Below are 50,052 nucleotides of genomic sequence, written 5' to 3' on the forward strand. Positions count from 1 at the left end.
CTATTTCCTAGTTACTCGACCGTGAGAGTTCGTAGATATGTGAATGAATTTTACTTACACGACTTTGGAAAAATTTACGGGTCGCCATAGACAGATCTCGCTCCAAGGATGCCCCCGCGCCTTTTTTACCAGATGAAATATCAATTACCGATACTTTTTGCACCTATAATTTTTTTGCCAACTAACCTTTATTTATAGCTACTTTAAATTTACACCACAACGGGAAGTCCCCAGAAAAAACAAAAAAATCATCAACGTATTGCAAGCCCAACGCCTCCAAACGGCGAATGAATTCATTCGCAGCCTCTCCACCGAAACAGGGTCCAAAGGAAACCAGATCAGCGCTTATATCAAGCGGCATATCAAACTCAAGCACCGCTGACAACCTATCAATATCTATTAACTTAGATAATAGCTCTTGCCGACGAATAACCAATCCAAATTCAACCACATCAATATAACTCATGGTGTCACTCCTGGAAGTTTGACGCCATCGGGCACATTTATTTTAACGTTATAAACAGGTGTACTCTGAGCTGGTTGAAAAATTTGCTTCCATTCTGGCTTCCCTCCCTGACTTAGAGCTTTTTCTGGAATGGCAAAGTCTATCCGTACAGGACCAGTCCCGCCTGGCTTAGCCGCACCCGGAATTGTTACATATACACGTCCACCAGCTCCAATGCCATTGGGAATAGCCGTTCCTCCATTTTGTATCCAATAAGGAATCTCGTCAGCAGAAACCCAGCGAGATACCGCTATATATCCAGGGGGTAAAGAAAAAAACCGTGGTCTGACCCCTATTTCTTCTCGGCAGTAAAACTCTAGGACGGCGAGCCATATAAACCCCTAACTGGATAGGAGCTTACAGCTTAGCCACCCTTCAACAGGCCAACAGATTGGAATAATTACAAAAAATAAATCATGTTTTTAAAGAGCAACGCTGCTGAACTCTAAAAAACGAAAAGCGTGGTCTGACCCCTATTTCTCCTTTCTTTATGCAACAGTAACCTTATCGCCATTAACCGACTCAAATACCGCCCCCACCACTCCTGCTGCCTCAAATCGAAGTTTCACATCTTCGCTCACTACAATCGCACCCAAATATTTTTTAATCCTAAAAATATGAAAATCACCTACTTTTGACTCATCTATGGCCAAATTATAAAACGCGCGGTATTGACCAGCCATGTCTGGGCGCACAGGATCATTCACTGAAAACTTTGTAAACTTTGAAGACTCTTCATCTACACAATCTATTTGTGTTTCTATGATCATTAGAAAATAATTTTGCGAAACTTTTTTCCCTTCGATATCAACGGGCTCGAAGACCACATTTTGATAAGGTTGATCGACTTCAGACAAACCCATGAGTGAATTTCGAGCTCTCTCACTGAGAACAGGAACACTCGCGTAGCCCGCTAGAGAATAATCAATTTCAACGCCGTCGAACCTGACATCGAGCGTATATCTGCCAGGCTCCATGAAATTAAGGGGTGGATTACTAAAGTTCCAATTATCCACATGCCTCACATCGCCGAGCACCCACTTTTCGGAAATAGAAAGATCCTGACGCAGCAAATAATATTTCATATCAATCCCTAGTCAGCCACTTATTAACCTCACTACCCACTATCACTGCTTCCTTTTTAATTCCATCCAACGTCTTTGTAACAGCCGATTTATAGGCTGGTGTTCCAGGCGCTAAGCCTTGAGTAGCCTGTTCCAAACTCCCATATACATACTGGTGATACTCTATGGGGTGCGGCCCTCTATGCCCTGGCACCGCAACTAAATTTTCAGTTGCTCGATTAATATTAAGATCTGCCCCATCAAAGAAGCGCTGATACTCCTTTGTCCAGGCGATCTGCCCATTCGCACCAGAAGTACATTTATTAGTACAAATATGATGTATCGGAATCGACTCATAGTTAACTGGTGCACTAACGTTGGTTCTTCCGCCCTCTAAAGTGACATATCCCCCACTATTATCTCGGTACACGGGCTTACCATCGGCAGTATAACGCCCAGTTGAGTTGTACAAACCACCTCGGGGCCCTTCGACGGTGGCAGTGCCATCTGCGTTTCGAGTCAGGCGATATTCACTTGGTACCTTAAACTCAGGTGAAGGTAAAGCCAGCGGTCTGGTGGGCGATATTTCTCCTATCGTTTTTGCACCCTGAATCTCATTACTGGCGCTGCTAATCAGCTTCGATGCTTCGCTGATATCGCCCCTATTCAGAGCTTTGCGTGCCATTTTCAGGGTGCCGGAAATAATCCGTTCACCTGGAATAAGAGATGCTGCTACCTCAAGGTAATCAAGTGCACTCTCAGCCTCCGCTACGCTTTTAACCGTGCCGATGACTGGTAAAAAATTTGCGCCCTCTGACAGGGCACCTTTGAGCTCTTCACGCCGCTGAGTATACATCTTGACCGAGCACGCTTGCTCACTCATGCCAGCGCAGTTTTGCTCCTTGTAGTGTTGGTTTTCTGCTTTGACGCGGTCTTCAGCCTGCTGCTCAAGTGTCTTACGTGCGGCTAATGCTTCTGCAATATCACTGAGGGAGTTGTTCTCCACCGCATTGCTTCCCGCCTTTGCCCCAGTAACCGCACCGCCCAGATCACCACCAGCAATCCCCCCAGCCAACCCTGCTGCTAGACCCGAAAGTGCAACAACCGTCTCTCTCTCCTCCTCCGTCAACTCGATTGTCTTCTTGCCCGGATACAACTGATGGGCGATGAATTCACCCGTCGCAGCTCCCGCAGCCCCCGCCCCCGCAGAGTTGCCTTGCGCCTGCGCCACCACCGCACCCAATACGGCATGCGCCATGGTGTTGAGTACAGCGTTGTCTCCGGTGGTTTTCCTGATGACTTGCGCCATGTACGGCGCCGATGCGCCCGCAATGGCTGAACCGATATCGCCTCCCACCAGCCCTTGCAATGCTGCCGTCACCGCCTGCGCTACACGCGGGTAATTGCCGCCGACCCCGTAGTCCGCCATGATCCGTTGATAAGCGTCAGTGGCAATCAGTTGTTTCTTGTAGGCGTCGACGTCCTCTTTTTTGGCATCTTTTCCAGGTTCCTTGATGCCACGCTTATCAAGTTCAGCACGCGCCTCTTTATCAGCATCGATCTGGCCTTGGGTTCGAACGATGTCTACTGCCTGAGTACCAATATCCGCAATCAACTGCACCTGGCGCAGGCGCTTCTGCTCTTTTTCCTTATCAAAGATCGGGCTGATGCTGCCGTTGGCGTGTTCAACATCGTGGCTCAGTGTTGCAACGTCCTGCTGCTGTTTAGCAGGGTCGCGGATGTCGAGAGTACCGTTGGAAATGGCCGATGACGTGGTGCCGCTGTCACTGTCGCCATGATTGAACGCGATCAAGCTACCGGAAGGCATATTGCTGATGAAGGCGTTCGCACTGCTTGCGCCACTGCTGACGCTGGCGCTCTGCAACTGGCTTGTGTAGTCGGCTTTGTTCTTCAAAACGCTCCAGCCGAGGGTGCCGGTGCTCAGGCGGTTTTTGTCCGCTGTTGCAGTGCTGGCGATCACGCTGCCATCGAGTTGCGTGTGGTTGCCCACATCAATCTGATAGCCGCCCTTACCGCCGAACAGGCCGGTTTGCTCCTGCACGCTTTTATAGTTGGAGTCGATCTTGCTCTTGCTGATGCTGAGCGAACCACTGCCCGTCATGGTGCCAAACGTGAAACTTGCGCCACCGCTGACATCGGTTTGTTTGGACTTGTAGTCATCGGTGTCTTGCAGGCTTTGCAGCATAAGATCGCGGCCTACCGCGGCCTTGATCTGATCTGCACTGACCTGTGCACCTTTGAGGACGGTGTCTCGCCCACTGATCAGGCTGACTTGCTTGCCCGCATCCAGCGTCGTTTCCGTCCAGGTTGTGCCATTGCCTTTCTCACTGCCGGTGCCCTTGTTGGCATTGGCGAAGATGCTAAGGCCAGCACCATTGGAACTCGCCCCAAAGCTAAGGCCTACGGCCCCGCCGCCACTGCTGTTCTTGCCATCGAGTTTTTGTGTGTTGGCGGCTGCTTCCAGGCGGATATCACGCTCTGCTGCCAACAGCATTTCATTACCGGCCTGGAGCTTGCTGCCCTGAACGCGGATGTCTCCATCTGCGCCAGGCGTGCCGTTACCGGCGGCTACAATACTGAGGTTATTGCCACTGGTGAGGCTGCTACCTTGGCTTGCCGTCTGCTCCTGGGTCTGTTTGGAGCTGGATTTTTGCGAGCCGAGCGAGATGGCGATGCCGACAAATTCCGCGGCGTTAGCGCCGGTCATGCCACCATTCTGCTGCGCCGCCTGCCACGCTTGCACCCCCGTCAACCCCGCCTTCACACCTTGCAGCGCCGAGAGGCGGCCGTCGTCCTCGCTCTTGGCTTGCTTGGCGGTCTTATAAGCAGAGTCCACCGCGCTACCCACGGTGCCGGACAACGCCAGGGTCAAACCACTGGTTTTGCTCTTGGAGATCTGCTCGCTACGGTTGTTGTTCTCGGAAGCCAGGATGCTGACATTTTGCCCAACCAGGCTGATGTCCTTACCGGCAACCACGTCAGAACCGCGTATGGTCAGGTCTTTGCCAGCCTGAATATCCACACTGCCCAGCACACTGCCGATGTTGCTGGCCCGGGTGGTTTCGGTGCTGCTGGTGAAGGTGTTCTGGTTGCTGCTTGAGCCCAACGTCACGCCGATGCCGCCGCTGCTCATCAAGCCCGATTTTTTGGTCGAGGACGAATGGCTTTGTTCAAAGGTTTCCGTCGCCCCATCAATCACCACATTGCGCCCGGCAATCAGGCTGGTGGCGTTGGTAGAAACCACATCGCTGGCGGTAGTACCGATGTCACGGCCAGCACGCACGACCACGGTATCAGCGCTGATGGAAGAGCCCTGCTGGCTGATCTGGTTACTGCTGTCGATGCGCGTTTTCTGGGTGCTGGACAGCAACCCTTTGCTGGTTTTGGTTTTGCGGTAATAGCTGTAGTCGCTGTCTTGCGCAGCGTTCAGCGCCAGGTCATTGCCTGCGTACAGGTAGGCTTCCTTGCCGGCACTCGCACGGCTGGCGCTGACCACGAGGTCGTTGCCGGCACTGAGGGAGAGGTTCTCACCGGCCACCAACGATGTGCCGACTTGCTGAACGTGGTCTTCCTGGCTGGTGACCTTCTTGGAATTAAACGCCGAATGCTGTTCATTCGCCGCCGACGCCAGGTTCACATTGCCCTTGGCTACCAGCGCCAGATCACGCGTGGCATTCAATTGGCTGCCGATGGCGCTGATATCGCGCGCAGCCACCACCTGGAAGTCGCGCCCGGCTTCGATCACGGTGCCGTACTGGTTTGCGCTGCTGCTGCGCATGTAGGTGCTGACGGTGTTGGCATTGCGCTGTTCGGCGGTGGCCAGGTTTACATCGCGTCCGGCTTGAACGCCCAGGTCGGCGCCGCTTTTGAAGGCGCCGCCGGTGCTGTTGACGTCGCGCCCGGCTTGCAGGGTGAGGGTGTTGGCGGCTTCGATGCGGGCGGCGTTGTCGACGAAGTCGGTGCGTTCGGTGCGGTAGCCGCTGCTGCTCTGGTGGCTGGTGACGGTGCGCTCGTTGAGTACATCGCCATTCACTGCGCTGACGCTGACGTCGCGCCCGGCGATGATGCCGCCGGCGCGGTTGGTGAGGTTGTTGCCGGCGAGCAGGTCGAGGCGGTTGCCGGCTTGCACGAGGCCGCTGTTGACCATGTTGCGCCCGGCGCTGGCAGCCAGGTTATTGGTGGCGCGCAAGGTGCCGACGTTGTTGAGGTCGGCGCCGCTGACCAGGTTCAGGTCGTTGCCGGTGATGAGTGCGCCGTTGGGCGCCAGGCGGTTGTTGGCCTGGGCCAGGTAGAGCACGGGCACCAGCACTTGCTGGCCAGCGACGGTGGCGTTTTCCATCCACACGATGTCGTGGGTCAGGGCCGCGACTTGCTCGGCGGTGAGGCTCACGCCTACGGCCAGGTTAAGCGCCTGTTTGGTGCCGATGGCGTTGTCCATCAGGTACTTGAACATCGAGGCGTCGCTGGTCTGGCCATCGATGAAGCGCTGGCCGGTACGCGCGATCACGGCTTGCTGGATCAGGCGTTGTTCATACAGGCCGTCACCCAGGCGCTTTTGGGCCTGGTCTGGGTCGTAGCCCAGTTTGGACAGCATGTAATCAGAGCTTAAAAACTGGCTGAGGTTGGTCAGCAGCGGGTTGGTTTCGATCAGGTATTTCTGTGGGTTGGAGACGAACTGGCTGTCTGGCAGGCCTTGCACACGGTTGATCACCACGCCGTCGGCCGAGGTGCCGCTGCCGGGTACGACCGGGCCGGTAACCGGCGTGCGGTCTACACCGCCGCCGCCGAGGGTCCAGCCTTGCGGGCCGGTACTGGCCGGCGCGCTGGCGCTTTCGCCACTGAGGCGGAACAGCCCGCCCTGCCCGCTGGGCAAGGTGAAGCCGGGCAGGCTCAGCGGGTTGATCTGCTGTTGGGCGAGGTCAGGCGGCAGTTGCTGGTTAAGGGTGACGCGCGTCGAGTAACCGGCTGCGCCACTGGCGCCCGTAGCGCCGGTGGTGGTTTTGGCGCCCGCACCGATGTAGTTGTAGCCCAGGCGCACCACGCTGTTGTCGATACCGGCTTGCGCCTTGACGTCCACCGCGCCGGCAGCCTGAATCACCGCGGCGTAGCGTTGGTCATCACTGGCGATTTTGGTGACTTTGCCGAACTGGGTGCGCTCGATCTCCATGATCCCGATGAAGTTGGCCACGGCAGCCTCCAGGCCACCGAGGTCATTGGGATTGTAGCCAGGGCTTTGATACCAGTATTTATTGGTCAGTGCGCGAGCCGCATTGAACCAGCCGCTTGGGTGCTCGGTGCGCGCCGATGTAAAGAGCCGGTAGGTCTCGGTCTCGCCGGTTTCGATGCCGGTGTTGACCAGGTTGCTCAGGCGCGCGGTGAAGTTGCCGCCGGCCGCAATCGAGCTGCTGCTGTTAAGCAAGTCGCCGCCCGCCAGCGTCATGTTACCGCCCGAGGTGATGCTCGAACCGGCACTGGCGGCGGTCACTTCCAGTTTGTCGCGGGTCACCAGCTCCCAAACGTAGTTGCGCCCCGTACCACCGGCGTGGCAGTCACCGGCATTGACGTACTTGATGCAGGTGCCTTCGGTGGCGGACGCGGTATAGACACCCGCGTCGTTAACGGTCAGTACCGCCCTTTCATTTTTGATCGAGTTGGCGGACAGGCTGAGGTTGCCGTCACTCTGGATCGTCGATGAACTGTTGACGATGCTGCTGGCCAGGCCGCCCTTGCCGTCACGGTCGACGCTCAGGTTGCCCATGCTGTAGAGGTCGGCGTAGCTGTTGTTCAACGCGTCGACGCGCAGGCTCATGTCGCCGCCGCTGAAGATCAGGCCGTGGTCGTTGAGTAACGCACCGGTGGTAGCGGTCAGTCGCTGGCCACTGCCCAGGGTCGCGTAGTTGTTGATCGCGCCCGCGTTAAGCACCAGGTCGGTGGCGGCGGTGATGCGCCCGCGGTTGTTGAGCGTGCCGGCGATGTTGGCGGTAGTGATGCCGCCGCCGGCGATGCTTGCCGTGTCGCTCAGGGTGGCCTGTGCCGCGCTGAGGTTGAGGTCGCCGAGGCTGCTGATGCGCCCGCTGCCGTTAAGGGCGCCGCTCAACGTCAGGTCGAGCGTGCCGTCGCTGGCGATCAGGCCTTGGGTGTTCCAGTTGGCGCCGCTGCCGATGAAGCGTCGTGCGCCGAGCAGTTGGCCGGTGGCGGTCTGGTCGAGGGTGTCGACGTTGACTGTCAGTTGCCCGGCCTGGATCACGCTGCTGTTGGTCCAGTGGCCCTGGCTGATGGTCAGGTCGCCACGGGTGACCAGGCTGCCGCCCACGTCGTTGAGGTTGGCGGGGGCAATGCCGAAGGTGCCGGTGCCAACGTGCAGTACGTTGCCGCCCAGGTTCTGCAGGCTGCCGGCGTTGAGGGTCAGGTCGTTGTTGGCGGTTTCGAGCACACCGTTGCGGTTGTCGAACAGGCCACCGATGGCGAATTCGGTGGTGCCCGCCGTGCCCAGGGCACGCAGGCGCCCGGTCTGGTTGTCGAGGCTGGCAGCGCGCACCTTGAGGGTGCTTTCGCTTTCGATGATGCCCAGGCGGTTATTAAGTGCGCCGCTCAGGTCCAGGTCGATCTGTTGACCGGCAATCTGGCCGTCGTTGTCGCCGCTGTTATCAACGTCATGCCCGACCACGCGCATCAGGCCTTTGGCATAGAGCCCGCCGTTGCGGTTGTCGAAATTGCCGGTGGTCACCAGTGCGTTGCCGCCCTGCGCCGCGATGCGCCCGCCATAGTTGTCTACGCTGCCGGCTTGCAGGTTGAGGCTTTGCCCCTGCATCACGCCGCCCTGACGATTGTTGTTGAGGTCATAACCGTTGCGCAGCACGCCGACCACACGGGTTTGCAGTGCGGCCTTGAGGCTGGCAAGGGTGCCGCCACGGTTGTCGAGGCTGGCGGCGTTGACACTCAAATCGCCCGCCTGGGCGATCAGTTTGCCGCTCTGGTTGTCCAGCGCGTCGGCCACGTCGACGGTCATGCCGCCCTGGCTTTGCACGGTGCCTTTGCCATTCTCCACGCGGTTGGCCGTGAGGCTGAGGTCGGCGTTCTGGCTGTAGATCAAGCCGTCGTTGCCGTTCTGCACCAGGCCGCTGGCGGTGAGGCTCAAGCGGTCGTTGGCGGCCAGGGTGCCACGGTTGCGGTTATCCAGGCCGCCAGTCAGCAGGGTCAACAAACCTTGGCTGGCGATCTGGCCGCCCTGGTTGTTGATCTGCGCGGCACGGCTGATCAGCAACGGACCACCGCTGGCCAACTTCCCATTGGTGTTGGTCAGGGTCGCGAGCAGGTCGAGGGTGGTGGCGGTGCCGCCGCTGATGCTGCCGGCGCTGTTGTCCAGGCTTTGCGCGTTCAGGTTCAGGGCTGCGCCGCTGTCGATCACGCCGCCCTGGGCGTTGTTGAGCAAACCGCCCACGTCGAGACGTTGGCCGGCGGCGCTGGAGAGTACGCCCGTGTTGCTGTTGTCCAGCTCGGCGGCGGTCACGTACAGCGCTTTTTGACTCACCAGCGCACCCGCTCCGCTGTTGAGCAGGCTGGCGGTCAGCGTGGCATTAAGGTCGCCATAACGGCTCGACAAGGTGCCGTTGTTGCGGTTATCGAGGTTGGCACCGCTGACGGTCAGGCCCTGCCAGCCGGACATCAAGCCGTTCTGGTTGATCAGGTTTGTGGCATTGAGCAGCAGCAGGTTATTGCTGATCAGCTTGCCGTTGCTGTTGTTCAACGCGCGACCGCTGAGGTTCAGGGTTTGCGCGCTGGAGAGTTCGCCACCGCCGTTGCTCAGGTCACGCAGATGGTTGATGGTCAGATTGCCGGCGGTGGTGATCAGGCCCCCGGTGTTGTTCAGGTCGCCGGTGGCGTTGCCGAAGTCCAGGGCAATTGCGCTGCCCAGCAGTGAGCCATTCTGGTTATCCAGCTCGGCGCTGTTGAGTGTCAGGGCAGCGCCTGCGTTGAGCAGGCCTTGGTCGCGATTGGTCAGGCGGCCATCAATGTTGAGTACGGTGTCGCCACGGCTGGTGAGTGTGCCGCCGCTGTTGTCGAGGCTGGCGGCGTGCGCGTCGACCGACGCTGCGGCGATCATGCCTTTGACGTTTGCCAGGGCCTGGCCGATGCGCAAGGTCAGCGCGGTATTGCTCAGCAGTTTGCCGCCGCTGTTGTCCAGGTTGTCGGCGGTGAGTGTGAACGCCTGGCTGCTGGAAATCTCGCCGCCCTGGTTATGCACATCCTTGAGGTTGTTGAGCATCAGCAGCGGCGCGTTGATCAGTCCGCCCTGGTTATTGAGCTGACCACGGTTGAGGTCCAGGGTCAGGGCCTCGGCGCTGGTGATCTGGCCGCCTTGCTGGTTGTTCAAGTCGGCGGTGGTGATCTGCGCGGCCTGGCGTGCGCTCAGGGTGCCTTTTTGGCTGTTGTCGAGACTCGCGCTGTTGAGGATCAGGCGGGCGTCAGTCACCAGCCGGCCGCCTTGGTTGTCCACCGCGCCAAGGGCGTTGAGGGTCAGCGGGCCGGCGCTGGACAGCGCACCGCCGTTGTTGGCCACGTTGCGCGCCGTGACGCTCAACAGCCCTTCGCTGCTGATCAGGCCCTGGTTGCGGTTGAGCAATTGATCGACATTCAGGCCTGCGCCGCTGCCGGCAATCACCAGCCCGCCATCGCTGTTATCCAGTTGCGTACCGGTGACCTGCACGCCCGCACGGCTGGACAGCTCGCCGTTGCGGTTGTCGATGTTGGCGACAGTGACCTGCACACCCTCGACGCCGGCGACCAAGCCTTTTTCACGGTTGTCCAGGCTGTTACCGGCCACGCTGACCAAGCCTTGGCTGGTGACCAGACCGCCCTGGTTGTTCAGGCTACCGACGTTAAGGCTCAACGCCTTACCCGCCGTGACCAGCCCCGCGACGTTGTCGAGGGTGGTGACCGTCAGCGCTGCGGTGTCCAGGCTGGAGACTTCGCCGCCCTGGTTATGCAACTCACCGACAACCGCGGTCAGCGGACCGTTGCTGGTGACCAGCCCACCTTGGGTGTTCTGCAGGCGATCGGCCGTGACGGCCAGGCCGCCGTTGCTAAGAATGCGGCCTTTGTTCTGGTTGTCGACCGTGCCTGCCGTAATCTGCGTGTGCTGTTTTGCACTCAAGGTGCCGCCCTGGTTGTTCAGGGTCTGGGCATCGACGCTCAACGTACGGCTGGCGATGACATTGGTGCCGGTGTTGTTGACGGTCTTGCCGCGCAGGCTGACGTCGCCCGCTGCGTTGCGGGTGTTATCAGCGTTGACGCCCGCTTCGATAATGTCGCTGTTGGTCAACGTGCCGCCGCTGGACAGCGCAATGCGGTCACGGGCGGCCAGGCTTTGGCGGTTGGTCAGATCACCTTGAGTTTGCACGTCCAGTGCCGTGCCGGCGTACACCGGCCCCTTGGCGTCCAGGCTCGCGGCCTTGACGTTGACCGCGCCGCTGGCAGCGGTCTGCGCCATGCTCAAATGCCCATTGGCATCAAGCTGAATATCCCCGCCACTGGCTGCCAGCGTGCCGTCGAGCTTTACGCCCACGCCGGCTTCGGTGCCCACCAGTTTGATCGCGCCGGCGTACATGCCGCCCAGCGCGCTGGAGTCGATGGCCAGCTCGGGTTTGGCGCTGCCGTCGTCGGCGCGTGCGGTGGTTTTCAGGCTTTTGGCATCGACGTCGTTGCGCCCGGCGATTACGGCCAGCTCGCGTGCGTTGATCTGGGCGTTGATCTTGGCCGAGCGGGTGATGATTTCGAAGCGGTCGACGTTACTGGCGTTCAGGCCCTCGCCGTCGATGGTCACGGCGCCGCCGTCGACCTGGTAGTGGTCCAAACGGCCGACGTTGTCCATCACCGGTTTGCCGGTGGTCAGGGTCACGTTGGGCGTGTTGATAAAACCGCAGCCACTGCACGTGATGCCGTACGGGTTGGCGACGATGACCTTGGCCGACTGGCCCGCCACTTCGGTGTAGCCGCGCAGCTGGCTGGGGCTGCCGCCGTTGACTTCGTTGAGAATGACGTTGGCCGCGCCGCCCTTGAGGTTCGGGTTGCCGACGATGTAGCCACCGAGCTGAGTGTTCTGCACCGCGCCGGTGGCGTTGTTGAGGATCACGCCGTTGGGGCCGACGTTGTAGTCCTTGAACTGGTTATGGGACAAGCCACTGCCATTGGGCGCAGCGATGTTCACCACCGGCACGCCATTGCCGGCCTGGCCGACGCTGGTGGCCGGGTTGCTGACCACAATGCCTTCGGCCTGGGCGAGCAACGGCTGCCAGAACAGCGCGTTGGCCAGAATCAGCACCAGGCCGCGCTTGGGCAGGCCAAGGAACGCGTCCCGGCGCTTCAGGGCAGCAGAAGGTTGGCGGGCCAGAAAGGCAAAGTGGCGAACATCCATTTTCAGATTCTCGTTGCAGCAGGGCGTTGAATTACAGGAAGAAATCCATGCGGAAGTAGATCGGTGCTTCGCGCTCCGTCACGACCCCAGGCCTTTCTAACGAGTGAGCAAACGTCACGCTGGTGCTGACATATTTGCCCCGGGCGAACAGCTCCACGGAGTTGCTTGAAACGCGGCCGTGGTAGTCGTCGTTGTAACGGTCGTTGCGGATCACGCCTTGGTCGTAACCCAGGCTGGTGCCGTATTCGGCGAAGGCCGGGCGCAGCCATTCCAACGTGACCGGGCGGGCCCAGCGCACTTCATTGCGCCAGTAGCCACCGCTGTCGCCGGACAGTTGCTGATCCTTGAAACCGCGTACCGAAGAAGAGCCGCCGAGGCTGATGCGTTGCGGCGAGAACAGCACGTCCTCACTGCGTTGCCCGGTGGCCAAGCTGGTAAAGCTGAACGACTCGCCCCACAGGCTGAACGGCTGCAGATAACTGACGGTGGCGGTGTATTTGCGGTAATCGGGAGTGGCCGTGAGGTGCCCGTACTGATCGCGATGCTGGTCGTCGCGCTGGGCGTCAAATGCACCGATGCCGTTCTGCACGCCCAGGTCAACGTTGACGAAGGCATTGCCGATGCGCCGGCCGTGGTTGATGCCAAATTGCAGTTCGCTGAGGCGGTTACTGCTGGTTTCGAGGTGGGCGTCGTTGATGTAGTTGTTGGTGCGCAGGTGAGCCAGACCGACGTTGACTGAGGTCTTGCTCACGTCATCGCGGTGAATCACGCGCTCTGCGCGCAGTTGGTGGTTTTCGTTATCGCCCGACTGCTTGAACTTGAAGGTGTCGGTGTAACCCAGCGCGCGGTAATCGCTCTCGCTGTAGGTGTAGCTGAAGTTCCACCAGCCCCACGGCACGTTGTAGTAGAGCATGGTGTTTTTCGACGTTTTCTGGTGGTCGCTGATCGCGTCATGACCACCGCGCAGCACCAGTTGGTCGGCCAGCCCCAGCGGGCTGTCCCACTCCAGGCCCGCGCCCCATTGCTGCTCGCCGGTGCTTCTTTGCCCATCGTTATTGCGCGACAGGCTGGCGCGCCACGGCTTTTGCGCGGTGTTCTTGACCACCACGTCGCTGCCGCCCACGTCTTTGCCGGGGGTCAGTTCCATTTGTGCCTGTTTGGACGGCAGACGGTTGAGCTGGTCGACCAGTTGCTCGACCTCGCGCAGGTTCAGCGCCTCGCCGACCTTGCCGGGAAAGGCCATGGCCAGCTCGCGGTCGGTCACGTTGCTGCCTTCGGCGCTTCTCAAGGCTTCGAGCTTGCCCTCGACCACCAGCACTTGCAGGTGGCCGCTGGACAGGTCTTGTTGCGGCAGGTAGGCACGGCTGGTGACGCGGCCTTTGGCGATGTAATAGTCGGTGATGACTTTAAGCAGCTCATTGAGCTGCGAGACGCCCAGGCATTGGCCCACATAGGGTTTGAGCAACAGCGTGCGGTCGGCAGCGGACAGGCTGTCGGCGCCCTTGAGCTCGATGTCTTTGATCGGGAAACAGCGGGTGTCAGCGGGCGTCGCCGGGGCTTGGGGCTTGGCCTCTTTGCCGGGCAGGTCCTGGAGTTCTTGCAGGCGCCGGCCCTGCTCTTCGAGCAGGCGATTTTGCCGGTCGCGGATCAAGTCTTGATCCCCTGGCGTGGGAGCGGCTGTGGCGCTGTTCAGGCCCAGGCAGGCGAGCAGTAAAGTGCACAGCAAATACCGAGTCCGTGGCAATAACAAAGACATGTTCGATCCATCGAAAATCAAGGGGCGGCAAACTAACATCGAACTCGCGCTAGCCCAAGAAGCTGGACTTGTCGAACATTCGTACTTATTACAACCGCAACATATTGATTAATAACAACAAATAATCATAAAACGGCGACAGCGCTTGTTGTTGAAACTTTTATTCCGACAAGCGGCCACTGTTTTTGATAACCCTTGGGCAAACAACCCAGCAGATGCCATTATTTAGCCATCAATTAAATGCCGAGTTAGGTTAGTGCAGGGGAATACAGAAAAGTTCGCGGATGTTTTGTGAATTGGATCCCATTTATCGGATTAGTCTGGGATGCGCCGCTTGTGGCGAGCGGGCTTGCCCCGCGTTGGGGCGCGAAGCGTCCCCGAGTCAGTGTCGCCGCGTTACGTCAGGAACATCGTGGCGTCAGGTTTGGGGCTGCTTCGCAGCCCAACGCGGGGCAAGCCCGCTCGCCACAAAGCCCGCTCGCCACAGAGCTCGGGGCAAAGAGCCCGGTGCAATCAGCCTGCGCCTTTGTCTTTTTCCTGCCCTGGCACCAAGGTCAGCCCTGGCCGCTCAACATCGCGCGAAACATGGGCCTTCACATCTTCTACGCCGCCCTCGTCATCGTTGTGGATCACCAGCACGCCCGACTTGCGAAACTGCTCGAGGTGGCCGTCGCCCAAGTTGAAACTTTCACTCAGGCTTTTATCGCTGAGCGCGTTGGCTTCGGCGCGACGCTGGGCAAACTTGCGCCCGCGGCGCTGTTGATAGCGTGCCCAACTGATCAGGATCACCGCATTGAACAAGGCGATCCACAGGTAGATCTGCAAGGTGTTGAGCGCCGCAAAAATCGGCGCTTCAATGCGCGGGCCGCCATGGGTTTCCAGCATTGCGCCGATCCCGCGTGCCAGCAGCCAGACCAGCCCGGCCCAGGCCAGCAAGGTGAGCAGCACGTCGATGATCCACATCACTGTGTTCTGGCGAGTTCTGACCAGTTTCATCGTCACGCCTCCTCTTCGCTAGGTTTAATACCGCGGTCCGGGCTGACCCAGCGCGCGCGCTTCTGGTGCTGGTTGAAGAGCACCTTGGGAAAGCTGACCAATGTGGTGAGCAAACTCACCAGCCAGAACACCATCGGGTACCACACGGTCCAGAACAGGGTTTTCCACAGGTCTTTTTCGTAGCGCCGATCAATCAGGATGCTCACCGCAAATTGCAGCAGGCACACCATCGCCAGCACCAGCCCGGTAAACGCCGGCGGCACCAGCGAGTCCACGGCAATCGCCTGCGGCAGCACCATGAATTTGCCCAGGCCCCAGAAGATCACCGAGAGCAGGAACGTGAAGGCCCAACCGGTGGACAAGCAGTACTCGAACAACAGCGGCCACAGGTAACGATGGCGCCATTGCCAGATGCCACGGATGTTTTTGAACAGTACTTCGGCGCCGCCCTGAGCCCAGCGCAGGCGTTGCTTCCACAGGCCACTGACGGTTTCGGGCATCAGGATCCAGCACAGGGCACGCGGCTCGTAGAAGATAGCCCAGTGATCGAGTTGCAGCTTCCAACTGACATCGATGTCCTCGGTGATCATGTCGGTGCTCCAGTAGTCGATGCGGTCCAGCGCTTTCTTGCGAAACGCCACCACCACACCCGACACTGTGAAGATGCGGCCGAACACCCGTTGGGTGCGCTTGATCAAGCCAATGATCGACGAGAACTCGCCCACCTGCACCCGACCGATCAAGGTCGAACGCGTACGAATGCGCGGGTTGCCGGTCACGGCACCGAGGCGCGGGTTATCCAGCATCGGCGCGACCATGTAGGCCGCCGCATTTTTGTCGAGCAAGGCATCGCCGTCGATGCACACCAGGTACTCACTGCGCGCGGCCACCGCGCCCATGCGCAGGGCCACGGCCTTGCCCTGGTTCTGCGCCAGGTGCAGCACGCGCAGCCGTGGGTGTTCCAGCGCCAGGGCATCAAGCACCGCGGCGGTGTTGTCCTTGGAGCCATCATTGACGGCGATCACTTCGATGTTCGGGTACAGCTGGTCCAGCGCCGCATGAATGGTGTCGGCGGCGTTATCGCCCTCGTTGTAGCAAGGAATGATGATCGAGATCAGCGGGTTGCCGGCCAGGGTCGGCGCCGGCGTGTCTTCCTTCCACGGCCAGTGACGCTCCCAGTGCAGCCAGAAGTACAGCCCGCCGGCGATCCACAATGCCGACATGAACAGCGGGTAGAAAAACACGAAGTCCATCAGGAACTGCCCGGTGACCAGAAAGATCAGGCCAAGGGGCACACCCAACACCAGCGCCAACACGAATAAAGCCAGGATTCTGTCGAACATGGTCAAGGGTTCCATTGGTTGGACAGGGCCGGACGTACCGTCTTCAGGTCCGGCGAGTTTTCCAGGAAGTTGTCCGGGTAGTAGCCAAAACTCCTGACCCCCTGGCGTTTGAGCACACCCATCCATTCAGCCATCTGCGCGCCGTCGATATCGGGCGCGTCTTTGGTGCGCCAGTCTTTGGCTTGCAGTTCAAACACGGTGCGCTGCAAGGCATCGGGACGAGCCTTGACGGTGGCCACGAGTTTTTCCAGCCAGGCGTTGGAGTTTTTCAGCGTCTCGCCTTCCATCAGCGGCATGGCCATCGGCGCGGTCCAGTCGTAGGTCTGGAGGAAGTCATCCAGGTTCTGCGCGAACCACGCTTCGCTCGCCGGGTTGAGCATCGGCTCGGCGAAGATATTGCGCGCGGTCTGCACCTGCGGCCCACGGATGGCGCGCACTTTGGCGGCCAGCTCCTGGGTAAAGTCGATCAGGTAGCGGCTCTTGAAACGCGTCCAGCGCTGCATCACGGCCGGGTCGGCACGCAGCGCGGCAATGCTGCCCGGCAGGCCGTTGGCGACGTAAGCCTTGAGCGCTGCGGGGCTGGCGTCTTCGAAATCAGAAAGGATTGCGTCGTCGTGGAACAGCACGCCGTCGATGGCCGTGTTGCGCGCCAGGTCCTCATAGATCTCACCGATCTGCTGGCGCACGGCCGGGTCAAACGGCGACAGGCGCTTGTACTGGTCCGGGTCGAGGCCGACCTGGCCGGTTTTCGGGTCCATTCGCGTGACGCGCGGCAACGAAGGGTCGAGCGCAAAGCTCAGCACTGGCATCCACGCGTAGATCGCCACGTGGCCACGGGTGCGCAGTTGCCAGGTGACGCGGTTGAACAAGTCGCGGCGCACCGGCAGATGGCGGTTGGGGAAGTACAGCGAATGCACCAGGCCGTCACCCTTGGGGTCGGCGAAGGCTTGCAGGAACACGGTGCTGGCGCCCATGTCGACCACGCGCTGCACCAGCTGGTCGAGGTTGCGGGCCTCTTGGGCCGGGTCCGGGTCGTAGACGTTATCCAGGTCCACGTGCAGCACGCGCATCGAGGTCCGCGCCTGTGTACCGACAATCGCGTTGGCGTAGTGCTCGCCGTCCGGGTCGGAGGCCACCAGAAAACGTGGGCTGCTTTTGAGGTTGGCGAGGTCGTCGAGGCCGTCGTCCAGGGTCAGGGCCATCTGGTAGCCCTGTTCGCCGACGACCGCCAACGAGGTGCCGTCGGCGGCGCCGTAAGGCCACACCCATACACGCGGCGCCTTGCCGGTGACAGCGCGCAGTTTGTGGGTAATGGCCGTGACGTCGGCGCGCATCCGCGCCTGGAACTGCGCCTCGGTTTCATAGGTGCCAGTGGCGGCGTCATAACGCCGCGTTGCGGCGGCCGGCTCCTGGTTACCTTGCGGGTTGGCCAGAATGCCGGTGTGGCTGGCGTCAGTGTGGGCGGCGATTTCGACCAGGCCCGACTTGGAAATCTCGCGCACCTGCTCCCATGTCAGGAAGTCGGAACGCGCGCGCGGTGTGCCGGCAAAATCCACCGGTTTATTCAGCGGCGTGTCGATCCAATAGCCGACAGGGGCCAGGATTGCCGGCCAGTTATAGGCACGCAAAATCGGTAGCACGCGGGTATAGAAGCTGGAGTAGCCGTCGTCGAAGCTGAGCAGGATGGCTTTGGGCGGCAACTGCGGCCCACCGCTGCGCGCTGCCAGGATCTGATCGACACTGACCGGCTGGTAGCCGTTTTCGCGCAGCCAGGCCAGTTGGTCGACCAACCGTTCGGTGCGCACCGCCACCACCGCCTGATCGGGGTCGCGATCTTCGATGTCGTGATAGGCAATGCCCAGGAAATGGTTCTTCGGCCACGGCGCTTCACGCGCAGGTGTCGGCCGCTCGGCGGGTGGGGTATAGGGCGCAGGTTGCTGGGCGCAGGCGCCGGCCAGCAATACACCCAGGACCAATAAACAACGGCTGAGGACAGTCATGTTCAGGCTCTTTTAGAAACGGTAAGTGAGGTCGACGAGCAGGCGCAGATCGCGTTCGCGATCGCCGTCATAGGTGCGGCTGATCAGGCTCAGGTTGGCGCCGGTTTCCAGCACGTCGTTCCAGCGAAAACGTTGGCCGTAGCCGATCAGGCCGACCCCACTGGTGGAATAATCGCGCTGGCTATAGGTGCCCGCACCGATCTGGAACTGCTGACTCCACTGGGTCTCATAGCGGTGATAAAGCACGTGATTGACCGTCATGGTGGGCAACACGCTGAAGTCCGATTTCGGGTTGAAATACACCACGTCTTCCTTCGTGTTGCGGCTGGCGCCGACCTCCAGGCCCAGGTCCACTTGCACGTGCGGCGAGCTGTAGATGCCCTCGCGACCGGTGAGCAGCGCTTCGAGGCGGTTGTTGCCGTCGCTGAAATGCGACGGGCTCAGGGACAGCTTCCATTCGCGGCTCTCATTCTCGCGCCAGCGGACAAAGCCACTGCCGCCGTTGGCCGTGACATCGGCATTCAATGCGCGCAGCGGCGTGGTCGCCAGGAGATAACCCAGGCTGCCGCCGTACTGCCAGTTGTCATTGATGTCGCGGGCAATCGACACGCTCGCGCCTTGCTTGGAGCCATAACCGTAGGAGTGGTTGGACACCTCGGCTTCCAGGGTCATGTCGCGGGTGCGCTGCTCGACGCCGACGCGCTGAAAACGATGCTGGCCGGTGCCTTCGGTAAAGTCTGCGGTGGCGTAACCGGCGCCGGCGAAGACGCGCCAGTCTTCATCGATGGGCGGGCTGTAAAGCACGCTTTCGATGCCCCAGTCCCGGCTGCCTGCCACTGCGCCGACATCATTGTTACCACCACCGCCGTAGCTTTTGCCGGTGTAGGCTTCGACGCGCAGTTCGGCCATGTCGTGTACGTCGCGCAGGCGGCTGAGGCGCTGCACCTGGCGGCTGTCGGGGTTGCGCGCCAGCACGTCATCGGTCAGCGCGTCCATTTGCCGCCATTCCTGCAGGTCCATGGCGGTGTAGGCCTGGGACACTTCCAGGCCGATATCACGCGGGGCCTGGGTTTCAACTTCCTTGAGCGAGCCTTCGGCGCGGCGCGGCCAATCACGCGCGCGGTACATATCGGCCTGGGCCAGGCGCAGGCCGACGTTGCCAGGGGCTTTCGCCACCAGGGCTTCCAGCCCGGTTTCGCTGCCTGGCAGGTCACCGCCGTAAGTGCCTGCCTGGGCCGCCAGTTGCTGCGCGTCCATCCAGCTGTCGTTGGGGTTGCCGATGGGCAAGCCCTTGAGTTCAACGCGAGGCTTCTGGTTGGTGGCCAGGTTATTAGCGACTTCGCGCGCTTGCATCACCTTGTCGCTTTCGAGCAAGGCGTAAAACAATGCGGTGCTGTCTTCGACGTGGTCACCGGGATCGGCATCCGGTGCCGTCAGCGCCTGGCGGTACAACGGCTCGGCTTTTTCCGGCTGGCGCTGGTCGAGGTAGGACGCAGCCACCCAGCGCAAGGCGTAGGTCGGTAACTGCACGCCTTCGCCAGTGAGGGTTTCGTACTCGCGGATCACCTCTGCGGTGCGCGCGCGTGCCTTGAGGGCGCCCAGGCGGTCGATGCGCCAGCGCACCACGTCGTCATGGGCGCTCTGGTCAGGGGTCCAGCGGGCGAGCAGCGTGTCGTAGTCGCTGAGGGCGCGATCAGCGACCACATAACGTTCTTTCTCGGTGCGCGTGGCGTACTCGGCCATGCGCACACGTTCGGCGGCGAGGTCGCCTTCCAGGCGGCGCTGGGTCACAACATCGAGCACGCCTGGATGCTTGGCCGACAGGCGCAGGGCCGGCTCCGGCAAACGGGCCTTTTGCAGGGCGACGATGTATTCGCGCACCACTTCGGGTTTGTCACCCGCGCGGATAAAAGCCTGGTCGAACTCAAACAGCGCGTCGTAGTTCAAGCCCGCGCGGGTCAGCGCGTAGCCCAGGGCCATGCGGCGGTTGGGGTCATTGGGTTGCGCCGCCACCAATGCGCGGGTGCGTTGCACCGCTTCGTTGGTTTGGCCACCGTCGGCCTGGGTCAGGGCCTGGCCCAGTTGCAGGTCGATATTATTCGGCTCACGCAGCAGCGCCTGCTGATAAACCGCCAGGGCCTGTGGCCACTGCTTTTGATTGCGATAGGTACGGGCAACCGTGGCCAGCGCCTGGGTAGTCAGGTTGCGATTCTTGCCTTGCGCCTCGTACACCTTCAGCACTTCGGCGTCTTGCCCGGCCCAGCCGGCAATCACAATGTGATCGCTGATCTGGCCTGGCGTCTGGCGTTCGGCAGGTAATTGGCGCAGTTGGGTAAGGGCCGGCGTGAAGTTGCCGTTACGCGCCTGAATAATCAACGCGTCGTAGGCCGGATCGGCCAGGGCGAGGCCGGGCATCAGCAATTGACTGCACAAGGCAGCCCCGATGAGCAGTCGCAACCGGCCTGAAGCACTGATGGGTAGGTTTCGCAACATATCGTGAGCTTCCTTACACGCGGAAAGCTGTAACGATAGGTGGTCCTGAGCGGTTTGCATCAGGGTGCCGGCGTCTGATGACCCGGCCTAGCTTTCCTGTAGGAACTATCCCCTATGAATGTAGGGAAAAGTCCAATTCGGAACAATTGTTCAGAATTGTCCCGGCAACAGAAAAGCCAATGGGGGAGCAGACTTGCCTGGGCTGACCGGTCACCGCCGGCCCGTATGCCGACTGTTTGACCGCTGCCCCAGGCAACCCTGCTCCCCCATTATTTATTTCTTACTGATGTAAGAAATCTTACTGCGCGCCGCTGACCGCGCCGGCTTTGGCCATCACAAACCCAATGAATTGCTCAACCGTCATCTTCTGGCCGTTGAAGGTCACTTCATTGTTGGCGTAATGCAGCTTGGAGACCACATCCGTGCCCACCAGGGTAGCCAACTGGGTGCCGACGGCAATGCCGCTGACCATCTCGGCCGCCATCTGCGATTGCTGCTCGATGGCTTTAGGGTCGGTCACGCCGCCCACTTGCGCTTGCAGTGCAGCGACGTCACCGATCATTGGCTTGGACAGGGTCAGGTTGGCATCCAGCAGCGCGATGACTTGCTTGCCCAGTTCAACCGGCGGCAGCTCCATCGAGGCCGGCTTGGTCAGGTCGACCACCAGGTTGAATTTGCTTTCGCCGTGGGTGGTTTTCAACGACAGGTTTTCCACCGCCAGTTGTGGCTTGGCAGCCAGCACCTGGTTGACGTTGGCCTCGGCCAGGGTCTGCTCGGCTTCGGTCAGTTGCAGCTCAGGTACGGGCTGGCCGGCAGCGGCGGCGGCTTGCACCGGTTGCATCTTGTCTTGATACAGCTTGGTCAGTACCAGCATGGCCGGGATGTCGACGTTTTTCATGCTCAGGGCCATGGCGGCCGAACCGACAGGCTTGCCCTGGTAACCGATCTCATCGATTTTGTAATCGACGCGGCCGGCCAGGTTGTTGTCCTTGGTCTCGCTGGTGTCTTTCTGCTCGAAGCCCTTGAGGGTCAGCACGGCTTTCTGCGGGCCGAAGGTCACTTTGGTGTCGGTCAGCTCAACGGTGTTTTGCCCGGTGTAGAAACCAAATGTGGTCTTCTCCAGGTTGCTGGCCACGGTCAGGCCGGACAGTTCGGCTTCAAAGGGCGCGCCGTTGGCATCGATCACCGCAACCTTGAGGCTGTTCATATAACCTTCAGCCTTGACCTTCTGGCCTTCGGCGGTGCCGTCGAAGTCCAGGTTGGCGCCGGAGAAGCTCACCGAGGACTTGTCGTCCTTGAGTTCCAGAGGCAGCAGTTCGACGTTGCCATCGACCGAACGGTTGTAGCCGATATTGGCCACGCCTCTGAGCGGCGACACGTCTTTGCTGGCGGCGAACCATTTCTCGGTGGTGGCGTTCTTTTCCAGCTCATAGTGACTGGTGGCCATGACCGGCAGCCATTTCAGCGACACCAGACGCGAAAACGGCAGCGGGCCATGTTCGATGTGGTCGACAAACAGCAGCTCAGGGTTTGGGTTTTCTTCCCCGAATACGCTGCCTTGACCCTTGAGGCGGTAGTGGGCGGTGCTGCTGAACAGGCCACGGTCCAGGGACACCAGCTCCAGGTTCACGCTGCCGTCGACGCCGGCCATGGAGGTCTGCAGTTCCTTGTTGGCGTTCTGGATCGCGGTCTGCAGCACCGGCTCCAGTTGCTTACCGGTGTACCAGGCGCCGCCTGCACTGACGACGCCGACGGCGACAACGAAACCCAAAAGAACAACTGCTGGCTTATTCATGAAGTGACCTGATCAAATCCTGTGAGAAGTGGGCTGTCTTCCTTGAACCCCCAAGAGGGGTTGGCTCAAACCCGCCGAAAACGGGGGAAGATTAGCACTGGCGGCCGCGAACGGCCCAGCTTTTCAGAGGGGTCAGGTCAACCGTTGGTTCACGAGTACTCCAATTCAATCTCATCGAGTTGATGATCAAAACTCTTCAAACGGGCGGTCCAGGTGTACACCAACACCTCGAATTCGCGGTGTATGACAGCGTTTCCCGGGGTGTCGGCCTTGGGGTTACAGAAGTCCAGTTGGTAGCGCTCGCGTGCCATGGCGTTGGCCACGTCGGACAATTCCCGTGCGTTATTCAGCCAATGCCTACCGTCGGCTACCTGCTGGTCGAGCAGCACACACTGTTTTTTCAGGGCTTCGAGGCTTTTTTCCAGCGGGGTGCCGGTGAGTTCGCCCATGACTTCCTGGAAGGTCCGCCCGGGCTGCCAGTAGCTGCCCCAGAAATAGCGGTCGAACACGGTTTCGACGCGGCGCAAGGCAACTTTGGTGTCCCAGATCGCCACGCGGGTCTTGCCTTGTTCGAGCAGTTTTTTCTTCACCCGTTGATTTTGATACGACGCCCACGCCACCACGCCAATGGACAACGTGCCAATCACCAGGCACGCGCTGTCGAGAAACACCATGGCCTTGTCGATTTGATGGGCAAGCATGACGCCGTAGAAATAGGCAGCCGATAACAACACCAGTGCGAAGCACACGCACCAGAAAGCGGGAGCATAAGGGTTTTTCATTATTGGAATCCCCATGAGCAAACGCGAGCAGTGTCAGGTGAGCCGCCACCGCGACTCACTGACAAAGCATAGCTTTTAGCTCAGGGTTTGCTGGCCTGTGACGCTTGCGTTCGTCCGCTTTCCCAACCACCGCCCAAGGCCAGGAACAGATCGATCTGGCTCATGGCAACCTGGGTGTTCGCCGCCGCCAGCTGCGCGCGCACATCGGTGTAGGTGCGCGTGGCTTGCAGGTCGGCCAGGAACGAGGCGCGCCCGGCCTGGAAGAAGCGGTGCGTCTGCTCCGACGCCTCCTTGGCAGACTGGCCGGCATCGGCCAACGCGTCGCGGCGTTGCAACTGCGCGGTGTATTGCGCAAGGCCGGTCTGGGTTTCGCGGATGGCATTGAGCACCACGCCGTCGAAGTGCGCCAGGGCGCCCTGGGTCGCGGCTTCGGCTTCATGAATGCGCGCACGCGCGCCGTTGGTCGGCACCGACCAACTGATCAACGGGCCAAAGCCCCAGCGGTTGGTGGCCGGCGTGCCCAAGTCATCGAGCAGACCCACCGTGCCCACGGTGGCGCCGATACTGATGTCCGGGTACAACGCGCCGGTGGCCACGCCGATACGCGCGGTGGCGGCGGCCAGTTGGCGCTCAGCCTGGCGCACATCGGGGCGACGTTTGAGCAGGGTCGCGCCGTCGCCCACCGGCAGCAACTGGGCGATGTGCGGCAGCTCGGCGCAGGTGCCGGTGCCCGCTGGCAGTTGGTCTACCGGCTTGGCCAGCAGCATCGACAACCGGAACAAGCCCGCCTGGCGCAATGCTTCGTAGCGCGGCATGTCGGCGCGCAACGATTTGTATTGGGTTTGCGAACGCGTCACCTGGGTTTCATCACCACGCCCGGCATCGCGCAGGCGCTGGGTCAGTTTGGTGCTCTGGGCCTGCAGGTCGAGGGACTCGTTGGCGATCGCCAGTTCTTCGTTGGCCGCGCACACCTGGGTGTAGGAGCGCACCACATCCGCTACCAGCGTGATGCGCGCGATGTCAGCGGCGGCCTGGGCGGCGTCGGTGGTGGCCTGGGCGCTTTCGATGCCGCGCTGCAGTGTGCCGAACAGGTCGAACTGGTAAGAGGTGCTGATGCTGGCGCTGCCGATGTTGCCAACCGGGACTTTTTCAGTCAGCAAAAACGCTTCACCCGATTCCTGCAAGCGTTGGGCCTCAGCCTTGGCGCCGGCACTCCAGCCGCCTGCCGATTCAGCCTCCTGGGTCTGGAAACGCGCGCGTTGCAGGTTGGCGGCAGCCACCCGCAGGTCGGTGTTGGAGGCCATGGCCTGGCGTACCAGCTCATCCAGGCGCGGGTCTTTGTAGAGCTTCCACCAGTCCGCCGGCACCGGCGCCGACACCACGTTGTGGCCCTCGCCCGCGATCTGCCCTTGCAGGTCGCCACGGTTGATAGCGGCCTTGTCCGGCAATCGGTAATCCGGGCCTACCACCTGGCAGGCCGACAGCAGCAAACCCAAGCCAGCCGTGGCCAGCAACGCCGCCGGTTTCATGGTGTTTCTCCCTGCTGCGCGTTGTCTTTGGCGGCGGTCTTGTCATCGATGATCGACACCGTGGCTGTGCGCCCGGCGATCATGCGAAAGTCCGCCGGCACGTCATCAAAGGCAATGCGCACCGGAATCCGCTGGGCCAGGCGCACCCAGCTGAACGCCGGGTTGACGTTGGGCAGCAGGTTGGAGCCACTGGTGCGGTCACGGTCTTCGATACCGGCAACGATGCTTTGCACATGGCCACGCAAGCGCGCGTTGTCGCCGATCACACGAATATCCACCGCCATGCCGACGTGAATGCCGTCGAGCTTGGTCTCTTCAAAGTAACCGTCGATGTGGAAGGAGTTGCTGTCGACCACCGACAGCACCGGGCGCCCGGCGGTGACGAACTCCTGATTGCGCGGCGCACGGTCGTTGACGTAGCCGTCCACGGGGCTGCGGATTACCGAGCGGTCGAGGTTGAGCTGGGCGGCGTCCACCGTCACCTGCGCCTCGGCCAGGGCCGATTGGGCGCGGGCCACGCGGGACTGGCTTTCTTCCAGTTGCTCACTTGGCACCAGGTTGCCCAGACCGCGGTTACGCTTGTACTCGCGATTGGCCTGGGCCAGAGTTTCCTGGCGGTCGGCCACGGCGGCCTGGGCCTGGCGCAGGGCCAGCTTGAAGCGGTCCTGGTCCACGGCAAACAGCACCTGGCCCTTGGTCACCAACTGGTTGTCGCGCACGTCGACTTGCTGGATCAACCCGGACACATCCGGGGCGATCTGCACGATGTCGGCACGGATATGCCCGTCACGGGTCCAGGGCGCAAACATGTAGTACATGACCATGCGCCACACAACGACGACAGCGAAGGTCACTATCAATAACGTCAGGACAACACGGCCGATGGTCAAAAAAGGTTTTTTCATGTCATCAGATATCGACTGAGTGAGTCCACCGCGCCCAGCAACAGCGCGTAGAGCCCCACATTGAACAATGCCCGGTGCCAGACCAGGCGATAGAAGTGAATGCGCGTCAACAGCCCGTGCACCACCAGAAACAACACGTACGTAATGCCCATCAGCACCAGCAGCGTGGGCAGGAACACCCCGCTGATATCCAGATCACCGATCATAAAGGCGCTCCATCAGGCAGCGGCGCTTCCATTTCGGTGCCGCCAATAAATTCCACGCCAGGCAGCAACGACAGGCGCAAGCCGGCCAGTGCGTGCAGCAGATGCAGGCGGGTGTCGTCTTCGTCTTGCAGGCCTTGCCCGTTGAGGGCGCGGCGCGTGCGGTCCAGGGTCATCAGCAGACCGCTCGGCGCGGGCAAGCGTTCACCCGCCTTCAGGCAGGCCTTGAAGTAACCGCCCACACCTTCCACCACCTGGTTGAGCAGTACCCGAGGCACGCCGTAGATACGCGGCGAGTAGGCCAGCAGGTCGAGCAGGTTCAGCGCCACACGCAAATCGCGCAGGGCGATGCCGGTGTCCTGGCCGGTGAGGGCCAGGCGCGGCAGGTGCTGCATCAGGCGGTCGAGCATTTGCGCGGCCATGTGCCGGTGTTCGGCGAGGGTCGCAGGTTCGGTCAGGGTGACGATGTCGCGCCAACTGAAACGGGTCAGGCGCTTGGCCGCCAGTTCGGCGCCGAACGGCCGCGCAATCAACGTCCACACAAAGGCAAACAACAAACCCACGGGGCCGGCCAGGTTAACGTTGGCGAAGTTCAGGAAGTCTGCGTCATAGGCGCCCTGAATGCTGATGAACGAGGAGGTATTGACCAGCGTCAGCAGCATGCCGAGGTAGAAACGCGGCTGCACGGTGAGCGTGCCGATGCAGATAAACGGCACGGCAAACGCCAGCACCAGCATCGGAAAATCATGCAGGTTAGGCAGCACCAGAAACAGATAAAGGCTGGCGAACAGCACCGACATTGCGGTCCAGAAAAAGAACCGGTAGATCTGCGGCGCCGGGTCGTCCATCGAGGCAAAAAAACTGCAGGCCACGGCGGCCAGGATCACCGCGCTGCCGCCGTCGGTCCAGCCCAGCAAAATCCACAGCACCGAGGCGACGATGATCGCGGTAACGGTGGAAAACGCCGAATAGAACATCAAGCCCCGGTCGAGAAATGGCGTCAGCCGGCCCAGGCGCCAGTGGCGGTACACCGCGCGCCAGGTGTCCTGGCTTTCGCACTGGATGGCGGCCTGCAGGCTGCGACAGTCTTGCCACAGGTCGATCCACTCGCCGAGGCGATACAGCGCGTTGGAGTACAGCAACGTGTGGCGATCATCCAGCGCTTCGCCTTGGGGCTGCAGGGCATCGACCTGATCCCGCAGCACGCGCCAGCTTTCCAGCGGGGCGGTTTCAACGGTGCTTTCCAGCCACTGCCGGCTTGCCTCCAGCACCGGCGTGAGTCGGTCGAGAAACTCCGGCGCGCGGTGTTCGACGGCGTACAGGGCGTCGTCGAGCGCATCCACCACGGGCAGCAAGTGAATCATGCGCCCGCGCAGTTCCTTGGTGTTGCGCACGGTCTGCGGCCGCGCGCCTTCGTGGGGCAACTGGCCGATCATCAATTCCAGGGTGTTGAAGGTGGCGACCATGCCGCCGCGCAAGGTGCTGACCTCTTCCGGCTGCACGTTGCGCGTCAAAAACCGCAGGCTGTAGACCTGGGCATCGGCAAACCATTTGGTCACCGAGCCATCGAACACCGGCATCAGGCGCCGCGGCCAGAACATCGCGCCCACCACCGCCGCGACCGCGATGCCGAGAAAGATCTCCTCGGTGCGCGCCTCGGCCACATCCCACACCGCCAGCGGGTTATCCACCACCGGCAAGGCGATCAGCGGCAAGGTGTAGCCGGCCAGCATCAACGCGTAGTTATTCGCGGTACGCAGGTGCATGGACAGGAACAGCAAAATGCCCGTCCACAACGCAATCACCACCACCAGCACGTACGGCGCCTGCACAAACATCGGCACAAACACCACCGCCGCCGCTGCACCCATGAAGGTGCCGATGGCGCGGTACAGCGCCTTGGAACTGGTAGGACCGACAAACGGGCTGGAGACGATATACACCGTGGCCATCGCCCAGTACGGACGTGGCATTTGCATGAGCATGGCGATGTACAACGCGATCATTGACGCTGCGAACGTACGTACCCCGTAGAACCAATCGCGGGCTGGCGGAAAACCGGTAAAAAATCCGTTCAAGGCGATGCAACCCCAGCCGCTTCGAACGCCCGCAGCACGCGCAGGGCGGCTTCAAGGTCGCTGTGGGCAATGTCCGCCAGCACTTCCTGACGCAGGCGCACCAGCTGCGCTTCCACCGCTTGCACCAGCTCGCGGCCGCGCTCGGTGAGGCTCAAGGCCTTGGCGCGACGGTCATGCACGTCTTCGGTCCGGCACACGTAGCCGCCGCTGCACAGCTGGTCGAGCAGGCGCACCAGCGAGGGGCTTTCCATGCCGGAAGCCTGGGCGACTTTTACTTGGTGCACACCGTCGCCCAAGCGGCCGATCATCAACAAGGGCACGGCGCAGGCTTCGGAAATACCGTAGCTCACCAGCGTGGTCTGGCAGATTTTGCGCCAATTGCGGGCGCCCACCACCATGCTGCTGCTGAGGTTCATCTGGAGTTGTTCGAGGGTATGAGGCACTGGATTGTTCGCATACAGTTAGTTTGCTAACTATCAATATGGTGGATGCGTCCAAAGCAGTCAAGTTTTGAAACAAATTTGTGATGGGTGGCGCGGGGTGCTGTGGGTAAGTAAAGCGGGTTTGAATGGGTGTGCTGGTTTTTCCACTTTGGCTCCCACGTTGGGTCAGCGTTGGCGTCGCACCTGAAAGTCATCGGTACAAGCCGTCGGCAAAATCCCAACGCCGCTGAGGCCGATATTTTTACCCCTCACGCCCCGTGCGCAACAACACACTCAGCTGATCCACCACTTCCGCCCAATCGGCATCCTCCAAAATCTCTTCGCGCAAAAACGCTCGCTGACTGGCCGTCCAGAAAAACGCATCCGCCAGATGCAACTCAGGCTTGAGCGGTGAATGAACCGTCACAAACTGCTCGATACTCACCGGGTCATCCGGCAGCCCCAGCTGTTTGAACAGTGACGGCAAGCTGTGCAGAGGCGATTCCATGGTGGGTTCCTACGAAGACCATTCCTGTGAGTCTAGCCCAGGCGGCGTTGCGGGCATGTACTTGATACCGATGCTTGATTAACGGCAACCCTCGGGCTGCGAGGGCTCTGGCCCGCGACACAGCACAAACAAGCGCGCCCGTGCCCCGCCGCCGTCCTGCTGCAAAAGCTGGCGCCAGTCGGCAGGAATCGGTGCGAACTCATCCGGCATTTCCGTGCTGCTGATCAGCCACACGCGGTGCGTATCGGCCGGTAATGCCGACAAACGGTCCAGGTAAATACGCCCGCCGTCCTGATCCACCAACGTGCCGAAACCGTAGGCGTTCGGCCGGGTCGGCGTGCCGTCGGGTTTGGGGGGCGTGTAGAGCTGCAATTGGGCGTCGGTTTCGTCGTAATACACGTAGGGCAAGTACCACAGCATATCGCTGAGGACGATGCGGTCGTCTTCCTGATAGTTGCGGTTAACGAACTCCACCGGCACGTTGAATTGATCATGCGCATCCACGGTGGCGTTGTTCTTCAACCCTAGCAGTTCCACACCCACGAACAACACAAACAACGCCGCGCCCAACCATGCCAGGCGTTTGGGCAGGCGGTCGATGGCCAGGGCCATCAGGATCGGCAACCCGAGTGCGTAGACCGTGAGGTAGCGCTCGATAAATACCGGGGAAATGAAAGAGACGCCGTACACCAGCAACAGCGGCAGCAGAAAAAACAGCGCCAGCAGGCATGCCGGGCGATACCGCTCACGATCACGCCAGGCCGCGATGCCCACGACGGCGATCAGCAGCAGCGGGAACAGCCAGAACAGCGGCGGCCAGAAGCCGATGCCTTCATCCTGAAGCATGAACTGCCAGACCATCGACGGCACGGAAATCAGCGAAACCGGGTCTTCCCAGCCAATATCACCGCCAACCTTGAGCTGTTCAATGTGCTGCGTCAGGTCCAGCAGGTTCGGCAGCCACGGCAGGTACAACACCACAATGAGCGCATTGGCGCACCACCACGACGGGCGAATGATCAAGCGTTGGCCGGGCGCCTGTGAGCGGCACAACACGCCCAGGTACGCCCAGTGCACCAACACGCACAGCGCAGTGAAATAGTGGGTGTAGAATCCGGCCGCCATCAGCACTACATAGACGGCCAGATAACGCGTGCGCCCGGGCTGTCGCACCCAGTACACCAGCGCCAGCGTGGCGCCTAGCAACCACACGGCCAGCAGGGAGTACATGCGCACTTCCTGGCTGTAACGCACCGCCGTCGGAAACAACGCCAGCAGCACACCGGCCAGCACCGCCGCACGACGCGTGGACAGCTGTCGCGTGAGCCAGATGCCCAGCCCCACCGCCGCTGCGCCGGGCAGGGCACTCATGCCGCGAATCGACCAGATCCCATCGCCAAACAGCTCGATCCAACCGCGCAGCATGAAGAAGTACAGCGGCGGGTGCACATCATGGGCGGCGTGAAACCACAGGTCCTCCATGGCGTATTCGCTGAGCAGCAGGCTCGACGCTTCGTCGCCCCAGATCGCCGAAGCGGTCAGGCCATAGAAACGCACGGCCATGGCCAGCGCCAGAATCGGCACCCACCACAACCGGCTGAGCCAACCGGCGCCTTCCCAGGCGCCCGAGAGGCGATTGACCGCGTGAAATGCCCCAACTTTGTCGTCTTGCTCTACCACAGACCGTCGCACCTCAATTCCCCTGATACTGCCCGTTTCCGGGAAAAACCTGCACATGCGCAAACAAGCGCCACTCTAGGACAAAAGCCCCGTTTTCGCTCGCTGTTTTACAACCGTTGGGCGGCACGCTGCAGCACTTGACTGGTACCTGATGGACCTGCGACTGCGCCTGGGTTTCGCTGAGCAATGCCACGACCAAAAATCGGACAAATCAGCAATTTGTGTAGGCCTTCACCGAAGCGGCTGTCGGATCAAGCTATGATTAGCACCCTCCAAGGACTCAGGATCAAGGACACGTCATGCGCATCGGTTTTTTGTCACCCCTGGCACTGGCCCTGCTTGCCGGCATTTCCCTACCGGCCCAGGCCAGTTCGGACGACTCGTGTTACCCCGACTGGCGGGTGTCGCGTGACACGCTGGACCCCTGCAACAATCTGCCGTTCCTGAGCCCTGGCAATGACAGCCGGGCCAACCTGCGCTTGTTGCTGGCCGACAAGAAAGCCGCGCCGCTGACGCCCAATGCCTTGAGCGAAGATGACCTGGCAGAGGGTTTTGGCCCGGTGCCGTTCCCGGTGTATCGCCTTGTGCCGCGTGGCGAAGCCGAGCCCGCCAGCACGCCCGACACCCCCAAAACCTCGCCGCTCGATGCACTGCTTGAACCGCTGGGCATCAAGCGTGACGACGCTAAAGCTGCTGGCGATGCGTTCCTCAATGGCGAGGGCAGCCGCTGCCGCAGCAACGACGACAACAGCGCCGCCGCGTTTATCAGCCAGGTGGTCAAAGCCGACATGCCGGCCGCCGAACGCAATCTGCTGGTGAAGGCGCGCCTGCAATTGCTCACCACCTGTGAATGGACAGGCCCGGTGGTGGAGCCGTCGCAAGATATCCAGTCGACCGAAGGTCAGTTGTTTCGCACGTACCTGCAAGCCGCCGCCGATTTCTACGCAGGTCGTTTCACCGACTCCGGGCCTGGCTTCGTCGCCACCCACAACGCCGCTTCGCCCTGGCTGAAAGAAACCGCGCTGTACATGACCGCGCGCAACGCACTCAACCAGGCCCAGGCCAACACCTATGACGAAGACGGCGTGCCGCACCTCGACCGTGTGGATAAACCCGCGCTTGCCGAGGCCGAAAAGGGTTTCGACGCTTATCTGAAAACGTATCCACAGGGCGAGTACAGCGCCTCCGCGCGCGGCTTGCTGCGCCGGGTGTACTGGCTGGCGGACGACAACGAAAAACTCGCCGAGGCCCTTGCCTGGCAACTGACTCAGGCTACCGACGAGCAGCGCAATGTGTCGGTGGATGAATTGGTCGAAGAGGCCGACCTCAAGCTGTTGATGGTCAATAGCGACACGGTCAAGACGCCGATGATCCAACTCGTCAGCGACCTGATGGTCATGCGTGGCGGCGACCAGCCGGCCCTCAGCCGCGCAGACCTTGAGAAGCAAAAAGCAGCGTTTGCCGATGAACCAGCGTTTTACGACTACTTGTTAGCCGTGAGCGCGCTGTACGTCGAGCATCAACCGGATGCCGCCTTGAAGCAGTTGCCGCACAGCGTGCCGTCGAGCCTGAACTACTTCGCCTTCAGCCAACAAACCCTGCGCGCCCTGGCCCTGGAGGCCAAGCAAGACTGGAAAGGCGCACAAGACCTGTGGCTGCAACTGCTGCCGCTGGCCAACTTGCCGCTGCAACGCGACCAGTTGGAGTTGGCCCTGGCACTCAACTATGAACGCAGCGGCCAGCTGGCCAAGGTGTTCGCCGCCGATTCGCCGATCAGCGCCAAGCAAGTGCGTTATATCCTGCTGCGCAACGTCGCCGGGCCTGACTTGCTGCGCCAGCAGATCGCCAAGGCCGACGATCCGGTCGAGCGCCAGACCGCGCAATTCGTGCTGCTTTATAAAGACTTGCTGCGCGGCCAGTTCGCCACCTTCGCCGACGACCTCAAGCAACTGCCAACGCCGGCCCCTGAAGACAAGCTGGGCACCAGCCTGGGCTATGTCTACAGCGGCGGCCAGAGCTTGAAACTGTTCCAGTGGAACGGTGAAAAAGCCGAATCCGGCTACAGCTGCCCGGCCATCGCGCAAACCGCCGCCACGTTGCAAACCGACGCGAAAAACCCGCAAGCCCTGAACTGCTTCGGTGAGTTCATCTTGCGCAATAACCTCGACGGCATGCCTCTGGAGCAGACACGCGCCGCCGGCAGCCTGGGCAGCACCGCGTCGCAATTTCCAGGTGAAACCTTCTCGCGGCTCAACGGCTACAAGCAGGTGATCGCCAACGCCAAGGCGCCGAAGAACGACAAAGCCTACGCACTGTTCCGTGCCATCAACTGCTATGCACCGGCCGGCTACAACAGCTGCGGCGGCGATGACGTTGAACCGGCCGCGCGCAAGGCCTGGTTCCGCCAGCTCAAAAGCGGCTTCGCCGACACCCAGTGGGGCAAATCGCTGCAGTACTACTGGTGAAGCACCTGTGGCTCGGCTTGCTCCTGCTGGCAAGCCCGGCCTTTGGCGCCGTGGATGCTCGCGACTACGACGCCTTCTGGTTGTGGAGTGGCGTCACTCCGCAACCGGTGCTTAAACAGGCCAACACCCTGTACATCCTGCAAGGCCAGATCAATTCCACCCGCCGCGCCCCCGAGCGCGGCGTGCAACTGATCGCCCAGGGCCTGGGCATACCACGCCTCACCCGGGGCGAAGTCTGGGTGGTCTACCGCGCCCACACCTTGCACTGGCCAGAACAGGTCTACACCCAAGTGCTCGGCCAGGTGCAACGCTGGCGCGACGCGGGCAACCCGGTGGTCGGCATTCAGATCGACTTCGACGCCCGCACCCAATACCTGCACGAATACGCCGACTTCCTGCGCGACCTGCGCCACCGCCTGCCCGCCGACTTGAAGCTGAGCATCACCGGGCTGATGGACTGGAGCAGCAACGCCGACCCAAGCGCCATCGCCCAGCTCAAAGGCGTGGTGGATGAAGTAGTGGTGCAGACGTATCAAGGGCGCCACAGCATCCCGGATTACGCCGCGTATTTACCGCGCATGAACCGGCTGGGGCTGCCATTCAAGGTGGGGTTGATTCAGGGTGGGGTGTGGGAGGCGCCGGGGTATTTGAAGGGGAATGAGTGGTTTCGCGGGTATGTGGTTTTTCTGCAGAATCCGTGATCCACGCACAGTTTCCATGTGGGAACGGGCTTGGCCGCGAAGGCGATGGGTGACGCAACAACGATGCCCCCCTCCTGGACCGCCTTCGCGAGCAAGCCCGCTCCCACAATTTGACCGAGCTCGACTGTAGAACCGTTATCGCCCAGCGGTTTGCAATGGATACACCGACTCCCAACCGCCACCCAACGCCTTATACAACCCAACCATGGCCAGCGACACGCCGGTGGAGCTTTCAACCCATTGTTCCTGCGTGGCCAGCAGCGCGCTTTGCACCGTGAGCACATTGACGAAATCCACCACGCCTTCGACGTACTGCTGCTGCGCGGTGCTCAGCGCGATCTGGTTCTGGCGCACCGCTTCGGCGAGGCTGTCGCGGCGCAGTTGGCTGGCGTTGTAACGGGTCAGTTGGTCGTCAATTTCATGCCAGGCGCGCAGCACGGTTTGCTGGTAGGCCAGCGCAGCTTCCTGTTGCTGCGCTTCACGCAGGTTCAACATGCCTTGCAGACGCCCGCCGTTGAACAGCGGCAAGCTGAATTGAGGGCCGAAGGCGAACGCGCGCGAGCCCCATGAGCCGAAATCCGACAGTTGCAGGGCCTGGGAGCCGAGGCTGCCCGACAGCGTGATGCGCGGGTAGAAGTCGCCCTTGGCCACGCCGATAGTGGCAGTGGCGGCGTGCAGGCGCGCTTCGGCCTGGCGGATGTCGGGGCGACGTTCAGCCAACTCGGACGGCAAACCGATGGCGACCTGGCGTTGGGTTTGCGGCACGGCGGCGTCCTTGGACAATTGCGCATGCAGGGCTTGTGGCGGCTCGCCCATCAACAGGCTCAGGGCGTTGATCAATTGGTCCTGGCGCTGCTGCAAATCCGGCAGGCGCGCTTCGATGGCGGCCACTTGGGCAGCCGCTTCGGCCACGTCCAGGTCGGTCGCCACACCGTCGGCCAGGCGCAGTTGCGAGAGTTTGAGGCTGTGGCGCGCCACGTCGAGGTTCTGCTCGGTGACGGCGCGGGTGTTCTGCACGCCGCGCAACTGGATGTAGTCCTGGGCGGTTTCGGCGAGTACCGACAACAGCACGGCGCGGCGGTCGTCTTCGGCAACTTGCAGGGTGGCGTCGGCGGCTTCGGTTTCGCGTTTTACACGGCCCCAGAAGTCCAATTCCCAAGCGGCAGAGAAGCCCATGTCCCATTGGTTGAACGCTGAACGGCCATTCTCGCCAGAGGGATCATTCAAGCCCTTAGCGCTGTTGCGCTCGCGCTGATAACCACCGGTGGCGTTGACGTTGGGATAACGCTCGGCAGTAGTTACCTGGCGCACGGCGCGGCTTTGTTGCAGGCGGCTGCTGGCCAGTTTCAGGTCGAGGTTATCGGTGAGCGCACGGCGTGTGAGGGCCGAGAGTTGCGCGTCGTGGAACACGTCCCACCAACGCTCCTGCAAAGGCTCGGTGACGGCGCGGCTGGCGGCTTGGTGCCCTTGGGGCTCGCCCCATTGCGTGATGTGCGGGCCTTGCGGCCGCTGGAAATCCGGGCCAACGGTACAGGCACTGAGGCTGATGAGGCTCAAGGTGAGCCAGGCAAATTGCTTCATTGCTGGGCCACCTCACGCGGCTGCGCGACAGGCTGGGTGTCGACGCTGGCCTCCACCGACATGCCAACACGCAAGCGCTCGGTCAGTGGTTGATTGGGTTCGAGCACGATTTTCACCGGAATGCGTTGCACCACCTTGGTGAAATTGCCGGTGGCGTTGTCGGGCTTGACCGAGGCGAACGTCACGCCCGTGGCGGGTGCGAGGCTTTCCAGATGCCCCTTGAGCAGTTCGCCGTCGAGGCTGTCGACGCGCACCTGCACGGCTTGGCCGGCGTGCATATGCCACAACTGGGTTTCCTGGAAGTTGGCCACCACATAGGCCTCGGCCAAGGGCACCACGGCGAGGATCTTGCTGCCCGGCGTGACATAGGCGCCCACCCGTACCGCGCGCTCACCGACCATGCCATCCACCGGCGCGACGATGCGCGTGTAAGAGAGTTGATAGCTGGCCATTTCGAGCGCTGCCTGAGCACGCTTGAGTCCACCTTCGGCGGCATCGCGCTGGGCGGTGAGGATTTCCACCTGCTTGCGCTCTGCCGCCAGCACCGCCGTGGCATTGGCCAGGCGCGCGGTGGCCTGGTCGATGCGGGTCTTGGCTTGCTGGGCGTTCTGCACGGTGCCCGCGCCCACACCGGCGAGGTGGTTGTAGCGGTTCAGTTCGTGTTCGGCAAAAGCCACTTCGGCACGGTCCGCCGCTACGGTGGCCTGGGCCTGGGCGATCACCGAGCTTTGGCGTTCGAGGGTCGCGGTGGCGTTTTTCAGTTGGGCCTGGGCGACGAGCGTGTCGGCATCGGCCGCCTGGGCGGCGGCGCGAAAATCGCGGTCGTCGATCAACGCCAACAGCTGGCCGGCCTTGACGCGCTGGTTGTCTTCCACCAGCACTTCCTTGATAAAACCGGCCACGCGCGGCGCCACCAAGGTGAAGTCGGCGGCAACGAAGGCGTCGTTGGTGGTCTGGCGCTTGCTGCCCAACAGGCCGGGCGCGACCAGATAAACCAGTACACCAACGGCAAATACAGCAATAACGGCAACGGCAATTTTGTCTTTGCGTTTCATGAGAAATCCTTTTGGCTAGGTCGGTGCGCGCGGTGGAAAAATTCGCGTCGGCATCCAGAAAATCAGCAGAATCAACGCCACCGCGACGGCGGCCATGACGTAATAAAGGTCCGAAGAAGTCAGCACCACGGCCTGCTCGTGCAGGCGGTGCGCCAGGCCCGGCGCGTCGCCGTCGGCCAGGGGCGAGTTGCCCAGGCGGTCCACCAACATGGTCGAGTGAAAGTGCAGACGCTGGGTGGTCAGCACATCCAGCACGGCGGTGGCGACCACGGCGGCCAGGCCTTTGACGGTGTTGAACCACGCCGAGGCGAATGGCCCGTCCATCGGTTGGATGCTGCCAGTGGAGAGCATCAGCAGCGGCAGCACGGCCATGGGCTGACCAAAGATTTGCAGCAGGTAGAGGCCGTAAAAATCATCCCGGATCCACTCCGACGTCAGGTGCGAGCTGCCCACACAGCACAGCACCAGCATGCTCAAGCCAATCCCCAGGACCCAGCGGCAATCGACCCAGCGCAGGTTGCACAGCGCCGCCACCAACGGCAGCGCAACCAACTGCGGCAACGCCATCAGCAACATCACCGGCGCCGTTTGCAGCGGCCGGTAACCCTGAACCTGGGCGAGGAAACTCGACGGGATGATGATGACCGACGTCAGCACCATCAGCACGCCTGCCAGCACGATCAAGGCAAACGCCAGGTTGCGCAGGCCGAGCATCTGCAACTTGAAGAACGGAATCGGCTGCGACCATTCATTGATCAGAAACAGCACCAGCAACAGCGTGCCGCCGCTGAGCAGGAAGGTAATCAGGCCGGACTCGAACCAGTCCAGGCGATTGCCCTGCAACAAGCCAATCACCAGCATGCAGATCGCCGGGAAACCCAGCAGCAAGCCGCGCCAGTTGAACTGCTTGAAGCGCTCCAGGCGCACCGGGTCTTGTGGCAAGCCGTAGGCCACGGCGGCCATCGCCAGCAGGCACGGCGCGACGATCTGCCAGAACGCCCATTGCCAGCCGACGTACTCGGTCCACAGCGCCGCCAACGGCGTGCCCAGGCTTGGGCCGAACGTGGCGGTGAGTGCGTAACCCGCCAGGCCATACAGCTTGACGTTGGCCGGCAGGAAACGCAGCGCCACGGTCATCAGCATCGGCGGCAACGCGCCACCGGCCAGGCCTTGCACGGTGCGCAGCACCAGCAGGGTTTCGTAGTTCGGCGCAAACGGGCACAGGATGCCCAGCACGGTGAACAAAGCGATGGCACACAGCGTGAAGCGGCGCAGGGAAAACGTCACCGAACACCAGGGCGCGAATGCCATGGCCGCCACGGAGGTCGCCGTATACGCCGCGACCAGCCAGGTGCCTTCGTCAAAACCGATGTACAGCGCACCACGGATATCGGCGAGGGCGACTTTGGTGACCATCTCGTTGAGACCGGACACCAGCACCGCCAGCAAGACGCCGACCAAGCCAATGATGATGCGCGGGCCGAACACGGGCGGGTTGAGCGCAGGGGGTTTGGCTGCAGCCTGGAGGGCGGGGGCAGCGAGGGAGGTCATGGACAGGTAACTCGGGATTAGAAATACCCGAGCAGTTTAATCAGGCACACCCATAACAAAAAGTTACTTGCTGGAAGCTTATAAGTGCGTCAGACGCAATCCTCAGGGGCACTGCTGATCTCTGTGGAAGCTGGCTTGCCTGCGATAGCGGTGGGTCAGGCAATGAATCCCTACACAGTCAGACCGCCATCACAGGCAAGCCAGCGCCCACATTGATCGAGTGAATCTCAGCTGGGTTGCGCTTCCAGCCAGGTGGCATGGCAGCTTTCGCGCATGGTTTCGCGCAGCCACTTATGGGCAGGGTCTTTGTCGAAACGCGGGTGCCAGAATTGGGCCAGCATCAGGGTCGGCAGGGAGATCGGCAACTGGAATGCGCGCAGGGGCAGCTTCAGGCGATTGGCACTCAGCAGGGCTTCCTTGGGCACCGGCAGCAGCAGGTCGGAATCGGGCAGCATGAACATCGCGCCATGAAAGCCTGGGGCGATCATGGCCACGCGGCGCTCCAAGCCCAGGGCATTGAGCGCGGTGTCGATTGGCCCGCGGGCGATGCCGCGTCGCGAAATGCTGATGTGGGAGTAGCTGGCAAACCGCGCGGCGGTGATTTCTTCGTCGAACAGCGGGTGGTCCTCGCGCGCAAGGCCCACAAAGGTGGTGGAAAACAGGTTCTGCACCTTCACTTCGGGGCTGGATGGCATGGAATTACTCACCCGCAGGTCCAGCCGACCTTCGCGCAATGCCTCGTCGTCGGTGTCGCCTTCAGGCACGAAACACAGCTCGCACTGCGGTGCCATGCGTTCCATGGTGTCGAACAGCCGACCGCCATATACGCCGACAAAGAAGTCATTGGCACGCACGCTGAATCGCCGGCGCAAGGTGCTGAGGTCAACCTGGTCTGCCGAGCGGAACAACAACGCCGCCTGCTCCACCACGTTGCGCACCTGGCCTTGCAACTGCAGCGCCTTGGGCGTCGGCACCAGGCCACGCCCGGCGCGCACCAGGATCGGATCGCCCACCGCTTCGCGAATACGCGTGAGGGTGCGGCTCATGGCCGCCGGGCTGAGGTTCATGCGCCGCGCGGCGCCGACCACGCTGCCTTCATCAAGTAAGGCGTCGAGGGCGACCAACAGGTTCATGTCCGGTAATTGCATGCCAAGCACTCGTGATCGTTGGAGAGTGAACTGCACGCAATCCTAGCAGGCTTTACAGGTAACGCTTGAAGGTGCGCGGCAAGTAGTCCGCGTAGGCAGCCTTGGGGTGAGCCTGGCACTGGCGCACGATGTCTGGCAGGGCTTTTTCCAGTTCGTCGGCCTTGGCCAGGCCTTGTTTGTAGTCGCTTTTACCGCTGAGCGCGGGGAACATCACCGCAACGCGGGTGATGGCAAAGCTCTTGATATCGATCAGCGGGCGCGCGGGGTAATCGCGACGGAACTGGCTGACTTCTTCGGTCAACGCGCTGCAGGGTTGAAACAGAGTTTGCGTAAACGTCAGTTGAACCGTTTTGGGGCTGGGCGGTTCAGGCGTGAAGATCATGTCGTTATGCGCCTCAAGCACCGCTGGGCGGTCGGCACTGACCGTCCAGGGCTTGAAACGCCACAGCGTCGCCGCGGCCACGGCGGCTTCGCCAAAGGCCGGCTGGGTGGCGGAGAGCGCCTTTACATCACTGACCGTGCCGTCGCTGTGAATCTTCAAGCTGATGCGCGCATGCCCCTGGGTGCTGATCAGGCTAGAAGGGTAAAGCGGCTTGGGCATGGCCACCGCGTCGGGCGTAAATTCGGCAAACACCGAGGTCGAGAACAACAAGGCCGCCGCCAGTACAAAACACCGCATCGTCGTAAATCCTTTTACCGCGCATGCCTGACGCCAGGGCGACGTCAGGTTCGGACGGCATTATCAGAGCTCGCGCCGATAAAGAACAATGACTCCTGTTTGAACCGGGGGGTCTGCCACCCTATAAGTATCAACGCTGCATGCCCCAGCGCTTCACCGTCAGCCGCTCAAAGGTGTTGAACACCAGATTTTCGACCAGCAACCCGATGAGGATAACCACGGCCAAGCCGGCAAACACCTTGTCGGTGTACAGCTCATTGCGGTTCTGGAAGATGTACCAACCCAAACCGCCCTTGCCGCTGGTGGCGCCGAACACCAGCTCGGCGGCGATCAATGTGCGCCAGGCAAATGCCCAGCCGATTTTCAGGCCGGCAAGGATCGACGGCAGCGCCGCCGGGATCAGGATGAACAGCACAAAACGCATGCCCTTGAGGCCGTAGTTGCGGCCGGCCATGCGCAGGGTTTCAGACACGCCAAGAAACCCCGAATACGTGTTCAGCGCCAAGGCCCACAGCACCGAATGCACCAGCACGAAAATCAGGCTGTTCTGCCCCAGGCCGAACCACAGCAGGGCCAGCGGCAGCAATGCAATGGCCGGCAGCGGGTTGAACATCGAGGTCAGTGTACTCAGCAGGTCGCGGCCAAGCTGGGTCGAGACCGCCAGCGTAGTCAGGGCAAACGCCAGCACGATGCCGATCACATAGCCCTTGATCAGCACTGCCAGCGAGATGCTCACTTTGCTCAACAACTCACCGCTGAGCAGGCCGTCGAATAACGCTTGAGCGGTCTGCAAAAAGCTCGGCAGCAGCAGGTCATTGTTCTGGTAACGCGCGACTGCCTCCCAAATGATCGCCAACACGATCAGGATCAGGCCCTTGCGCAGCCAGCCTTGCTGCCACAAGCGTTGGCGCAGCGGCAGCTCGCGTTCAACGGGGACGCTGAGCAGCGGTTCGAGGTGTACTTCAAATTCCTGGCGCATAGGTCGGCCCCTTAGTAAGCGATGCGGATATCGGCAAAACCCAACTCACGTTCGGCCTCGGGCGCTTCATCGAACAGCAGGCGATGAATGCGCCGCGCCGACGCCTGGAATTCCACACCGCCGAGGCTGTGCAGGTCGTATTGATGGCTATGGATTTCCGCCCGCACGCGCCCCGGATGCGGCGACAGCAACAGGATGCGATTTCCCACCACCAAAGCTTCTTCGATGGAATGGGTGACGAACAACAGCGTGAAGCGCACCTCTTCCCAGAGCAGCAGCAGTTCTTCCTGCATCTTGCGTCGGGTCAAAGCGTCGAGGGCGGCGAAGGGTTCATCCATCAGCAGGATTTTTGGCTGCATGGCCAGGGCGCGAGCGATCGCCACACGCGCTTTCATACCGCCGGACAACGTGTGCGGGTAAGCATCGGCAAAAGCGCTGAGGCCGACTTTTTCGAGGTAGTACAGCGCACGCTCTTGGGCTTCGCGACGCTTTAAGGTTTTGGACGCCAGCAGCGGGAACATCACGTTCTGAATGACGGTTTTCCACGGCGGCAACTGGTCGAATTCCTGGAACACCACGATGCGGTCCGGGCCGGGTTGTTCGACCTTTTGCCCGAGCAGGCGAATCTCGCCTTCGCAGGGTTTGATAAACCCGGCGATGGACTTGAGCAAGGTGGATTTGCCACAGCCCGAGGGGCCGAGCAGCACGTAGCGATCAGCCGGGTCGATCTCGAAACTGACCTGATGGGTGGCCCGCACCACGCGCTCGGGGGTGCGGTATTCGAGGCTGACGTGGTCCACCGCCAACAGCGGCTGGGCGGTGTTCAGGTTGCTGGCCGCGTGGCCTTGCAGGGGCGCGTTCATTTCAACTCTCTTGCCGAGGACCAGGATTAGAAAGGCGCATCGCCCTGAATGGTGGTGCGAAACAGCTTGCGGCGCAGGTGGCTCGGGCAACCGGCGGCCAAGTGGATCAGCGAGCGGTTGTCCCAGAACACCAGGTCGTGGGGCTGCCACTGGTGGCGGTAGATGTTGTGCGGCAGCACGCTGTGGGCGTAGAGCTGGGCCAGCAGGTCGCGGCTTTCATCCTCGGGCAGGCCGACGATGCGGGTGGTGAAACCTTCGCTGACGAACAGCGCCTTGCGACCGTTTTCCGGATGAGTACGCACGATCGGGTGCACCACTTCGGCCACTTGGGCCAGTTGCTCAGGCGTCAGCGTTGGCCGCCAGTTGCCTTCGAATTTGGTTTCGCTGTAGCGCGCAGTGTAGGAATGCGCGGCGCGGCGGCCCTCCACCGCTTTGCGCAGGGGCTCGGGCAATTGGTCCCAGGCTTTGTGCATGTCGGCAAACAGCGTGTCGCCGCCTTCGGAGGGCAGCTCCTGGGCGTGCAGCATTGAGCCTAGGCTTGGCAGCTCTTTATAAGACAGGTCCGAGTGCCAGAACTTGCCCGCGTCACCCAGGCCGATGGATTGGCCGTTTTCGATGATGTTGGAAACGATCAGGATTTCCGGGTGGTTGGCCAGCAGGAACTGTTTGAGCACGTGGATCTGCAGCACACCGAAGCGGCGGCTGAAGGCGATCTGTTGTTCGGGGGTAATGCGTTGATCGCGGAACACCACGACGTGGTGATCCAGGTGCGCGCGGTGGATGCGCGCGAAGTCATGGTCGTTAACCGGGCGAGACACATCCAGGCCGACGATCTCGGCGCCAACGCTGCCGGGGAATGGCCGGATCTCGAAGGTTTGGGCGGTTACGGTCGCTGTTGGAACAGTAGAGGTGGCGGACATGAGGGCACTCCCGGTCGGACAGGGGAGTGACTTTATAGATATAAGAACGGGCGATTAAATACCGTTAGTGAATATCTATATGCATTAGGGTGGGGGTCTGTGGTGAAGCTGAGGGCGCCATCGCAGGCAAGCCGGCTCCCACATTTGATGGGTGTACACATTCAAATGTGGGAGCCGGGCTTGCCCGCGATGAGGCCCGTGCCGGCGCTGAAGATCAGCGCTCGTGCAACGCCTCGGCCCGCGCCTTGATGATCGGCTTGAGCAGGTAGCTCAGGATGCTTTTCTTGCCTGTGATGATGTCCACCGAGGCCACCATGCCGGGGATGATCAGCAGCGGCTTCTCATCGGTGCCCAAATGGCTGCGGTCGGTGCGCAAGGTGATCATGTAGTAGGTGGTTTTCTTGTCTTCGTCGGTGATGGTGTCAGCACCGATGCGTTCGAGCTTGGCCTTCAGCCCGCCATAGATGGTGTAGTCATAGGCGGTGAATTTGACGATCGCTTCTTGCCCAGGGTGCAGGAACGCGATGTCTTGCGGGCGGATCTTGGCTTCCACCAGCAAGGTGTCGTTAAGCGGCACGATTTCGACCATGTCGCTGCCCGGCTGGATCACGCCACCGACGGTGTTGACCAGCAGCTGTTTGACGATACCGCGCACCGGCGAAGTGACCAGCGTGCGGCTGACGCGGTCTTCGAGGGCGCGGCCAGTGGACTCAGCCTTGTTCAGCTCGGTACGCGCTTCGTTGAGTTGGGTCAGCGCTTCACTGCGGAATTTGCCCCGGGTTTCGTCGATCTTGCGCTGCACTTCCTTGATAGCTGATTCGGCACGGGGAATTGCCAGGGTGGTAGCGTCCAGCTGCCCGCGGGTTTCCATTTCGGCGCGCTTGAGGCGCAGCACTTCCACTGGCGACACCGCACCCTGGGCCACCAACGGCTCGGACATGTTGATTTCCTGACGCTGCAGGGACAACTGGCTGCGGTACTGGCCTTGTTTGGAGGTGAACTCGCGCAGTTCCTGTTGACGCTGCACCAGTTGCTCCTGCAAACCGCCGACTTCGTCTTTCAACTGCTGACGACGGCTTTCATACAGCGAACGCTCGTTGGCCGCCTGGCTTGGCGCGGCCTTGAGCACGTCGTCGGGAATGTTCAGCGGGCGGTCATCCACCTGCGCGCTCAGGCGCTCGACGCGCAGTTGCATGGCCAGGCGCAAGGCTTCGGTTTCGCCGGCGTTGGAAACAAACCGCGTGTCGTCGAGGCGAATCAGCGGCGCGCCGGCTTCGACGATCTGGCCTTCCTTGACGAACAGCTCGGAGACGATGCCGCCTTCCAGGTTCTGGATTTTTTGCAGCTTGGACGACGGAATAGCCTTGCCGTCGCCGCGGGTGACTTCGTCGATGCTGGAGAAGCCCGCCCACACGACCAAAAATACGAAGAACGCAATGATCGCCCAAATGGTCAGGCGGATGACCCGCGGCGCATCTTCGATCAGTGCCTTGTTGACCTCAGGCAGCGGCTGGCCCTGCAACGAATCGGAGCCCTTGAAGTAGCGGCCGACCGCGCTTTTGATGGAGTTAAGCAACACTGATCTGCCCCTTTTTCAACGCTTCCATAACCACGGCTTTCGGGCCGTCCGCGAGGATCTGCCCACGGTCGACCACCAGCAGGCGGTCCACCAGCGAGAGCAGTGAGGCACGGTGCGTGACCAGCACCACGGTCTTGTTTTGCACCACGGCTTGCAGGCGTTGTTTCAAGCGTTCTTCACCGGTGTTGTCCATGGCGCTGGTGGGTTCGTCCAACAGCAGGATGGGCGGGTTGAGCAACAGCGCGCGAGCCAGGGCGACGTTCTGGCGCTGGCCGCCGGACAGGTTCTGCCCACGCTCGCCAACTTGCAGTTCATAGCCTTGCGGGTGCAGGCGCGCGAATTCGTGCACGCCGGCCAGTTCGGCGGCTTGCAGGACCATTTCGTCTTCGACATAACGCGCACCCGAGACCAGGTTGTCGCGCAGGGTGCCGGCCAGCAGCTGGATGTCTTGGGCGACGTAGCCGATGTTGTGGCGCAACTCGCTCACGTCGATCTGGCGTACGTCCACGCCGTCTACCAGCAAGGCGCCGGAGTCGGGCTGGTAAAGGCCGACGATCAGTTTGGCCAGGGAGCTTTTGCCCGAGCCGCTGCGGCCGATGATGCCGATTTTTTCGCCCGGCTTGATCACCAGGTTGATGTTTTTCAGCGCGGCGTTCTGTTGGTTCGGGTAGGTGAAGTTCAGGCCACGGCACTCGATGGCACCTTGCAGGGTGCGACGGCTCATCGGGCGTTCTTCGAAATTGCGCTCCTGGGGTAGCTCCATCATCTGGTCCACCGAGGTCATGGTGACCTTGGCTTGCTGGTAGCGGGTCAGCAGGCCCGACAGCGAGGCCAGCGGGCTCAGCGCACGGCCACTGAGCATGTAGCAGGCAATCAGGCCGCCCATGCTGAGGTTGCCGTCGATGATCTGGTACACACCGAACACGATCATGATCACGCCGGCCAGTTGCTGGATCAGCAGGGTCATGTTCATCGACAGGCCCGACAGCAACTTCACGCGCAGCTCAAGCCGGCTGAGGGTGCCGATGGTTTGTTCCCAGCCGTACTGACGCTCGCTCTCGGCGTTGTTGACCTTGACCGCGTCCAGACCTGCGAGGGTTTCGATCAGGCTCGACTGGCGCTCGGCAGCCAGGGCCATGGTCCGCTCCATGGTCGCGACCAACGGTTTTTGCAGGGCGTAGCCGATGCCCAGGGCAATCGGGAAAGCCAGCACCGGAATCCACACCAGGTGGCCGCCGAGGATGGCGATCACCAGGAAAATCAGCAGGGTGAACGGCAGGTCGATCAGGCTGGTGAGGGTCAGCGACGCGAGGAAATCGCGCAGGCTTTGAAACTCATGGATGTTCTGCGCGAAGCTGCCGACCCGTGCCGGGCGGTACTTCATGGACATGCCGACAATGCGCTCGAACAGCGTGGCCGAAATGATCAGGTCGGTCTTTTTGCCGGCGAGGTCCAGGCACAGGCTGCGCAGGCTCTTGAGGACCAGGTCGAACAGGTACGCGCCGCCGATGCCCACGGCCAGCACCCACAAGGTAGATGTGGCCTGGTTGGGCACTACTCGATCGTAGACGTTCATCACAAACAGCGGCGCCGCCATGGCGATGATGTTGATCAGGAAGCTGGCGGCGATGGCGTCGGTGTAGAGCCAGCGCGAACGCTTGAGGGTGTCGCGAAACCACGAACGCGCTCGCGGGATCAGCGTGCCGTGGTTGACGTCGAATTTGTGCTGCGGCTGGGCGAAGAAGACTTTGCCGATGTAATCGTCGACCAACAGCTCGCGCTTGATCAGCACCTCACCGCCGTCGCTTTCGCTGAGCAGAATGCGCGCTTCGTCTTCGCCTTGCCAACCCACCAGCACCGTACTGCGACCGTCCTTGAGCAACAGGAGCGCCGGCAGTGCGATGGTCGGAATCTGTTCCAGCTTGCGTTGCAGCACCCGCCCTTGCAGGCCGGCACGCGCGGCTGCACGCGGCAGCAGCTCGGCACTCAGGCGCTGCGAGGGCAGCGGCAGGCCGGTGGTGAGCATGGCCGCGCTGGCCGGTTTTTGATGCAGGGCACAAAGCGCCAACAACCCGTCCAATAACGGGTCGTCGTGCAGCGTGCGTGGATCATGACTGAGATGAACTCGACTGACTTCGGATTCCACGCGCTGCACTCTCGACTAACAGATGGGGCTATAGGGGTGACTCAATTCATCCCAGGCAGTTGGACTTTTGGCTTCACGTCGTTCTGTACGACGGAGGCCATCGGTGCGACCACGCCCTGGCTTTTGAGCAATTCGCCCATGGTCGCCTTGATTCGATATTGAGTAAATAACTGAATGTTCTTGATCTCTTCCAAACGACGCGAAGCGGTGAACAATTCGTTCTCGCTGTCGAGCAAGTCGAGCAGCGTACGTTGGCCCAGGCTGAACTGCTGCTGGTAAGAGGTGCGCACGCGGGTGCTGTGATCCACGTACTGCTGGGCTACCGGCAATTGCGCGTTGGCGTTATTCAGGGCGTTCCAGGCCAGGCCCAGTTCTTCGTTGAGTTGGCGCAGGGCGTTGTTGCGGATATCCAGTGCCTGGTTGGCCTGGTAGGACTTCGATTGCAAGTCGGCCTTGTTGCTGCCACCGGCGAACAGGTTGAAGCGCATGCGCACCATGGCTTCCCAACCGTTGCTGTGGCCGGCATCGCCGCCGACGTTGTTGTCGGCATTCGTGCCCAGCTCTGCATCAAAGCGCGGGTAGAAGGTGGACTTGGCAGCTTCGTACTGACTTTCGGCGGCGGAGATATCCGACTCGGCCGAACGCAGGACCGGGCTGTTGTCGAGCATCTGGCGGCGTGCTTCGTTGAAGTCAGCCGGCAGCATGGCTACAAACGGCGCCGGGCGCTCGAGCTGGTCGGGCATCTGGCCGACGGCGCTGAGGTAATTGACCTGGGAGTCGGCCAGGTTGGTTTGCTCGGTGATCAGGTTGTTGCGGGCCTGGGCCAGACGCGCTTCGGCTTGGTCCTGGTCGGCACCGTTACCGACGCCGCGCTGGGTGCGCAGTTTGATCTGGTCGTAAATGCGTTCGTGGTTGCGCAGGTTTTCTTCAGCCAGGCGCACGAACTCACGGCGTGTCAGCACATCCAGGTACACCTGGGCGACGGTCAACCCGGTGCGCTCGGAAGTACCCAGCAGGGAGTACGCGCGGGAATTGACGTTGGCTTGTTGGCGCCCGACTTCGCTGGAGGTGGCGAAACCGTCAAAAATCATCTGTTGCAGACGCAGGCTCGATTCGCCGCGGTTGTGGGTGTCCCACTGGTTGCCGTTCGGGCCGCTGGCGGCGCGCGTGTTGGAATCGTCGGTGCCTTCACGACCATAACCGGCGTTCAGGTCTACACGAGGCAAGTAACCACCTTGTGCAGCGCGCAGTTGGTAATCGGCGGCGATACGGCTGTTCACGCCGGCTTGAATTTCCGGGTGCACGTCTAAGGCCTGTTGCATGGCCTGGGGCAATGTTTGGGCTTGTACAAAACTGGCGGCGAGTACGAACGGTATTGCCTTGAACAGGTGCAAACGCATTTAAAAATTCCCCAGGACTTCTTGTCTCAAATCACAGCGATTCGGCCTCGCTGAGTCGGATAATGGCTACCGTAATGACCGTACGTCGGAAAGTTCAAAAAGCGGAACTGCTTCACACATGTAGGACGGTTCGCCGCATAAATATCAATGTGACATTACGGGGCCAATTGTTTAGGATGGCGACCAGAAGGTCAATAGTTTGGCATAAACTAGATAGCGAATAAATCTAGCCAATTATTTGACGCCAGTAAGTAATTAGACTACGCCCCCCTCCTGTTTGGCCCTCGCACTTGCGAGCGGCCACATGGAAATCATCAGAAACGGATCGCCGGAGAAATCTTTAATGAGCAGTGTTGTTGCCATCGTCAAAAGCATTGTTGGTCAAGTTTTCGTTATTTCTCCGGAAGGGACACGCCGCGTCCTCGTTGAAGGTGATCGCCTGTTCGCGGGCGACCAGGTCGATACCGGCATGTCCGGCGCGGTCAGCCTGGAATTGGCCGACGGCCGCACGCTGGACCTCGGTCGGGATACCCAATGGAGCGCCGACATGCCGGACTCCAGCCTCGACCTGGCCGCAGCCACCGAGCAGGCCGCACCGTCGGTTGCCGAGCTGCAACAAGCCATCGCCGCCGGCGCCGACCCGACCACCGACCTGGAAGCCACTGCCGCAGGCGCAACCGCTGCCGGTAACGGCGCCGCGGGCGGCGGCCACAGCTTCGTCGTGCTGGACGCGACCGCAGGCCGCGTCGACCCGACCATCGGCTTCCCGACCGGCCCTCTGGGCCAGACCACGGCGACCCAAACCCAGCTCGCGGGCGCCCAAGGCTCGACCGACAACAGCGGCAACCTGGTGTTGCAGGCGTCCACCCTGTCGCTGAGCGCAACCCCGAGCATCACCGAAGCCGGCGGCGTGCTGACCTACACCGCCACGGTGACCCAGGCACCGTCCAGCAACCTGAACATCACGCTGTCCAACGGCGCAGTGATCACCATCATTGCCGGCCAGACCACCGGCACCGTCAACGTACCGCTGGCGCCGAACGACAGCCCTTACATCGATCCAAGCCAGATCAGCGTCAACGTCACCGGCACCACTGGCGGCAACAACCTGGTACTGACCCTCGACCCTAATCCGGCCGTGACTCAGATTACCGATACCATCGACACCACTACCGTGACGCTGACGGCGGGTGGAACGGTGACCGAAGGCGGTCAGATCACTTACACCGCGACACTGACCAACCCTGCACAGACGCCGGTGACGGTCACTTTGAGCAATGGCTCGGTGATTACCATCAAGGCGGGTGAGTCGGTTGGCACCGTGGTGGTGGATACGCCGGCTAACGACGTTTACAACAATGGCTCGACTGTCAGCACCACGATTACTGGTGCAACTGGCGGCAACTTCGAGAACTTGGTGCCGAGCACTACACCTGCGGTCACCACGATCACTGATTCGGTTGATACCACTACCGTCACTCTGACTGCCGATAACTCGGTTGTTGAGGGTGGCAATATCACTTACACCGCGACGTTGACCAACCCGGCGCAAACTCCGGTCACCGTGACGCTGAGCAATGGCCAGACCATCGTTATCGAAGCGGGTAAATCTGCGGGCTCGGTGGTGTTTGAAACGCCGGCTAATGATGTCTACAACAACGGTTCGACCGTCAATACGACGATCACCAGCGCCACCGGTGGTAACTTCGAGAACCTGGCGACCAATCCAGCTCCAGCGGTGACCACCATCACCGACTCGATCGACACCACTACCGTCACTCTGACTGCCGATAACTCGGTTGTTGAGGGCGGCAATATCACTTACACCGCCACGTTGACCAATCCGGCGCAAACTCCGGTCACCGTGACGCTGAGCAATGGCCAGACCATCGTTATCGAAGCGGGTAAATCTGCGGGCTCGGTGGTGTTTGAAACGCCGGCTAATGATGTCTACAACAACGGTTCGACCGTCAACACGACGATCACCAACGCAACTGGCGGTAACTTCGAGAACCTGGTGCCGAGCACTACACCTGCGGTCACCACGATCACCGACTCGATTGATACCACCACCGTCACGTTGACGGCGGGCGAGACTGTCACCGAAGGTGGCCAGATCACTTACACCGCGACACTGACCAACCCTGCACAGACGCCGGTGACGGTCACTTTGAGCAATGGCTCGGTGATTACCATCAAGGCGGGTGAGTCGGTTGGCACCGTGGTGGTGGATACGCCGGCTAACGACGTTTACAACAATGGCTCGACTGTCAGCACCACGATTACTGGGGCTACGGGCGGCAACTTTGAAAATCTGGTACCGAGCACTACGCCTGCGGTCACCACGATCACCGACTCGATTGATACCACTACCGTTACCCTGACTGCCGATAACTCGGTCGTTGAAGGCGGAAACATCACTTACACCGCTACGCTGACTAACCCGGCGCAAACTGCGGTGACTGTGACGCTTTCGAATGGTCAGACCATC

General features: G+C 61.1%; 31 protein-coding genes. 3 read left to right on the forward strand and 28 right to left on the reverse strand.

The window, feature by feature from the left end:
* Nucleotides 1-181: 181 nt before the first annotated feature.
* The 17 genes from AACV02_RS28280 to AACV02_RS28360 form a co-directional block, all read right to left on the reverse strand.
* Complete coding sequence (locus AACV02_RS28280; protein ID WP_119738321.1) at nt 182-466, reverse strand: hypothetical protein; 285 nt, start codon at nt 464-466, stop codon at nt 182-184.
* Nucleotides 467-993: 527 nt separating this feature from the next.
* Nucleotides 994-1,590: an imm11 family protein gene (locus tag AACV02_RS28285; protein WP_119738323.1), complete on the reverse strand. Its 597-nt coding sequence runs from the start codon at nt 1,588-1,590 to the stop codon at nt 994-996.
* A 1-nt stretch (nt 1,591) separates the two neighbouring features.
* Nucleotides 1,592-12,004, reverse strand: a complete 10,413-nt coding sequence (locus tag AACV02_RS28290) for a hemagglutinin repeat-containing protein (RefSeq protein WP_256680476.1) — start codon at nt 12,002-12,004, stop codon at nt 1,592-1,594.
* 31 nt (nt 12,005-12,035) lie between these two features.
* On the reverse strand, nt 12,036-13,760 hold the full coding sequence (locus tag AACV02_RS28295; protein ID WP_119738325.1) for a ShlB/FhaC/HecB family hemolysin secretion/activation protein: 1,725 nt from the start codon (nt 13,758-13,760) through the stop codon (nt 12,036-12,038).
* A 513-nt stretch (nt 13,761-14,273) separates the two neighbouring features.
* Nucleotides 14,274-14,756 (reverse strand): poly-beta-1,6-N-acetyl-D-glucosamine biosynthesis protein PgaD, encoded by a 483-nt coding sequence (gene pgaD / locus AACV02_RS28300; protein WP_106577326.1) that lies wholly within the window; start codon nt 14,754-14,756, stop codon nt 14,274-14,276.
* Nucleotides 14,757-14,758: 2 nt separating this feature from the next.
* Entirely contained in the window at nt 14,759-16,099 is a 1,341-nt protein-coding gene (gene pgaC, locus AACV02_RS28305; RefSeq protein ID WP_106577325.1) for a poly-beta-1,6-N-acetyl-D-glucosamine synthase, read from the reverse strand.
* A 2-nt stretch (nt 16,100-16,101) separates the two neighbouring features.
* Nucleotides 16,102-18,099 carry a poly-beta-1,6-N-acetyl-D-glucosamine N-deacetylase PgaB gene (pgaB, locus tag AACV02_RS28310; protein ID WP_119738327.1) on the reverse strand — a complete coding sequence of 666 codons (1,998 nt, stop codon included), beginning with the start codon at nt 18,097-18,099 and terminating at the stop codon, nt 16,102-16,104.
* A 12-nt stretch (nt 18,100-18,111) separates the two neighbouring features.
* Nucleotides 18,112-20,592: a poly-beta-1,6 N-acetyl-D-glucosamine export porin PgaA gene (gene pgaA, locus AACV02_RS28315; RefSeq protein WP_119738329.1), complete on the reverse strand. Its 2,481-nt coding sequence runs from the start codon at nt 20,590-20,592 to the stop codon at nt 18,112-18,114.
* A 298-nt stretch (nt 20,593-20,890) separates the two neighbouring features.
* Nucleotides 20,891-22,387 carry a YdgA family protein gene (locus AACV02_RS28320; protein WP_119738332.1) on the reverse strand — a complete coding sequence of 499 codons (1,497 nt, stop codon included), beginning with the start codon at nt 22,385-22,387 and terminating at the stop codon, nt 20,891-20,893.
* 149 nt (nt 22,388-22,536) lie between these two features.
* Nucleotides 22,537-23,169, reverse strand: coding sequence for an NADH:ubiquinone oxidoreductase subunit N (locus AACV02_RS28325; RefSeq protein ID WP_119738334.1), 633 nt, complete (start codon nt 23,167-23,169; stop codon nt 22,537-22,539).
* Between the two features lie 80 nt (nt 23,170-23,249).
* The gene (locus AACV02_RS28330; protein WP_119738336.1) at nt 23,250-24,698 is read right to left on the reverse strand and encodes an efflux transporter outer membrane subunit; all 1,449 of its coding nucleotides are present in this window, start codon (nt 24,696-24,698) and stop codon (nt 23,250-23,252) included.
* On the reverse strand, nt 24,695-25,603 hold the full coding sequence (locus AACV02_RS28335; protein ID WP_119738338.1) for an efflux RND transporter periplasmic adaptor subunit: 909 nt from the start codon (nt 25,601-25,603) through the stop codon (nt 24,695-24,697). The genes AACV02_RS28330 and AACV02_RS28335 overlap by 4 nt, the downstream gene beginning before the upstream one ends.
* A complete protein-coding gene (locus tag AACV02_RS28340) occupies nt 25,600-25,809 on the reverse strand; it encodes a DUF1656 domain-containing protein (RefSeq protein ID WP_016969155.1) in 210 nt (69 codons plus the stop codon). The genes AACV02_RS28335 and AACV02_RS28340 overlap by 4 nt, the downstream gene beginning before the upstream one ends.
* Nucleotides 25,806-27,884, reverse strand: a complete 2,079-nt coding sequence (locus AACV02_RS28345) for an FUSC family protein (RefSeq protein WP_106577318.1) — start codon at nt 27,882-27,884, stop codon at nt 25,806-25,808. Before AACV02_RS28345 ends, AACV02_RS28340 begins: the two co-directional genes overlap by 4 nt.
* Entirely contained in the window at nt 27,881-28,300 is a 420-nt protein-coding gene (locus tag AACV02_RS28350; RefSeq protein WP_119738340.1) for a MarR family winged helix-turn-helix transcriptional regulator, read from the reverse strand. The genes AACV02_RS28345 and AACV02_RS28350 overlap by 4 nt, the downstream gene beginning before the upstream one ends.
* A gap of 268 nt (nt 28,301-28,568) precedes the next feature.
* Nucleotides 28,569-28,814 (reverse strand): DUF2789 domain-containing protein, encoded by a 246-nt coding sequence (locus AACV02_RS28355; protein WP_119738343.1) that lies wholly within the window; start codon nt 28,812-28,814, stop codon nt 28,569-28,571.
* A gap of 78 nt (nt 28,815-28,892) precedes the next feature.
* Nucleotides 28,893-30,506 carry a glycosyltransferase family 39 protein gene (locus AACV02_RS28360; RefSeq protein WP_119738345.1) on the reverse strand — a complete coding sequence of 538 codons (1,614 nt, stop codon included), beginning with the start codon at nt 30,504-30,506 and terminating at the stop codon, nt 28,893-28,895.
* Between the two features lie 287 nt (nt 30,507-30,793).
* Here AACV02_RS28360 and AACV02_RS28365 point away from each other — a divergent pair, with 287 nt between their 5' ends.
* Together AACV02_RS28365 and AACV02_RS28370 are read left to right on the forward strand one after the other, a co-directional pair.
* Nucleotides 30,794-32,959 (forward strand): outer membrane assembly lipoprotein YfiO, encoded by a 2,166-nt coding sequence (locus tag AACV02_RS28365; protein WP_119738347.1) that lies wholly within the window; start codon nt 30,794-30,796, stop codon nt 32,957-32,959.
* Nucleotides 32,956-33,660: a DUF3142 domain-containing protein gene (locus tag AACV02_RS28370; protein ID WP_119738349.1), complete on the forward strand. Its 705-nt coding sequence runs from the start codon at nt 32,956-32,958 to the stop codon at nt 33,658-33,660. Before AACV02_RS28365 ends, AACV02_RS28370 begins: the two co-directional genes overlap by 4 nt.
* Nucleotides 33,661-33,795: 135 nt before the next feature.
* On the opposite strand, the gene AACV02_RS28375 is transcribed toward AACV02_RS28370, so the two are convergent.
* The 11 genes from AACV02_RS28375 to AACV02_RS28425 form a co-directional block, all read right to left on the reverse strand.
* Nucleotides 33,796-35,241: an efflux transporter outer membrane subunit gene (locus AACV02_RS28375; RefSeq protein WP_119738351.1), complete on the reverse strand. Its 1,446-nt coding sequence runs from the start codon at nt 35,239-35,241 to the stop codon at nt 33,796-33,798.
* Nucleotides 35,238-36,296: an HlyD family secretion protein gene (locus AACV02_RS28380; protein ID WP_106577311.1), complete on the reverse strand. Its 1,059-nt coding sequence runs from the start codon at nt 36,294-36,296 to the stop codon at nt 35,238-35,240. Before AACV02_RS28380 ends, AACV02_RS28375 begins: the two co-directional genes overlap by 4 nt.
* Before the next feature lie 15 nt (nt 36,297-36,311).
* Nucleotides 36,312-37,847, reverse strand: coding sequence for an MFS transporter (locus AACV02_RS28385; RefSeq protein WP_119738353.1), 1,536 nt, complete (start codon nt 37,845-37,847; stop codon nt 36,312-36,314).
* Nucleotides 37,848-38,074: 227 nt separating this feature from the next.
* The gene (locus AACV02_RS28390; RefSeq protein ID WP_119738355.1) at nt 38,075-38,995 is read right to left on the reverse strand and encodes a LysR family transcriptional regulator; all 921 of its coding nucleotides are present in this window, start codon (nt 38,993-38,995) and stop codon (nt 38,075-38,077) included.
* Between the two features lie 52 nt (nt 38,996-39,047).
* Nucleotides 39,048-39,674: a TonB family protein gene (locus AACV02_RS28395; RefSeq protein ID WP_119738358.1), complete on the reverse strand. Its 627-nt coding sequence runs from the start codon at nt 39,672-39,674 to the stop codon at nt 39,048-39,050.
* A gap of 130 nt (nt 39,675-39,804) precedes the next feature.
* Nucleotides 39,805-40,653, reverse strand: a complete 849-nt coding sequence (locus tag AACV02_RS28400) for an ABC transporter permease (protein WP_119738360.1) — start codon at nt 40,651-40,653, stop codon at nt 39,805-39,807.
* Between the two features lie 11 nt (nt 40,654-40,664).
* Nucleotides 40,665-41,516: an ABC transporter ATP-binding protein gene (locus tag AACV02_RS28405; protein WP_106577306.1), complete on the reverse strand. Its 852-nt coding sequence runs from the start codon at nt 41,514-41,516 to the stop codon at nt 40,665-40,667.
* Nucleotides 41,517-41,542: 26 nt separating this feature from the next.
* Entirely contained in the window at nt 41,543-42,436 is an 894-nt protein-coding gene (locus tag AACV02_RS28410; protein ID WP_119738362.1) for a TauD/TfdA dioxygenase family protein, read from the reverse strand.
* Between the two features lie 214 nt (nt 42,437-42,650).
* Nucleotides 42,651-44,015, reverse strand: a complete 1,365-nt coding sequence (locus AACV02_RS28415; protein ID WP_106577304.1) for an HlyD family type I secretion periplasmic adaptor subunit — start codon at nt 44,013-44,015, stop codon at nt 42,651-42,653.
* Nucleotides 44,005-46,161 carry a type I secretion system permease/ATPase gene (locus AACV02_RS28420; RefSeq protein ID WP_119738405.1) on the reverse strand — a complete coding sequence of 719 codons (2,157 nt, stop codon included), beginning with the start codon at nt 46,159-46,161 and terminating at the stop codon, nt 44,005-44,007. Before AACV02_RS28420 ends, AACV02_RS28415 begins: the two co-directional genes overlap by 11 nt.
* 41 nt (nt 46,162-46,202) lie before the next feature.
* Nucleotides 46,203-47,561 carry a TolC family outer membrane protein gene (locus AACV02_RS28425; protein ID WP_106577303.1) on the reverse strand — a complete coding sequence of 453 codons (1,359 nt, stop codon included), beginning with the start codon at nt 47,559-47,561 and terminating at the stop codon, nt 46,203-46,205.
* A 343-nt stretch (nt 47,562-47,904) separates the two neighbouring features.
* Here AACV02_RS28425 and AACV02_RS28430 point away from each other — a divergent pair.
* The coding region (locus AACV02_RS28430; RefSeq protein WP_256680477.1) for a retention module-containing protein at nt 47,905-50,052 on the forward strand (2,148 nt) is incomplete at its 3' end.

Source organism: Pseudomonas sp. Larv2_ips, from assembly GCF_963879675.1.
Classification (GTDB): domain Bacteria; phylum Pseudomonadota; class Gammaproteobacteria; order Pseudomonadales; family Pseudomonadaceae; genus Aquipseudomonas.

What these genes read in the sequence shown, in the direction of transcription:
- AACV02_RS28425 (WP_106577303.1), bottom strand. Translation starts at nt 47,561, where the DNA reads ATGCGTTTGCACCTGTTCAAGGCAATACCGTTCGTACTCGCCGCCAGT.
- AACV02_RS28400 (WP_119738360.1), bottom strand. Translation starts at nt 40,653, where the DNA reads ATGCGCCAGGAATTTGAAGTACACCTCGAACCGCTGCTCAGCGTCCCC.
- AACV02_RS28335 (WP_119738338.1), bottom strand. Translation starts at nt 25,603, where the DNA reads ATGAAAAAACCTTTTTTGACCATCGGCCGTGTTGTCCTGACGTTATTG.
- AACV02_RS28340 (WP_016969155.1), bottom strand. Translation starts at nt 25,809, where the DNA reads ATGATCGGTGATCTGGATATCAGCGGGGTGTTCCTGCCCACGCTGCTG.
- AACV02_RS28285 (WP_119738323.1), bottom strand. Translation starts at nt 1,590, where the DNA reads ATGAAATATTATTTGCTGCGTCAGGATCTTTCTATTTCCGAAAAGTGG.
- pgaC (WP_106577325.1), bottom strand. Translation starts at nt 16,099, where the DNA reads ATGTTCGACAGAATCCTGGCTTTATTCGTGTTGGCGCTGGTGTTGGGT.
- AACV02_RS28330 (WP_119738336.1), bottom strand. Translation starts at nt 24,698, where the DNA reads ATGAAACCGGCGGCGTTGCTGGCCACGGCTGGCTTGGGTTTGCTGCTG.
- AACV02_RS28385 (WP_119738353.1), bottom strand. Translation starts at nt 37,847, where the DNA reads ATGACCTCCCTCGCTGCCCCCGCCCTCCAGGCTGCAGCCAAACCCCCT.
- AACV02_RS28355 (WP_119738343.1), bottom strand. Translation starts at nt 28,814, where the DNA reads ATGGAATCGCCTCTGCACAGCTTGCCGTCACTGTTCAAACAGCTGGGG.
- pgaA (WP_119738329.1), bottom strand. Translation starts at nt 20,592, where the DNA reads ATGTTGCGAAACCTACCCATCAGTGCTTCAGGCCGGTTGCGACTGCTC.
- AACV02_RS28325 (WP_119738334.1), bottom strand. Translation starts at nt 23,169, where the DNA reads ATGAAAAACCCTTATGCTCCCGCTTTCTGGTGCGTGTGCTTCGCACTG.
- AACV02_RS28320 (WP_119738332.1), bottom strand. Translation starts at nt 22,387, where the DNA reads ATGAATAAGCCAGCAGTTGTTCTTTTGGGTTTCGTTGTCGCCGTCGGC.
- pgaB (WP_119738327.1), bottom strand. Translation starts at nt 18,099, where the DNA reads ATGACTGTCCTCAGCCGTTGTTTATTGGTCCTGGGTGTATTGCTGGCC.
- AACV02_RS28290 (WP_256680476.1), bottom strand. Translation starts at nt 12,004, where the DNA reads ATGGATGTTCGCCACTTTGCCTTTCTGGCCCGCCAACCTTCTGCTGCC.
- pgaD (WP_106577326.1), bottom strand. Translation starts at nt 14,756, where the DNA reads ATGAAACTGGTCAGAACTCGCCAGAACACAGTGATGTGGATCATCGAC.
- AACV02_RS28365 (WP_119738347.1), top strand. Translation starts at nt 30,794, where the DNA reads ATGCGCATCGGTTTTTTGTCACCCCTGGCACTGGCCCTGCTTGCCGGC.
- AACV02_RS28405 (WP_106577306.1), bottom strand. Translation starts at nt 41,516, where the DNA reads ATGAACGCGCCCCTGCAAGGCCACGCGGCCAGCAACCTGAACACCGCC.
- AACV02_RS28395 (WP_119738358.1), bottom strand. Translation starts at nt 39,674, where the DNA reads ATGCGGTGTTTTGTACTGGCGGCGGCCTTGTTGTTCTCGACCTCGGTG.
- AACV02_RS28380 (WP_106577311.1), bottom strand. Translation starts at nt 36,296, where the DNA reads ATGAAACGCAAAGACAAAATTGCCGTTGCCGTTATTGCTGTATTTGCC.
- AACV02_RS28295 (WP_119738325.1), bottom strand. Translation starts at nt 13,760, where the DNA reads ATGTCTTTGTTATTGCCACGGACTCGGTATTTGCTGTGCACTTTACTG.
- AACV02_RS28390 (WP_119738355.1), bottom strand. Translation starts at nt 38,995, where the DNA reads ATGCAATTACCGGACATGAACCTGTTGGTCGCCCTCGACGCCTTACTT.
- AACV02_RS28350 (WP_119738340.1), bottom strand. Translation starts at nt 28,300, where the DNA reads ATGAACCTCAGCAGCAGCATGGTGGTGGGCGCCCGCAATTGGCGCAAA.
- AACV02_RS28280 (WP_119738321.1), bottom strand. Translation starts at nt 466, where the DNA reads ATGAGTTATATTGATGTGGTTGAATTTGGATTGGTTATTCGTCGGCAA.
- AACV02_RS28375 (WP_119738351.1), bottom strand. Translation starts at nt 35,241, where the DNA reads ATGAAGCAATTTGCCTGGCTCACCTTGAGCCTCATCAGCCTCAGTGCC.
- AACV02_RS28410 (WP_119738362.1), bottom strand. Translation starts at nt 42,436, where the DNA reads ATGTCCGCCACCTCTACTGTTCCAACAGCGACCGTAACCGCCCAAACC.